Raw genomic sequence first — 55955 nt, 5'->3', positions numbered from 1 at the left:
GCTGAGCAGCGTCGCCAGCGCGCGCCGCGGCAACGGCAGGCGATAGCCGAAGCTGTGCAGCACCAGCAGCGGCAGCGTCGCCATCAGCACCGGCAGCAGCGGATTCATGGCGACGGCCTGGGCCAGATCGCCGTGGACCAACGCGTGCAGCGCGCGGGTCATGCCGCAGCCCGGGCAGTACAGCCCGGTGAAGTGGTAGAACACGCAGCCCGGCAGCGGGCTGCCGGCGGCGTTGGGATCGACCCGCTGCAGCACCCACGCGCCGGCCGCGGCGACCGCGCCGCAGGCGGCGACGGTCGCGGCGAGCGCGTAATGGCGGGCGGGGGCTTGCATGGCCGGGCGCAGCGGTGCGGGCTCAGTGGCCCTGGATCAGCTTTTCCAGACCGCCGTTCGGCACGAACGACATGCCGTTGATGAAGAACGACACGATGGTCCAGACGATGCCCAGCGCGGCCAGCGCGGTGCCGATCCAGCACCACAGCTTGGCGTTCTCCGACGCGCGGCGCGCACCGGCTTCGTCGCCGGCGGCGAACTTGCTGTTCACCTGGCTGCCGAACACGATCGCCACCACGCCGGGCGCGGCGCCGAGCAGGCAGCAGAAGCAGGCGCCCAGCACGGTGACGGTGATCGACCAGGGCAGGTAGGTCTGGTACGGCGAGGGCGCGGCGACGGGCTGGTTCATTTCGACTCTCCCCTGAGTCTGCAGATCCGCGCCGGAACGGCGGCGGTTGCCGGCATCCTAGCAGCGCCGGCGCGCTCGCGGCACGCCGGGCGTGCCGCGAGGCGGCGGCCCGTGCGAAGCGCGATGGGCCGCGCGCGGGCGTGGGCTCAGGCGCGGTCCCCGCGCAGCGCGCGCACCTGTTCTTCCAGGCTTTGCGCGGTCAGCCCGTGCGGGTCGCGCGGCGGGTCGGCCACCACATCGACCGCGGCGCGGAAGCGGCGCGGCACGCGCATCCGGCGCAGGCGCGAATCGCGCTTGCTCCACATGCTGCTCCACATCCCGCGCAGCGCCATCGGCACCACCGGGACCGGGTTCTTCTCCAAAATCCGTTCTACGCCGGCCTTGAACGCCGCGATCTCGCCGTCCTTGGTCAGCGCGCCCTCGGGGAAGATGCCGACCAACTGGCCGTCGGCCAGCGCCGCCTCGATTTCCTCCATCGCGCGCCGCAGCACTTCCGGGTCTTCCTTGGCGCCGGCGATGGGAATGGTCTTGGCGGTGCGGAAGATCCAGTTCATCACCGGGATCTTGAAGATCTTGTAGTACATGACGAAGCGCATCGGCCGCGACACGCTGGCGCTGAGGATCAGCGGGTCCATGTAGCTGACGTGGTTGCACACGATCAGCGCCGCGCCTTCGTCGGGAATGCGCTGCGTGCCTTCGACCTTCAGCCGGTACAGCGCGCGCACCAGCACCCAGCTGAGAAAGCGCATCAGGAACTCGGGCACGATGGTGAAGATGTAGATCGCCACCAGCGCATTGGCGATCGCCAAGGCCAGGAACACCTGCGGAATCGTCCAGTGCAAGAAGCGCTGCGCGACCACGCCCAGCACCGCCGCCAGCACGATGAAGGCGGCGTTCTGGATGTTCATGCCGGCGATCACGCGCGACAGCTCGTTCTTGGGCGAGCGGTTCTGGATCAGCGCGAACAGCGGCACCACGAAGAAGCCGGCGAATACGCCGATGCCGACCAGGTCCAGCATGATCCGCCACGCGCCCTGGCTGTGGACGAAGCCGCTCACGTCCAGGCCCTTGGCCGTGGCCAGGCCGGGATGGGCGAAATACAGGTCGACCATGAAGGCGGTCATGCCGAACGCGCCCAACGGCACCAGGCCGATTTCGACCGTGCGCGCCGACAGCTTCTCGCACAGCATCGAGCCGACGCCGGTGCCGATGGAGAACAGCGCCAGGGCGAAGATGTACAGCGTCGGCCCGCCGCCGAGGTTGTCTTCGGCGTAGCCCGGCAGCTGCGAGGTCAGCACCGTGCCTACGAACCAGAACCACGACACGCCGAGGATCGAGTTGCGCACCGCCGGCTGGCGCCGGGTCATGCGCAGGATCTTCAGCGACTCGGGAATCGGGTTCCAGTTGATCTTGAGGTCCGGCTCGCCGGCGTCGGCGCGCGGGATCAGGCGGCTGACGATGTTGCCGGTGACCGCCAGCGCGATGATCGCCACCGCCGCAAGGATCGGGCCGTGGCTGCCGGCCAGGGTGAAGATCAGGCCGCCGAAGATCATGCCGGCCAGGATCGAGATCGAGGTGCCCATCTCGACCAGGCCGTTGCCGCCGGTGAGTTCCTCGGGCTTGAGCACCGAGGGCAGGATCGAATACTTGACCGGCCCGAACAGGGTCGACTGCAGGCCGGTGCAGAACAGCGCGACCAGCAGGATCGACATGTTCTGGGTCAGGAAGCCGACCGCGGCCAGCGACATGATCGCGATTTCCATCGTGGTCGTGATGCGGATGAGCTTGTGCTTCTCGAGTTTCTCGGCGATCTGCCCGGCGGTGGCCGAGAACAGGAAGTAGGGCAGGATGAACAGCGCCGGCGCCAGGTTGGTGTACAGCGTGCGCTGCTCGTCGCTGACGCCGAGGTAGAACAGCAGGCCGATGATCGCCTGCCGGTACACGTTGTCGTTGAAGGCGCCGAAGGCCTGGGTGAGGAAGAACGGCAGGAAACGCCGTTGGGTGAGCAACGCGAACTGGTTGTGCGCCATGCCGTCCTGCTGTCCGGTCGGGTCCGCACGTCGATGTGCGGCTCATGCGAAGGATTCGCGCTGGGAGCCTAGCAAAAGGGGCTGACGCCGGTGTAGCGGGGCGAGGCGGGTAGCGCGAAAGTAGCCCGGCCAGGGTGCGGGCCTAGACCGGAGCGCGCAAGGCGGATCGCGGCGGGCGCCGGTTTGCGGCCACGGGTTTGTATCCCACTGTATCGCCGTGCCCGGCGCCGACGCTGGCATACAAAACCGCGGGCGGCCCGACACCTGGGCGATACCACGACGCGGCGAAATGGCGCCACCCCGCCGCCACGCCCGGAACCCGCCATGACCACCGCCGTCCCGACCGATCGCCCGCTCGACGCCCGCCGCCGCAACCTGCTCGGCGGCGCTGCCCTGGCCCTGCTCGCCGGCCCGCTAGGCGCGCTCGGCGCAGCCGCCCCGGCGCTGGCCGCGGCGCCGCGCGCGTCCGCACCCACGCCCGCCGGCGCGGCCGCATGGGGCCCGCTCAAGCAGATCGACGCCGGCGTACTGCGGGTGAGCTACGCCGAACTCGGCCCGCGCCACGGCACCCCGGTGCTGCTGCTGCACGGCTGGCCCTACGACATCCACACCTACGCCGAAGTCGCGCCGATCCTCGCCCGCCAGGGCTATCGCGTCATCGTCCCCTACCTGCGCGGCTACGGCCCGACCGCGTTCCTGTCCGCCGACACGCCGCGCAACGGCCAACAGGCCGCGCTCGCCGTCGACGCCATCGCCTTGCTCGACGCGCTGGGCATCGAATCGGCGATCGTCGGCGGCTGCGACTGGGGCGCGCGCACCGCCGGCATCCTCGCCGCGCTGTGGCCGCAGCGCTGCCGGGGCTTGGTCTCGGTGAGCGGCTACCTGATCGGCAACCAGCAAGCCGGCCAGGCGCCGCTGCCGCCGAAAGCCGAGCTGCAATGGTGGTATCAGTTCTACTTCGCCACCGAGCGCGGCGAACGCGGCTACGCCGAGCATCGGGACGAATTCGCCCGCCTGATCTGGGAACTGGCCTCGCCGCAATGGCGCTTCGACGACGCCACCTTCGCCCGCAGCGCCGCCGCTTTCGCCAACCCTGACCACGTCGCCATCGTCATCCACAACTACCGCTGGCGGCTGGGGCTGGCGCAAGGCGAAGCGCGGTTCGATGAGTTGGAAGCGCGGCTGGCGAAGGCCCCGAACATCGCGATCCCGACGATCACTTTGGAAGGCGATGCCAACGGCGCGCCGCATCCGCCGGCGTCGGCTTATGCGGGCAAGTTCACCGGTAACTACCAGCACCGCGAGATCGACGGCGGCATCGGCCACAACCTGCCGCAAGAAGCCCCGCAAGCCTTCGCGCAAGCCATCATCGACGTGACAAGACTCTGACGAATGCTGCGCCAGCCCCCTGTAGGAGCGGCGCAAGCCGCGACCGCGCCCCTTCCGCGCGCGGCGCAACTTTCATCGCAGTTCCGGATTCGCAGTCGCGGCTCGCGCCGCTCCTACAGGACGATCGCGTAGCTTTCGCCAGGGCTCACCGCCCGCCCGCGTCCTGCCACTCCGCCCCTTCGGCCGTCTTCAACTCGCGCGCCACACGGCTCCACTCGGGTTCATGCCGCCAGCGCCGCGTCGTGCGCTGGAAGAACTGGCTGTTCGGCACCTGCAGCACCGTGTCGTCGCCGTTGGCATGGGTTTCCTGCAACGTCGTATAGACGAAGTTGATATCGACCACACGCCCCTTGAGCCCCGGCTTGTCGCCGTTCTCCAGCACCTCGATGTAGTCGTACAGGCGGAACGGCCGCGTGGTCAGGATCAAGAACGCGCAGAAGATGTTCGACAACACGCTCCACGCCGCGAAGAACGCCACCGCGCCCACCGCCACGAACCCGGTCAGCGTCGTCCACACCACCGACCCGGAAATCCCGACCCGGTTGAGGAACATCAGCAGCGCAGTGATGTAGATCACCGTGCTCAAACCCCGCCGCAGCCCCAGCGCGAACGCCGGCGCGATGTCGTAGCGCGTCGACATCCGCCGCACCAGCTGCCGCAGCAGCGTGGTCAACAGCCAGGCCACGGCCAGGATCGCGAAGGCCTCGCCGATCTTGGTGGCGATGTAGGTGGCCTGGGCGAGCATGGGAGACATTGCCGGTTTTGCCTTTTCGGATAATGGCCAGGGGCGGCAGTGTAAGGGGAAGCGAGTTAGCTCGCCGTTCTCGGGCGTGGCGGGCAATCGCGAGGCGATCCGCCCGGCCATAAACTCCGTCATCGCCTCCGCAGTGCGGCGCCTCGCTTCAGCCCTTACCCTAGGGAGGAAGCAACCTGCCGGTGATCGCCATGCTCAGCCCCGACCTGACCGCCCAAATCCTCGCCTTCCGCGACGCCCGCGACTGGAAGCAGTTCCACAACCTGCGCACCCTTTCCACCTCCATCGTCCTGGAGGCGGCCGAACTGGCCGAGCACACCCAATGGACGCGGGATACCGAGCTCGACGAGGTGGTCCGCGCGCGTCGTCCGCTGATCGAGCAGGAAGTGGCCGATCTGGCCATCCTGATGACGTACCTGATTACGGACCTGGGTATCGACCTGGAACAAGCGGTGGCCGACAAACTACGCAACAACGCCGAGCGCTATCCTGTAGACAAGGCCCGGGGATCGGCCAAGAAATACGACGAATTGTGACCACCCGCCGCGCGCGGCGCGGCGCGGCCGAGCGAGGGAAACGCCACGATGTTCCTGTACTCCGGCACCACACCGGATTTTTTGCGGGCGACGACTCAGAACGCCATCGCCCAGCGTCTGAAAGAAGCTTTTCTGGCCCATTACCGCTACAACCCGTCCGACGGCGAATACCAGTCCTGGCAGAACTCGCTGCGCTCCTTCGCCGATGTATTGCGCGAAGGCGAGCTGACCGAGCAGGGCATCTTCCTCGAGTTCCGCCTGCCACTGTCGTCCAAACGCATCGATGCCTTGCTGACGGGCCGCGACCGCCAGCGCGACCGCGCCGTGGTGGTCGAACTCAAGCAATGGCAGACGGCCGAAGCCGGCAGCGGCGACGACCTGCTCAAGACCTGGGTCGGCGGCCAGCACCGCGACGTGCTGCATCCCTCGGTGCAGGCCAACCAGTACCGTCGTTATCTGGAAGACATGCACAGCGTTTTCCAGCCCGGCGACGAACGGGTCGCCCTGGAAGCCTGCGCCTACCTGCACAACTATCGCCCCGAGCCCGACGACGCCTTGTTCGACCCGCGTTCCGATGCCGTGCGCCAACTCGCGCCGGTCTTCACTGCCGGCGACGTGCCGCGACTGGCGCAGCATCTTGTCCAGCGATTGGGCGAGGGCGAAGGCGAGCGGGTCATGCAGCGAGTCGCCAAGAGCCGCTATCGCCCGGCCAAGAAACTGCTCGAGCACGTCGGCAAGGTGGTGAAGGAGGAGCCCGCGTTCGTGTTGCTGGACGAACAGCAAGTGGTCTTCAGCCAGGTACTGGCCGCGATGGAATCGGCGGTGGCCGACCAGCGCAAGCACGTCTTCCTGGTCCACGGCGGGCCCGGTACCGGTAAGTCCGTACTCGCTTTGAATCTGCTCGGCGCGTTGTCGGCCAAGGGCTACAACGCCCAACACGCCACCGGCTCGAAAGCCTTTACCAGCACCTTGCAGAAAATCGTCGGCCGTCGCGCCGGCCAGCAGTTCCGCTATTTCAACCAGTTCGGCGCGGCCAAGCCCAACGATGTCGACGTGCTGCTGTGCGATGAGGCCCACCGCATCCGCGCCACCAGCAACCACCGCTTCACCAAGGCCGCTCAACGCTCCGACCGTCCGCAAATCCAGGAAATCGTCGAAGCCGCGCGCGTGTCGGTGTTCTTCGTCGACGATCAGCAGGTCGTGCGTCCCAACGAAATCGGCTCCTCGCAGCTCATCCGCGACATTGCCGTGCAGCACCGTTGCGCGCTGCACGAAAGCTGGCTGGAAACCCAGTTCCGTTGCGCCGGTTCCGATGGCTTCGTCAACTGGGTCGACAACACCCTCGACATCCGCCGCACCGCCAACGTCCTGTTCGATCAAGAGCAGGAAGTGTTCGAATTCCGCATCGTCGACAGCCCGGAAGCCCTCGACTCCCTGATCCGCGCCAAGGCCAGCGAGGGCCATTCCGCCCGTCTCGTCGCGGGCTACTGCTGGCCTTGGTCGACCGAGCTCGGCGCAGACGGGCAACTGCGCAACGACGTCAAGATCGACGGCTTCGAACGTCCCTGGAATGCGCGCCCCGACATGACCGGTCTGCCCAAGGGAGTGCCCAAGGCCGACCATTGGGCCTACGAGTCCGGCGGCCTGGAGCAAGTGGGCTGCATCTACACCGCGCAAGGCTTCGAGTTCGATTACGTCGGCGTGATCTGGGGCAGCGATCTGCGCTATCAGCCGGGCGAGGGCTGGTCCGGCGATCGGGCCATCTCCAAGGACATTCCCGTGCGCAACGCGCGCGAGCGCTTCCTGGAACTGGTGAAAAACACTTACCGCGTACTGCTCTCGCGCGGCATGAAGGGTTGCTACGTCTATTTCGAAGACAAAGAGACCGAGAATTTCGTTCGCAGTCGGACGGAACACCTCGGTCATACGCCCAAGCCGGTACCGATCGCCAAGCGGCGCCTCGCTGCGTTGCCCGCATCGGAGCCTATCGACACGCGCCCATTCCAGGTTGTGCGCGCCGCCGACTTGCTCCACTGGCAAAACGCCGTGCCTCTGCTGGACCTGAAGATCGCCGCCGGCGACTTCAGCGACGTACAGACGCTCGAGAGCGACGCCACCGATTGGGTTTCGCTGCCCGACCATATCCGGATCCGGCCCGGCTACTTCGTGGCCCAGGTCCAGGGCGAATCGATGAGCCGCCGCGTACCTGATGGATCATGGGTGCTGTTTTCCACGGAGATGCGTGGATCGAAGCAGGGGCGGATGGTGCTGGTGGAGCGCAGCGAAGTCGGCGATCCCGAGGATAGCGGGCGATATACCCTCAAGCTTTACGATTCCAAAAAGCGCGAGAGCGAGGACGGAATCATCTACGACCAAGTGCTGTTGCGGCCCGACAGCCTCATCCAAGGCTTCAGCACTATCGAACTGGATTTAGAAGACAGCGGCGCGTTGATCAGGGCTTGGGTGGTGGCCGTGCTGGTATAGGCCGTTCGAGCCGCTGCGGAATCGGGCTGGGGCTGGAGTTCACAGCGCCGCCCGCTTGCGCGGGTCCTTACGCCGCCGCCCGCTCCGCCAACGCCAACGCATCCGCCCCCGCCGGGTAACGCAACCGCGCCGACGCATCGTTGGCTGCGCGCCACACCACATCGGCCACGTCTTTCTCGTGCGTCACCGCGGCCACCTCGCCCAGCCCAGCGAACACGCGCTGGGCGAACGGTGCGTAAACCTCGGGAATCAATCCCTGCATGCGCTGCTGCCCGTTGGCGGTGAAGCGCGTGTTCGGGCCGTAGCCGGGTTGGACGAGTTTGACCCGGATGTCGAAGGCCTCCAGTTCGTGCGCGAGCGAGGCGGTGAAGCCTTCGATCGCGGTCTTGCTGGCGGTGTAGGCGGCGACCAGCGGGAACGGGGCGAGCACGGCGCTGGAGGTGACGTTGATGAGGGTGCCGCCGCCGCGCGCGCGCAGGCGCGGGATCGCGGCCTGGCAGACGGCCATGGCGCCGAAGGTGTTGGTGTCGAAGATCTCGCGCACGGTGGTCATGGGCGTGGCTTCGAAGGCGCCGAACAGGCCCAGGCCGGCGTTGTTGACGAGCACGTCGATGGGGCCGGCGGCGTCCAGCGCGGCGGCGATGCTGTCGTCGCGGGTCACGTCCAGGGCGAGGATCCGCAGGCGGTCGTCGGCGGGCAGCAGTTCGGCGCGCGGGCTGCGCATGGTGGCGACGACGTTCCAGCCGTAGGCGAGGAAGTGGCGGGCGGTGGCCAGGCCATAGCCGGACGAGCAGCCGGTGATCAGGACGGTCTTCATTGCGGGCTCCGGGAGCGGGTGGGTGTGGCGCTACCTTAGGTCGCGCTCGCAGGATGTTCGATAAGATAAAGTCCATGTTTCTTTAGCCGGAGTCCGGTCGTGGCCGACCCGTTGTCCGAACTGGTGCAACTGCTGCGGCCGCGCGCGGTGTTCGCCAACCTGATCAGCGGGCGCGGCGCCTGGGCGGTGCGCTACGCCGAGTACGGCCAGCCCGGGTTCTGCATCGTGCTGGAGGGGCATTGCCGGCTGGCGGTGGACGGGCACGCGCCCATCGAGATCCGCGCCGGCGATTTCGTCCTGCTGCCGACCACGCCGGCCTTCACCCTGTCGAGCTTCGCGCCGGCGCCGCCGGTGTTCATCGATCCCAAACTGGTCCCGGGCGGCGGCGACGAGTTGCGCCACGGCGAACAGCACGGCCCGCCGGACATACGCTCGCTCGGCGGCGCGTTCGCGTTCGATCGCGCCGACACTTCGCTGCTGGTGTCGCTGTTGCCGCGCGTGGTGCACGTGCCCGGTTCGCAGCGGCTGATGCAGTTGGTGCAAATGGTCGGCGAGGAATACGCGCAGCAGCAGCCGGGCGCGCAGTTCATGCTCAGTCGGCTGGCCGAGATGTTGCTGATCGAAGCGATGCGCTCGGCCGCCGCCGGCGATGCGCCGCCGGGCCTGCTGCGCGGCCTGGGCGACGAGCGCCTGGCGCCGGCGTTGCGGCGGATGCACGCGCAGATCGAACGGCCGTGGAGCGTCGCGCAACTGGCGGATATCGCGGCTTTGTCGCGTTCGGCCTTCTTCGAGCGCTTCACCCGCGTGGTCGGCGCGGCGCCGATGGAGTACTTGCTGGCGTGGCGGATGGAGATCGCCAAGGACCTGCTGCGCCGCGGCGAGCTGAGCGTGGCGCAGATCGCCGAACGCGTCGGTTACGGCTCCGGCAGCGCTTTCAGCGTGGCGTTCGCGCGGCGGGTGGGGCGGGCGCCGAGTCGGTATGCAGCGGACGAGTGACCCACCCGCGCGCTGGCTTCAGTGCTGCCGGCTTCAATTCGCCGCCACCGCCACATTCACCGCCGCCGCCACCAGCACCGCGTTGAAGAAGTACGCGACGATGGAGTGCATCAGCGCGAACCGCCGCATCGCCCGTCCGGTGATCGAGACGTCCGCGGTCTGCGCGGTCATACCGATCACGAACGAGAAATAGATGAAGTCCATCGCGGTGGGTTCGGTCTCGCCGGGAAAGTCCAGGCCGCCGCGCGGGGCGCGGTTGGGGCCGGGGCGCCAGTAGAGGTGGGCGTAGTGGGTGGCGGCCATCATGTGGATGGTGGCCCAGCCCAGCGGAATCGACAGCAGCGCGAAGATCAGCCAGACCGGGGTGGGGCGCTCGTCGGCGTTGATGGTCATGAACAGCACCGCCAGCGCGCTACTGACCGTGGCGACCACGATCATGAACAACGCGTAGACCGGCACGTCGCTGCGCACGGCGACCTTGCGCAGGCGTTCGCCGCTCAGGCGCCACAAGGCGGGGATGTCGTAGGCCAGGTAGACGAAGAAGAAACTGTTGGCCGCGACGATGATCGCGCGCTGCCAGCCCAGCCAGCCCGCGAGCGTGAAGCCTAGCGCCAAGGCGGCGCCGATCATCAGGAACAGCACGCGGCGGAAATCGAACATGGACGGCTCTCGTCGGCACGCCGGTCGCGGCGCGGCGGCGCGGTCAGGATAGCGCCGCCGGTGGCGGGCTCGCCAGCAGCGGACTACGACCGCAGCGCGCCGCGCAGCGCCGATGCCTTACCCGCAACGGCGGCGCGGCTAACTCACACCGCGCCGGCGCTCAGCGCCAGACCGCCCACCACGGCTTGGGCTCCGCCGGCGGCTCATAGGCCGGCTCCGGGCGCAGCAGCGCCCAGCCGTTTTCCGAGTGCGACATGTACAAGCGCTGGGCGAAGGTGCGGCCGTCGGCATTGCGCACGTTCTGGGTCACCAGGAAGAACTTGCCGCCGAAGTGCTCGACCGCGGCGACGCTGGTGCTGATGCCGAGGAAGTCGGGCAGCGCGGTCTGCTCCCATTCGCGTTGCAGCGCGCGCGCGAAATCGGCCGACGGGGTCTGCGCCGGCGGCATCGGCGCGTTGCTGCGCGCGCGCGGGTGGTGCAGCAGCAGTTCGGCTTCGTCTTCGAAGTTGCGGCAGCGCCGCGCGAGTTCGCGGTCGTCGTTGCGGCAGGCGTCTTCCAGCACGTGCAGCGCTTTTTCGGGCGTGGACAGGTCGAGGTCGGTATGGGTCAACGTGATGTCCCTGTCGAATGGACGGTCGTTGGGCGACCGGTAGCGCGTGAGCGGCACGGCCGTGCCGTTGGGATGCATCTGCGTCGATCCTAGCCGATCCGCAGGCGGGATTCGGTTTCGGCCGGCATCGCCAGGCCGAAGTGAGACAGAGGCTTCGTTATCCGGCGATGAACGCGCGGCGCCTGGACTCGGCATGGCGCCACGGGGCACTCTGATGCTTGACGACGCGGCGCACCGCAAGCTGCGGGGGCGGCCGAATTCAGGCAGGAATCGTTCGAGCAGGAGCCCAGGGAGGTCGCATGGCGTTCGACTGGAGCGGGTTGTCCGCATCGCTGAACCTGGGCGTGACCGCATTCGGGTTCGTCGCGCATCTGTTGGTCGCCGCGCGCGCGCTGACCCGCGCCAACCGCACGCCGGCTTCGCGCGCGGCGTGGGTCGCGGTGATCATGCTGGCGCCGGTGGTGGGCATGGTCGCGTATCTGCTGCTCGGCGAAACCAGCATCGGCCGCGCCCGGGTCGAACGCATCGAGAACGCCTACAAGCGCATGCCCTCGCCCGACGACGAAGCCAATGCGCCGCGCGCGCTGGCCGACAACGCGGCCGCGCTGTTCGAACTGGCGCGTTCGATCAACGGATTCCACGCGGTTGGCGGCAACCGCATCGCCGTGCTCGGCGCGCCGGACAGCGCGGCCGATCAACCCAAGCGCGATTGCCGGGCCGCCATCGATCGCTTGGTGGCCGACATCGACGAAGCCGGCGAGAGCGTGCACATCGCCTTCTACATCTGGCTGGACGACCGCAACGGCGGCCGCGTCGCCGATGCGGTGGCGGCCGCGGCGCGGCGCGGAGTCGCGTGCCGGGTGATGGTCGATGCGTTCGGCTCGCGCGCCTTCATCGCCGGCGAGCGCTGGAAACAGCTCGGCGCGGCGGGCGTAAAACTGCTGCGCACGCTCGACGACATCCATCGCCTGCAGCACATGGCGTTCAGCCGCATGGACCTGCGCGATCACCGCAAGATCGTGGTGATCGACAACCGCATCGCCTATTGCGGCAGCCAGAACTGCGCCGACGCCGAATTCCGGGTCAAGCCCGCGTATGCGCCGTGGGTCGACTTGCTGCTGCGCTGCGAAGGGCCGGTGGTGCGGCAGGCGCAGTTCTTGTTCCTCAGCGGCTGGATTCCCGAGACCGGCGAAGACGGGCTGGAACAGTACCCGGACGCGGTCGTGCAGCAACGCTTCGAGCCGGGCTGCATCGCCCAGGCCTTCGAAACCGGCCCGATCGCGCGGCGCAACGCGATGGCCGATATGTTCGTCGCCTGCGTGTACGCCGCGCGCCGCGAGCTGATCGTGGTCACGCCTTACTTCGTGCCGGACGAATCGATCCTGCGCGCGATCTGCGCCGCGCCGCGCCGCGGCGTCAGCACCCGGATCGTGTTCCCGCACCGCAACGATTCGTGGCTGGTCGGGCAAGCCTGCCGCAGCGCCTACGCCGACCTGCTGCGCGCGGGCGTGGAGGTCTACGAATACCCGCTGGGATTGCTGCATACGAAGGCGATGACGCTGGACGCGGACATCGCCTTGATCGGTTCGGCCAACATGGACCGGCGCAGCCTGGATCTGAATTTCGAGAACAACCTGCTGATCGCCGATGCGCAGGTCGTTGCGACGATCCGGCAACGGCAGGAGACCTACCTCTCGGTATCGCACCGGGTCACGCTGGAAGAGGCGGAGGCCTGGCCGTTCGCCGCGCGCTTGGTGCAAAACGCCGTGGCGATGATGTCGCCGGTGCTTTAGGCGCCGCGATCGCCGTATTCGCGCAGTCGGAAATGTCGGCGCCAAGTGAAATGCGATGCGTGTCGCCGCGCGCGTTTCGCCGTCAGCCAGCTTGGTGCCGATACCCTGAGGCCTCACCGTGCAACGAGGAGGTCGCCATGTCCGCCGATGCCAAGACGCCGTTGGATCACGTCAACGCCACGCTGAGCCAGCTCAAGGAAATGCGCCATTACTCGAAGAACTACGTCGAGCAGCTGACCGCGCAGTGGCTGCTGTTCGACGGCGAACTGAAGAAGCTCGCGCAGGCGCAGCGGATCGAGGAGTTGATGACGCGGCAGGGCGAGCTGTACGACGCGCTGGACAAAGAGATCGCGGAACTGGAAGAGGTGGCGGTGTCGCTGCAGCCGGCGGCGGAAGATGCGCCGACGGCGCTGCATTGATCGATGAGGTTCGAAGTCCGACTGTAGGAGCTGCGCAAGCTGCGACCGCGACATCGCGCCTGCGACGTAATCGTGGTTTCGCGGTCGCAGCTTGCGCAGCTCCTACAGGGGGCTTTCGGATACGACGACGGCCGGGGGCGGTGAGCTCCCGGCCGTTCGGTTTTGCGTGCAGGTGCGGTTTTACGGCTGGGCGGCGCGCTCGCGCTCGATCGCCCGCCAGCCGATGTCGTGGCGGTGGAACTCGCCCTGCCAGGAAATCCCTGCGACCACTTCGTAGGCGCGGCGCTGCGCGTCGGCCACGCTGTCGCCGAGCGCGCAGGCGCACAGCACGCGGCCGCCGGCGGTCACGGCCTGGCCGTCGACGAGCTGGGTGCCGGCGTGGAAGACGTGGGTGTCGGCCGGCAGCGGCACGTCCCATTCGCTGATCGGATCGCCGCTGCGCGGGGTCTCGGGGTAGTTCTGCGCGGCCATCACCACGCCCAGCGAAGGGCGCGGATCCCACTCGGCCTGGATCGCAGCCAGGCGCTGGTCGAGCGCGGCGTCGACCAGGTCGAGCAGGTCCGAGCGCAGGCGCAGCATCACCGGCTGGGTTTCCGGATCGCCGAAGCGGACGTTGAACTCGATGACCTTGGGCGCGCCGGTCGAGTCGATCATCAGGCCGGCGTAGAGGAAGCCGGTGAACGGCACGCCGTCGGCGATCATGCCGCGCACGGTCGGCATCACCACCTCGCGCATCACCCGGTCGTGGATCTGCGGGGTGACCACCGGCGCCGGCGAATAGGCGCCCATGCCGCCGGTGTTGGGGCCGGTGTCGCCGTCGCCGACGCGCTTGTGGTCCTGCGAGGTCGCCATCGGCAGCGCGTGGGCGCCGTCGACCATCGAGATGAAGCTGGCTTCTTCGCCGTCGAGGAATTCCTCGATCACCACGCGCGCGCCGGCGGCACCGAAGGCGTTGCCGGAGAGCATGTCGCGGATCGCGTCCTCGGCTTCGGTCAAGGTCATCGCCACGATCACGCCCTTGCCGGCCGCCAGGCCGTCGGCCTTGACCACGATGGGCGCGCCTTTCTCGCGCACGTAGGCCAGCGCGGCGTCGACGTCGGTATGCACCGCGTAATGCGCGGTCGGAATGCCGTGGCGGGCGAGGAAATCCTTGGCGAAGGCCTTGCTGCCTTCGAGCTGGGCGGCCGCGGCGGTGGGGCCGAAGATGCGGCGGCCGGCGGCGCGGAAGCGGTCGACCACGCCGGCCACCAGCGGCGCCTCGGGGCCGACCACGGTGACCGCGACGGCTTCGTCGGCGGCGAGCTTGAGCAGGCCGTCGAGGTCGGTGGCGGCCACCGCGACGTTGCGGCATTTGCCTTCGCGCGCGGTGCCGGCGTTGCCGGGAGCGACCAGAACCTCGTCGACGCGCGGGGATTGGGCGAGCTTCCAGGCCAGCGCGTGTTCGCGCCCGCCGGACCCGATGACGAGGACCTTCATGCGTACTCCAGGGAATGGGGGAAATGACGGATGGGGTGGGGCTTATGCCGCTTGGATTTTACGGCAGGGGGCGGGGTGGGGCGACCGGGCTGTTACCATCGCCCCGTTTCGAACGCTCGACCCGGCCCACGGAGGGGACCGCGCCGGCCCCCGCGGCCGCGGCGGATCCGGGGCGGCAACGGGTCCGGCCCGGGTTTGCAGCGATTTCGCGCGCTCGCGTCCGCTCCGGACGGGCGCCGCGGCGCGCCCGCCGGCGGACGCCCGCGCCGCCGCGACAGGGCGCCGCCGATACCTCCTTTTCGCCTCAACCCGGAACCGACCGCATGGACTGGCTGCTGCACCTGATCGAACGCGCCATCTCTCCGATCATCGGCGCGATCAACAACGTGCTGTGGAACTACGTGCTGATCTACGGCCTGCTCGCGGTCGGCATCTTCTTCACCGTGAGCCTGCGGGTGGTGCAGGTGCGCCGCTTCACCCACATGCTGAAGGTGATCGGCCGCGGCACCGACGGCGACAACGCCGGCATTTCGCCGTTCCAGGCGCTGTGCACCTCGCTGGCCGCGCGCGTGGGCACCGGCAACCTCGCCGGCGTCGCCATCGCGATGAGCCTGGGCGGCCCCGGCGCGCTGTTCTGGATGTGGTGCACGGCCGCGGTCGGCATGGCCACCGCGTACGCGGAAAGCTCGCTGGCGCAGCTGTACAAGGTGCGCGACGAGAACGGCCAGTACCGCGGCGGCCCGGCCTACTACATCGCCCGCGGCCTGCGCGCGCCGAAGATGGGCTGGGCGTTCGCGGCCTGCTTGCTGTTCTCTTACGGCGTGGTGTTCAACGGCGTGCACGCCAACGCCATCGCCCAGTCGGTCGGCGAGACCTTCAAGTTCTCGCAGACCACGGTCGCGGTGGTGCTGGTGGTGCTGACCGGCACGATCATCTTCGGCGGGCTGCGCTCGATCGCCAAGGTCGCCGAGTGGGTGGTGCCGTTCATGTCGGTCGGCTACATCGGCCTGGCGGTGTGGGCGCTGGTCGCGCATTACGACCAGATCCCGGCGGCGGTGATGCTGATCCTGCGCGGCGCATTCGGCCTGGACCAGGCCGCGGGCGGCATCGCCGGCGGCATGGCCGCGGCCATGCTCAACGGCGTCAAGCGCGGCCTGTACGCCAACGAGGCCGGCATGGGCAGCGCGCCGAACATCGCCGCGGCGGCGACGCCGGTGCCGCATCACCCGTCCAGCCAGGGCTTCGTGCAGTCGCTGGGCGTGTTCTTCGACACTATGTTCATCTGCACCGCGACCGGTCTGATCGTGCTGCTGTCGGGCGTGCTCGGCCAGGGCGGCGACGGCGTGGTCATCACCCAGCGCGCGATGACGGTGTTCTTCGGCGAGTGGGGCGCTTGGTTCGCGTCCATCGCGCTGTTCTTCTTCGCCTTCACCACGATCCTGGGCAACTACTCGTACGCCGAGAGCGGCCTGTTGTACATCGGCGGCGGGCGCAAGTCGCTGTTCGTGCTGCGCATCGTCGCGCTGTGCGTGATCGTGTGGGGCGTGTTCTCGAAGGTGCAGCTGGTGTGGGACGCGGCCGACGCGGCGATGGCGGTGATGGCGACGTTGAACCTGATCGCGGTGCTGCTGCTGTGGAAGGTGGTGGTGAAGCTGACCCGCGACTACGACCGCCAGCTCGACGAAGGCAAGTCGCCGGAGTTCCACATCTCGCAGTATCCCGAGCTGGGCTACGGCGTGGATCACGAAATCTGGCGCGAGCGCCACAAGCCCGGTGCGTAAGCCGGGAAACTACCTGTAGGAGCGGCGCGAGCCGCGACCGCGACACCGCAACGACGCCGAAACTTGCGCCGCAGCTGCGATGTCGCGGTCGCGGCTCGCGCCGCTCCTACAGGAAGCGGACCGACATCCCTCTGCCGTCATTCCGGCGAAAGCCGGAACCCATTTTGATTTTTGCGCAGTGACCCAGGTAGCGGACCACGACAGCAACGACCACAGCAAAATGGGTTCCGGCTTTCGCCGGAATGACGGTAAGCGCAGGGCTGCAGGCGCGAGGTGCCGGTGTTCAGTGGATCGTGCCGGACGGCAGCTTGCCGTCTTCGCGCATGCGCTCCACCGCCAGCGTCGCCAGGCTGTCCCACAACGGCGGCGGCAGGCGGTTGCGGCGCAGGTGCCAGAGCAGGGCGATGGACTGCGAGCGGCCTTCGCGCCAGGTCAGCACCGCGCGCCACGACGGCTGCAGGGTGCGCGGGTCGAGCAATTCGACCTTGTAGCGGTGGGCAGTGACGACCGCGCCGTCGTTGTCGAGTCCGTCCAGCGACACCCGCAGCACCGGCGCGCCGGCTTCGCGCAGCGATTGCGCGATCTGCGCCTGATGGGCGATGGCCGCGTCCTTGTCTTCCAGGCGCGAGGCTTGGCCGAAACGTTCTTCGTCGCTGCGCGCGGGTACCGACCGAGTGCGGTAGCCCAGTTGCTCGAACTGCATCGCCAGCGCGCGCGCCAGTTGCGCGGTGTAATCGCCGCGCAGGCCGGTGCCCAGGTCGAGCGAGACGTCGGGCTGGACCAGCAGCACGCTGACTGCGTCGCCGTTGATGCGGTAATCGCCCAGGGTTTCGCTGTCGGCCGATTGCCGCCGCGAATACTGCCAGCCGGCCCACAGCACCAGCACCGCGGCCAGCAGCGCCAGCACGATCAGTTTGCGGGTCAGCGAGCGCAGCAGCTCGCGGCCGAGCTGGCGCTGGCCCGGCGGCGGATAGGGTTTGAATTCCAGCGGCATGGCGCGAGTGCGGCGCGGGCGTGGCGCCCGCGCCGCTGGCGGCTCAGTGGCGGAAGTGGCGCACGCCGGTGAACACCATCGCCAGGCCGTGTTCGTCGGCCGCGGCGATGACTTCGTTGTCGCGCATCGAACCGCCCGGCTGGATCACCGCCTTGACGCCGGCGGCCGCGGCCGCGTCGATGCCGTCGCGGAACGGGAAGAACGCATCGGAGGCCATCACCGAACCCGGCACGACCAACCCGGCCTCTTCGGCCTTGAGCGCGGCGATCTTGGCGCTGACCACGCGGCTCATCTGCCCGGCGCCGATGCCGATGCTGCGATGGTCGCGGGCGTAGACGATGGCGTTGGACTTGACGAACTTGGCCACGCGCCAGGCGAACAGCAGGTCGGCCAGTTGCGCTTCGGTCGGCGCCAGCTTGCTCACGACCTTCAATTCGTCGCGGCTGACTTCGCGCAGGTCCGCGCTCTGCACCAGGAGCCCTGAGCCGATGCGCTTGAAATCCAGGGCGTTGCGGCCGTCGCCGCCGGGGATGCGCAGCACCCGCACGTTGGCCTTCTTCTTGGCGTATTCGACCGCGGCGTCCTCGTAGTCCGGCGCGATCAGCACCTCGACGAACTGGCGGTCGAGGATGGCCTTGGCGGTGGCCGCATCCAGCGTGCGGTTGAAGGCGATGATGCCGCCGAAGGCCGAGGTCGGGTCGGTGGCGTAGGCCAGCTCGTACGCGTCGCCGCAGGCCACGCCTTCGGCCACGCCGCAGGGGTTGGCGTGCTTGACGATCACGCAGGCCGGGCGCTCGAACTGGCGCACGCATTCCCAGGCCGCGTCGGCGTCGGCGAGGTTGTTGTAGCTCAGCTCCTTGCCCTGCAGCTGGACGAAGCTGGCCAGCGCGCCCGGCAGCGGCTGCGCGTCGCGGTAGAACGCGCCGCTCTGGTGCGGGTTCTCGCCGTAGCGCAGGTCCATGACCTTGACGTAGCTGGCGTTGTGCTGGGCCGGGAATTCGAGCTTGCCGCCGTCTGCGCCGATGGCCGACAGGTGATTGCTGATCGCCGCGTCGTACTGGGCGACGCGGTTGAACGCGGCCACCGACAAAGAGAAGCGGGTCTTGGCCGAGAGCGCGCCGTCGTGGCCGTCGAGTTCGGCGATGAGCTCGCCGTACTGGCCCGGGTCGGTGGCGACCGCGACGCGGGCGAAGTTCTTCGCCGCCGAGCGCAGCATGGCCGGGCCGCCGATGTCGATGTTCTCGATCACGTCCTCGAACGAGCTGGCCGGGTCGGCCGAGACTTTCTCGAACGGATACAGGTTCAGCACCAGCAAGTCGATCGCGCCGATGCCGTGCTGCGCCATCACCGCCTCGTCGAGCCCGGCGCGGCCGAGCAGGCCGCCGTGCACCAGCGGGTGCAGGGTCTTGACCCGGCCGTCCATCATTTCCGGGAAGCCGGTGACCTCGGCCACGTCGCGCACGGCCAGGCCGGCGTCGCGGATGGCTTTGGCGGTGCCGCCGGTGGACAGCAGTTCGACGCCGTGCGCGGCCAGGGCGCGGGCGAGTTCGATCAGGCCGGTCTTGTCGGACACGGACAACAAGGCACGACGGATGCGTACCGGCTGAGACGCCGGGACCGGTCGGCCGGTCGGAAGCTCGGAGGTCATTGCGGGGAGGAGGGCAGCGGAAGGGCGCCGGAATTATAGCCGCGCGCGGCGCCCGGGCCGCCCGTTCAGGGCGGTACGGACGCGAACGGGCGCCCATTTGCGGCCGCCTTTGGCACAACGCAGGCGCGCAGGTGCCGCCGCGCGTCCCGGCCGGGCCACTGTGGCGATACCCGGGCGAAACCCGCGCCGCCGCGGCCGCGCCGGCGCGCATCCGCGCGCGCAGCGGCTAAGCTGTCGGCGGCGCCCCATCGCCGGGCGTGCCGAGTAAGGACGAAGACGGGTAACGATGGCCTCGATCTATGCTTTGAAAGGACGCTTCCAGGATCTGTTGCGGCCGCTGGTGCGGCGGTTGTACGCCGCCGGCGTCAGCGCCAACCAGGTCACCGTCGCCGCTGCGCTGGTGTCGCTGGCGGCGGCCGCGCTGGTGTACTGGGGCGCGCCGCAGCGGCCGTGGCTGTTCGCGCTGCTGCCGTTGTGGATGTTCGCGCGCATGGCCCTGAACGCCATCGACGGCATGCTGGCGCGCGAGTTCGGCCAGCAATCGCGGCTGGGCGCCTACCTCAACGAATTGTGCGATGTGGTCTCCGACAGCGCGCTGTACCTGTCGCTGCTGGCGGTGGCCGGGCTGCACGCGGCGCCGCTGCTGGCGTTCGTGCTGCTGGCGGCGCTGACCGAATACGCCGGCGTGCTCGGGCTCATGGTCGGCGCGCCGCGGCGCTACGACGGGCCGATGGGCAAGAGCGACCGCGCCTTCGTGATCGGCGCGCTGGGGCTGGCGCTGGCGTTGGGATGGATTTCGGCGTGGCCGGTCGAGCTGGTGCTGGTGCTGGCTTCGATGCTGTGCGCATGGACGGTGGTCCGCCGCGTGCGCGCCGGTTTGCGGCATGATGCCGCGCCCGGCGCCGCTCGGGATGCGGGCAAGGATGCGGCGAAGGTTCGACAAGGAGAGCGGGAATGAACGAGGAAGTCGTGGTCAAGTCCGGCGGCGCGCGCGCGGCCGAAGAGCGCTGGTTCGCCAGCTTCGACGGCGCCGAGCTGTTCTACCGGCATTGGCCGGCCAGCCAGGCCAGCGTCGGCGCGCGCAAGGCGGTGGTGCTGCTGCATCGCGGCCACGAGCATTCGGGCCGGGTCGAGCATCTGGTGCCGGAGCTGGGCCTGGAAGACTGCGATTTCTTCGCCTGGGACGCGCGCGGCAACGGCCGCTCGCCCGGCGAGCGCGGCGACGCGCCCGGGTTCGAAGCGCTGGTGCGCGATCTCGACCGCTTCATCGCGCACATCCGCGACAAGCACGGCGTGGAGGTCGAAAACATCGCGCTCATCGCGCAAAGCGTCGGCGCCGTGGTCGCGGCGACCTGGGTCCACGATTACGCCCCGCGCCTGCGCGCGCTGGTGCTGGCCTCGCCGGCGTTCAAGGTCAAGCTGTACGTGCCGCTGGCGCGGCCGGGCCTGGCGCTGATGCAGAAGCTGCGCGGCAATTTCTTCGTCAACAGCTACGTCAAGCCGCAATGGCTGACCCACGACGAAGAGCGCGTGCGCAGCTATCGCACCGACCCGCTGATCGCGCGGCCGATTTCGGTGCGGGTGCTGCTGGGCTTGTACGAGGCGGCCGACCGCATCGTCGCCGATGCGCAGGCGATTACGGTGCCGACGCAGCTGTTGGTCTCCGGCGCCGATTTCGTCGTCCACCGCGGCCCGCAGGACCGGTTCTACGAGCGCCTGGGCAGCGCGATCAAGGAACGCCACCTGCTGGCGGATTTCTTCCACGACACCCTCGGCGAGAAGGGCCGCGTCGCCGCGGTCAACCGCATCCGCGCGTTCGTGCAGGCGCGTTTCGCCGAACCGCTGAGCCGCGCCGACCTCAGCCAGGCGCACAAGCGCGGGCCGAGCTTCGAGGAGTCGGAAAAGCTGGCGTGGCCGCCGCAGCGCTGGTCGCTGGCGGATCTGCACTGGCGCTTCGTGCGCGCAGGTTTGCGCTTCGGCGGCACGATGTCCGAAGGCATCCGCCTGGGCCTGGACACCGGCTTCGATTCGGGCAGCAGCCTGGATTACGTGTATCGCAACGAGGCCCGCGGCGGCGGCCCGCTCGGGCGCATGGTCGACCGCAATTATCTCGAAGCCATCGGCTGGCGCGGCATCCGCGTGCGCCGCCTGCATCTGCACGAGCTGCTGCGCGAGGCGATGCGCCGGCTGCGCGAGGCCGGGTTGCCGGTGCACGCGGTCGACATCGCCGCCGGCCACGGCCGCTACGCGCTGGAAGCGCTGGCCGGCGAGGGCGCGCACGCCGACAGCGTGCGTTTGCGCGACTACAGCCCGCTCAACGTCGACAAGGGCCGCGCCCTGATCGAAGAACTGCAGGCCGGCGCGATCGCCCGCTTCGACCAGGGCGATGCGTTCGACCGCAACGCGCTGGCGGCGCTGGACCCGAAGCCGACCCTGGCGGTGGTCTCGGGCCTGTACGAACTGTTCCCCGACAACGATCAGGTGCGGCGCTCGCTCGACGGCTTGGCCGCGGCGGTGCCGCCGGGCGGGTTCCTGGTCTACACCGGCCAGCCCTGGCATCCGCAGCTGGAATTCATCGCCCGCGCGCTGACCAGCCACCGCGGCGGCGCGGCCTGGGTGATGCGCCGGCGCAGCCAGCAGGAGATGGACGAGCTGGTGCGCGCGGCCGGCTTCGTCAAGGTCGACCAGCGCATCGACCGCTGGGGCATCTTCACCGTGTCGATGGCGCAGCGGGTCGCGCAATGACCGCCGCCGGCAGGGCGCGGCGCCCGTGGGGGCGCGCGGCGCTGTGGCTGTTGCTGCTGGGGCCGCTGTTCTTCGCCAGCTACGGCTACGCCAACTCGGTCGCGGCCGCGCGCGCGGACGTGCCGAGCCTGGCCTTCGCCTGGGAGCGGGCGATTCCGTTCTGGGCCTGGACCATCGTGCCGTACTGGTCGATCGACCTGTTCTACGGCATCTCGCTGTTCGTCTGCCGCGACCGCCGCGAGCTCGACACCCAGGCGCTGCGCCTGTTGACCGCGCAGGTGGTCGCGGTGAGCTGCTTCCTGCTGTGGCCGCTGCGCTACAGCTTCGTGCGGCCGGACAGCGACGGCGTGTTCGGCTGGTTGTTCGACGTGCTGCTGGGCTTCGACAAACCCTACAACCAGGCGCCGTCGCTGCACATCGTGCTGCTGATCGTACTGTGGGTGCGCTTCGCCCATCACTTGAGCGGGGCGTGGCGCTGGCTGCTGCACGGCTGGTTCGCGCTGATCGGGGTGTCGGTGCTGACGACGTTCCAGCATCACTTCATCGATGTTCCGACCGGCTTGCTGGCCGGTTGGCTGTGCGTGTGGCTGTGGCCCGAGCGCATCCGCGCGCCGTGGCGCGATGCGGCGTTGGCGCGCGATTCCAAGCGCTGGACGCTGGCGGCGCTGTACCTGGGCGGCGCGGCGTTGTGCGCGTGGGCGGCCGCGGCGCTGAGTGCGGGCGCGCTCGGTGGCTGGGCGCTGTGGCTGTGGTGGCCGGCGTCGTCGCTGGCGCTGGTCGCGCTGAACTACGCGCTGCTCGGGCCGGCCGGCTTCCAGAAGCGCGACGACGGCCGCCTGAGCGTGGCCGCATGCTGGCTGTTCGCGCCGTACCTGCTCGCAGCCTGGATCAATTCGCGGCTGTGGACGCGGCGCGCGCCGCAGCCGGTGGCGATCGCCGACGGGGTCTGGCTCGGCCGCATTCCCGGCCGCGGCGAGCGCGAGCGCTTCGCCGCGGTGGTGGACGTCAGCGCCGAGTTGTCGCTGGCCGATGCGCGCGCGGACGATGCGGTGCGGCCGATGCTCGATCTGGTCGCGCCGACGCCGCAGCAGCTCAGCGAGGCGGCCGAGGCGATCGCGCAGCGGCAGGGGCGCGGCGAGCTGTTGGTGTGCTGCGCCCTGGGCTATTCGCGCAGCGCCGCGGCGGTGGCCGCATGGCTGCTGCGCAGCGGCCGCGCGGCGAGCGTGGACGAGGCGGTGGCGATGCTGCGCCGTGCGCGTCCGGCCGTGGTGTTGCGCGCGCCGCACCTGCGCGCGCTGCAGGCGTTGAGCGCGGCGCCCGCGCCGGCGGCGCACGGGCTCGGAACGCAGCGCGCATGAGCGCGCCCGGCCTGCCGCCCGTCGCCGGGTTCGGCGCGTTCGAATTGCGCGCGATGGCGGCCTTGCTGGCGCAGGGCCGGACCTTGTGCGCGGCCTCGCTGGTGCTGACGGCGCTGGCCTGGCTGGGCCTGTTCGAGGCGGCTGGCCTGAGCGGCTGGCGCCCGGCGCTGTGGTTCGCGGCGGCGGCCGGGTTGCTGCAGCTTTACTACGCCGTGCGTGTGGATTTCGATGCGCGCCTGCTGCAGGCGCTGGCCGCGCACGCGCAGGCCGATGCGGACGGCGGCGCCGCCCGGCTCGACGCCGCGCTGGCCACGCTCGGCCTGCGCAAGCCGGCTGCGGCGACCCGCGGCTGGCCCGAGCGTTGGCGCGGCGCGCGCGGTCTGTTGCGCAAACAGGCCGGTTTGGTGATCCTGCAGAGCGCGGCGTTGCTGGCCGCGCTGGGGAGCGCGTAGTTTCCGCGCGCTGTGCAGCACGCCCGAAGGACCAGGCCATGAACGAAACGGACCAAGCGCAGCACGACGTCGAATGGACTGCGCAGCGGCGCGCGCTGTGGCAGCGCCTGCGCGAGTACCGCTTCGGCGGCGACGAGGCCGAGGCCTTCCTCGACCGCGTCGCGCATGCGCTGGGCTGCGACCGCGCCGGCGCCGAGGCGGCGCTGGAGGAATACCGGCGTTTCTGCTTCCTCGCCGTCGCCGCCGACCATCCGGTCACCCCGAGCGTGCGCATCGACAAGGTCTGGCACGCCCACCTCACCGACACCCGCGACTACTGGGGGCGCTTCTGCCCGCAAGTGCTGCGCCGCGAACTGCACCACACGCCCTCGCTGGGCGGGCAGGCCGAAGACGCGCGCCACCAGGCGCAGTACCGGCAGACCCTCGCCAGCTACCAGGGCTTTTTCGACGAGCCGCCGCCGCTGCTGTGGCCGCCGCCGCTGCCGCCGCCGGCGCCGAAAGCGCCGGCCGCGCGCGCTGGCGCGGGCCAGCGCCTGCTGTCGCCCTGGCAATCGGAGCCGCGCGGCGGTTACTTGGCGGTGTCGCTGGCCAGCGGCGCGCTGGCGCTGATCTACCTGACCTGCGTGCGCGCGCAAGGCACGCCGAATCCGCTGGATTTCTACGGCGGCGGCTTCCTGATCCTGTACCTGGCGGCGCTGCCGTGGGCGTATCTGGTCGGCACTGCGATCAAGCGCGCGCTGCGTGGGCCGAACCAGCGCAACTCCGCCCAGGTCGAGGACTCGGTCGAACTGGCCTACCTCGCCGGCGGGGCGGAACGCGCCGCCGACGCGGCCCTGGTCGAGCTGATGCATCGCGACGTGCTCGGGCTGGACTACAGCGGCGCGCCGCTGCAGGCGGCCGGACGTCTCGACCGGGTCTGGCTGCGCATCGACGCCGCGCGCCTGCAGGCGCAGGCGGCGCAGATGCCGCGGCCGGTACGCGACGCGGCTGCGGTGGCCGAGCGCGAGCAGAGCCTGTCGCGCACGCTGGCGGCGCTGGTGCGGGTGTACGAGCCGATCGGCGCGCAGCTGCGGCGCAAGGGCTGGTGGCTCAGCCACGCTGCCGACGTGCGCCTGCGCTGGCTCGGCAGCGCGCCGCTGCTGGCGCTGGCGGGGCTGGGAACGGCCAAAATCTTCGTCGGCCTCGCGCGCGAGCGGCCGGTCGGCTTTCTGGTCGTGCTGGTCGCGCTCACCGCGCTGATCGCGCTGGCGCGGTTGCTGCGCCAGCAGCGGCGCACCCGCGCCGGCGAATGGGCGCTGTACGACGCCAGCGGGCGGGCGACGCCGGGCGAGCCGGCGGTGTATGTCGCGCTGTCGGGCACGGTCGGTCTGTACGGCAGCGGTTTCGCCGACTATCACATCCTGCGCACGCCGCCGGGTTCCAGCGGCGGCGACAGCGGTTCCGGCAGCAGCGGCAGCTGCAGCGGTGGCGGCGGAGGTGGTTGCGGCGGTGGCGGCGGTGGTGGCTGCGGCGGTTGCGGCGGCGGTTGAACGGAGTGCCACGATGAGCGATCCCCAAGTTTCTCCCCGCCGCGCCGCGCGCTATGAGCGCCGGCTCGCACTGGCCGCATGGCTGCGCGCGCGCGGTGCCACGCCGAACGGTTTGTCGCTGTTCGCGGTCGGCCTGTCGGCGCTGGCTGGCGCGGCGTTCTTCTTCGCCCTGCGCGATCCGCCGCATTACGGCGTGGCGTTGTTGCTGTTCGCGGCGCTGTGCCTGGCCGGACGCATCGTCTGCAATCGCCTCGACGGCCTGATGGCGCGCCGCGGCGGCATGGTCGGCAAGGCCGGCGAGGTCTACAGCGACGCGCCCGACCGGCTCGCCGACGCGCTGGTGTTTCTCGGCGTCGGCTACGGCCTGGCGGCGTGGGTGCCGTGGGCCTCGGACCTGGGCTGGGCCGCCTCGCTGCTGGCGGTGGGCACGGCCTATGTGCGCGTGCTCGGCCTGGCCTGCGGCCTGCGCGAGCACGGCGAGGGGCCGATGCCCAAGCGCACGCGCATGCTGGCGATGGCCTGGGCGGCGCTGCTGGCGGCCGCAGGCCTGGCGCTGGCGCCCGTGTCGGTGGTGGCGTGGTTGTTGCTGGCGACGCTGGCGCTGGTCGCCGCCGGCGCGGCGCTGACCATCGCCTTGCGCTTGCGCGCGATCGTGCGCGAACTGGAGTCCCGATGATTTCGAATCTGCTCGCTGCCGGCTTCAGCTCGGCGATCCGCCTGCTGACCGGTGCGCGCGCGTTGTGGCGCTGCTCGCCTTCGTCCGAGCACCGCGTCTACTACGGCAACCACGTCAGCCACGGCGATTTCGTCATGATCTGGTCGGCGCTGCCGCCGTCGCTGCGCCGGCAGGTGCGGCCGGTGGCCGGCGCCGACTACTGGCAGCGCGACGCGCTGCGCCGCTATCTGATCCGCGAGGTGTTCAACGGCGTGCTGATCGAGCGCGAGCCGCTGTCGCGCAAGTACGACCCGATCGAAGTGCTGTGCGAGGCGGTGGACGACGGCAGTTCGCTGATCCTGTTCCCCGAGGGCACGCGCAACCAGAGCGAGGAGCCGCTGCTGCCGTTCAAGAGCGGCTTGTACCACCTGGCGCGGCGACGGCCGGAGCTGGAATTCGTGCCGGTGTGGATCGACAACCTCGCCCGGGTCATGCCCAAGGGCAAGATCCTGCCGTTGCCGCTGCTGTGCACGGCGACCTTCGGCGACACCCTGCGTCTGGGCGCGGACGAGGACAAGGACGCGTTCCTGGCGCGCGCGCAGCGCGCGCTGCTGGCGCTGTCGGAACATGCGGGAAGCGACAACGGCGGAGGCCGGGCCTGATGGATCGATGGATCGAGTTCGTGCGCGCGCAGTCGCATCCGGTGCTGCTGTTCGCCGGCGTCGCCGCGGTGCTGCTGCTGGCGACGCTGATTTCCGAGTGGCTGCGCTGGCGCACGCGCGAGCGGCCCAGCGCGGTGATCGCCAACCTGGTCGCGCGCATCCGCGCCTGGTGGGTGATGGTGCTGCTGGTCGGCGTGGCCTTCGCCCTCGGCCGGGTCGGCATGATCGTGCTGTTCGCCCTGGTCTCGCTGTTCGCGCTGCGCGAGTTCATCACCCTCGCCCCGACCCGGCGCAGCGACTACTACGCGCTGCTGGCCGCGTTCTACCTGGCGCTGCCGCTGCAGTACTGGCTGGTCTACACCGACTGGTACGGGCTGTACACGTTGCTGATCCCGGTCTACGCCTTCCTGCTGCTGCCGATCCTGTCCGCCGTCGGCGAGGACACCACGCGCTATCTGGAGCGCACGGCCAAGGTGCAGTGGGGCCTGATGATCTGCGTGTTCTGCATCTCGCACGTGCCGGCGCTGATCAACCTCAAGATTCCCGGCTACGAGGGCCGCAACCTGTTGCTGGTGGCGTTCCTGGTGATCGTGGTGCAGTCCTCGGACGTGCTGCAGTACATCTGGGGCAAGTTGTGCGGCAAGCGCCTGATCGCGCCGCGGCTGTCGCCGTCGAAGACGGTCGAAGGTTTCGTCGGCGGCGTCGCCTCGGCCACCGCGCTGGGTGCGGCGCTGTGGTGGATCACGCCGTTCACGCCGTGGCAGGCGGCGGGGCTGGCGCTGGTGATCAACCTGATGGGCTTCTACGGCGGGTTGGTGATGTCGGCGATCAAGCGCGATCGCGGGATCAAGGACTGGGGCCACATGATCGAAGGCCACGGCGGCGTGCTCGACCGGTTGGATTCGGTGTGCTTCGCGGCGCCGGTGTTTTTCCACCTGATTCGGTACTGGTGGGTTTGAAGGCCGGAGGGGCCGCAAACCCGGTTGAAGCGTGGAATTACGCAAGTCACGAAGAACCCAAGACCGTCATTACAGCGAAAGCCGGAACCCACATCGATCTTGCCGTGGTCCTTGCTGTTGCCCCTGCTCCTGGCTCCCCCCGCCGCCCCGAACTCGCCACAGGCAAATAGAGACCCGAAGGGCGGCGCGCAGGACGCGCGCCGTGCGCCACCCAGGCCAGGGATGGCCTGTGTGGCGCATCCCTGCGCAAGCACCGCCCCCTAGTGGCTTTTGACTCGAAACAGGGAAAAGCACTTTCTTTGGTTACTTTCTTTGTTGCTTTGGACAAAGAAAGTGACCCGGCCGCTTGCGGACGGAAGCTGTTGATCTTGCGCTTGTCGCCAGGTGTAACCAACGAACTTAGGCGGAGTTTGTCGTAGGTGGGTTGGCGCGGTCGCGACTTGCGTCGCTCCTACAGGGGCTTCGGCCAGTTTCGTATCCGACTGTAGGAGCGGCGCGAGCCGCGACCACGCCAACGCAACTACGACGAAACCTGCGCAATAACCGCGCTTTCGCGGTCGCGACTTGCGTCGCTCCTACAGGGTCTCCGGCGAGTTTCGTATCTCCCTGTAGGAGCGACGCAAGTCGCGACCGCGCCAATGAGCTTGCGACGAACCTCACCTACGCTTGTGGGCTGCGCCTGACGACAAGCGGACATCAAGAGCTTCCGTCCGCAAGCGGCCGGGTCACTTTCTTTGTCTTGCCAAAGAAAGTAACCAAAGAAAGGCGCTTTTCCTGTTTTCGAATCAAGAGCCACTAGGGTTCGGCGCTTGCGCGGGGATGCGCCACACAGGCCATCCCTGGCCTGGGTGGCGCACGGCGCGCGTCCTGCGCGCCGCCCTTCGGGTCTCTATTTGCCTGTGGCGGGTTCGGGGCGGCGGGGGGAGCGAGGAGCAACGGCAATAGCAACAGCGACAGCAACAGCAACAGCAACAACGAGTGAATTCCGGCTTTCGCCGGAACTACGAGTCGGTCGTTGCGACGGCGGCGACGCCGCATCGCTGCGGTCGATTGCGGGCTACACGCGGCGAGGGCAGGGCCGCCTCAGCTCCAGTCGAAACTCAGCAGCGCCAGCCGCTCGACGGGTTCGTAGAACAACAGGATCAAGTCGGCGCCGCTGGTGCGGTAGTTCCAGCCCGGCACCGAGGCCACGTGGTGGAAGCGCCGGCCGGCGGGGCTCAGCGGCCACACCCGTTCTTCGCCGTCGACCTGGCCGTATTCCAGCGGGAATTCGACCGTCTCTTCCCAGTTGCCGCCGGCTTCCAGGTCGCCGCCGACGTATTCGACCAGTTCGATCGCGTCTTCGTTGCCGTAGCTCGGCCGGCCCTTGCGGTCCAGGCGCACGAGCTTGCCGTGGGCGCGGTAGTAATCGCGCGAGGCGGCGTAGGCGGCCTCTTGTTCGGCGTAGTGCGCTTCCAGCTCGCGGCGCGATACCTGCAGCGCGGCCGGCGTATGTTCCGCGCCGGTTTCGAGCAGGAAATAGCGCGCGTCGCCGAGCAGGCGATAGCGGCCGTCGGCCTCGACCTGGAAGCCGATCCAGTTCGGCCGCAGCAGTTCGCCGTCCTCGACTTGGCTGTACTGGCCGACCAGGCCGTCGCAGGGTTCCAGCGGGCTCAGCAGGTGCAGCCAGCCCGACCACTGCGGGTCGGCCGCGGCCAGGTCGATGGAGACCAAGGGGTGCAGGTGCCGGGCCAGGTGTTGCTGGTCGACGGCGAAGACGTCGGCGGCGTCGGGAAACGGGCGCAGCCAGCCGCCGGCCTGGGTGAGGTCGCGTTCGGCGTCCATGTCGGTTCTCGTGAAGTCCTGAAAGCGGGCGTCGGCGTCGCGCGCGTGGCGCGGGCGCGGCTTATTCCAGCCCGTACTCGCGCAGTTTTTTGCGCAATGTGGCGCGATGGATGCCCAGCATCGCCGCGGCGCGGCTCTGGTTGCCGTCGCAGTGCTGCAGCACTTCGGCGAACAGCGGGATTTCGAGCTCGCGCAGGGCGATCTCGTAGAGGTTTTCGGTGCCGCTTCCGTTCAGGTCGCCGAGGTAACGACGGATCGAAGTCGCGACGTGGTCGCGCAGCGGGACGCGGGGTCCGGAGCGTGCGCCATCGTTGCGGTCGTTGAGTGCGTTCAAGTGCTTCCCCGTAGCAGGCATTCGACCGTCGGAACGTGCAGGGACGCGCTAGGCGTGGCACCGACGGGACGGCGAGTCTAGCGCGCCGGAGTCGCTAGAGACAACGCGACGACCGGCCGTTCAACGGAAGTCGAAGGTGAACGCGACCACGCGCGGGGCCGGTTCGATCACGTCGAACTGCACCGCGGCGCTTTGCCCTGGGGCGATGAGGTCGCCGGGGCGGTGGCCGCGGCGGTACTCCTGTGGAGCGAACGCGCGCTGGCCGACCCGGCGGCCATCCACGTCCTCCAGGCTCAGCACCAGCACCGGCCAGGGTTGTGCCCAGCGCGCATCGTTGCGGAAGCCGGCGGACACGCGCAAGGCCCCCGCGCGTTCCGCTAACGGCAGCACATTGCGATTGAGCATCGTCAGCGCGGCCGGTTCGTGCCAGGCCGGAACCGAGCAGCCCAGTGCGCCGCACAGGCCGCTCACCAGCGGGCGCCAGCGCGCGTCGGCGGCGAGTTCGGCGCGTTGCGCCAGCAGCAGTTGCAGCGCCAGCGTCAGGGTCAGCGCGGCGATCGCGAGCGCGCCGCTCCAGTGCAGGCGCGGCTTGGGCGCCTGCGCGCGCGCCTGCTGGCGGGCGAAGCTCGGCGCGCGCCGCGCCGAGGTTACGGTGGTTTCGGATTTGCGTTGGCGGCGGCCGCGCGCGGGCGGGGCGGCGGTCGCGGCAGCGCCGGTGAGCGGAGGCAGCGCGGCGGGCTCGGGTTCGGTGCGGGCGGTGTCGGTGTCGATGGCAGCGGCCGATGTGGCTTGCGCTGCGTGCTTGTCCATGTCCGCTGCTGCGGTGTCGTGCGCTTCGGCGGCCGACGCGGCAGCTTCGTCGTGTTCCGATGCGGAGGGCTGCGGCTTCGCTGCGGCCGATGGCGCGGCGTCGTCGGCCGGCGCTGCGCGCGCGGCCGGGTCGCGAACCGAAGCGGCATGCCCGGCCTGTGTCGCCGCTTCGGCAGTACCGGCGCGACGCAGGCTGCGGCTGATTTCGTCGCCCACCGGCACGCTCGCCGGCGGTGCCGGCGTCGCGGCCGCTGCGTTGACAGCAATGCCGTCGTCGACCGGCGCGTCGTCGATGAGCGAAGCCGCCGGCGCCTCGGCCACCGCGTCGCGCGCCGTGCCGGCCTCTTCGGCCGCCGCGGCCTGCGCGGCCATCGCCGCCGGCGCCTCGCTCTGCAGCGAGCCGCCGCAGCGCGGACAGGCGCGCGCCGGACCGTCCTTGGCGACGATCAGCGCGACCAGGTAACCGCAGTGAGGGCAGGCGACGAACATGCGCGCTTATTCAACCATGCCGCGCGCTCAGCGACGACGCACGCCTGTGACGCGAATCCAGTCTTCGAGGCGTTCGACCTGCAACGCGTCGAAACCCTCGGCATAGCGCGCGACCACTTCGTCCTCCTGCCCGGCGAGGATGCCCGACAGGGCGATGCGCCCGCCCGGCGCGACCCGCGCGGCCAGGGTGTCGGCCAGCGCGATCAGCGCCGAAGCGAGGATGTTGGCGACCACCACCGGATACGCCGCCACCGGTTCGTCCTGCGGCAGGTACACCTGCATGCGCGCGGCCTCGCCGTTGCGTTCGGCATTGTCGGCGGTGGCGATCAGCGCTTGCGGATCGTTGTCGACGCCGATCGCGTCGGCGGCACCGAGCTTGAGCGCGGCCAGCGCGAGGATGCCCGAGCCGCAGCCGAAATCGAGCACGCGCCGCCCGGCCAGTTCGCCGGCGTCGGCGAGCGCGTCGAGCCAGGCCAGGCACAGCGATGTGGTCGGGTGGGTGCCCGAGCCGAAGGCCAGGCCCGGGTCCAGGCGCACCACCGCGGCGTCGGCGCGGTCGGCGTCGGCCGGCAGGTCCTGGTTCCACGGCACGATCCAGGTGCGGCGGCCGAACTGCAGCGGCGCGTACTGGTCCATCCACGCGCGTTCCCAGTCCTGGTCGTCGACGTTGGCGAAGCCGACCCGGCTCCAGTCCAGGTCCGGGTCGAAGGATTCCAACGCGGCCAGGATCACCAGCGCGTCGGCGTCGTGCGGGAACAGCGCGCTGAGCACGATCGACTGCCACAGCGGGGTCTCGCCGACGCCGGGTTCGAGGATCGCGCGCTCGTTGCTGCTGTCGGCATCGGCGTCGAGCATGGTCACGGCGAGCGCGCCGACGTCGTCCAGCGCGGCCTCGAAGCGCGGCTGTTCGGCCTCGCTGCAGCGCAGGGTGAGTTCCAGGAAAGGCATGGGCGGGCGCGGATGAGCGAAAACGGCGGCCATTATTGACCCGTTTCGCCGCGATCAGATAGCGTGCGGCGCTTTGCGGACCCAAGGACGCGCAGTCGCGATGCACATGGACGCCTACCCACGCCAGCCGTTTTCCCCCGTTCCCGCCGCCCGCGCGCTCGCCTTGGGCATCGCCCTGAGCCTGGCCGCGGCCTGTGCGCGCGATCCGGCGCCCGCCGCGGCGCCGGCCGCGCCCGTCGCGCCGGCCAAGGCGCCGGCCGTCGCGGGACCGGCGCCCGACGCCACCGCCCCGGGCTCGCTGCCCACCGACATCGCCGGTCTGCGCCTGGAGCGGCTGAGCGCGTTGCCGGCGCTGCCGAAACAAGACAATGCCGAGGTCGCCGGCGACTGCTCGGTCGAGCCCAAGTCCGCCGAGGCCCGCGCCGCCGTGATCCGCGGCTGGAAGGTGTTCGCCGAGCGCGAGTGGCAGGGCTACCGGGTGGTCGGCGTCGCCGGCGCGCCGGGCGTGCTGGCCGGGATGGGCTGCACCGCCGGCGGCGGGCGGCTGCTGTTCTTCCGCGACGGCCAGGCGGTGGCGCAAGTGTTCGAGCCCGGCGCGCGCGCCGAGGAAGGCGACAGCGGCGTGCAGGGCTTCGACGACGGCGAGGACGCCAAGCTGCGCGGCGGCGACGCGGCGCTGGGCGTGTTCGACTGGGCGGTGCAGCGCGCGCGGGTGCGGGCCGAGGACGGCGCGCTGCGCCTGGTCGCGCTGCCGGAAACCGACCGCTACTGCGGCGGCCGCGCCGCGGTGCCGCGGGTGGAAGGCGTGGCCCTGCCGCAGGCGCGCGAGCGCCTGCTCGCGCACGGCTGGCGCGCCGCGCCGCCGCAGCGCGAGGAGCCCGGCTTCGTCGGCGGTCTGGTCGAGGCCGGCTTTCCCGAAGTCGAGGACTGCGCCGGCACCGGCCAGGGCTTTTGCAGCTTCGCCTACCGCAACGACGCCGGCGACCGCCTGACCCTGATCAGCGCCGGCGAACTGTCGCGCCCGGAAAAACCCGGCGACGAGGAATACTGGCCGCACGCGCGCCACGCCGGGGTCGCCTGCGCCGGAGCGGCCGCTCCCGCCGCCGGCGACTAGCGGCGGCGGGGCCGCCGAGGCCGGCTCGCCGGCAACTGAGAACTGTGATTTGCATCGCTTCGTGAGCCGGGGCGGGCATCGGCCGGGCGCTTGACATATCATCGACGCTTCGTCGCGCCGCCCCGTCGGGGCCGGCGCGCCCTCCCGCACCTTCGTCGTCCGGCCGCGAGTCGCGCCCTTTGATGTCCGATGCCTGCCCATCCGCCTATCCGCAAGACTCGCGCCAGCCCTCGCGCGCGGGTGCGCGCATGAGCCTGCGATTGATGGCGGCAGCGGCGGCGCTGGTCTTGCTCGGCGGCGCGCTGGTGTACGCCCACCGCCGCCACGCCGAAGCGCTGCCGATCGGCGACGCCGACCTGGCCCAGGCGCCGGTGGCCATCGGCCCGGCCGGTGGCGCCGTCGGCGCCGACCGCGCTTCGGATTCGGCGATCCGCCCCGCGCCGCGCCGCCCGGCGCGCGCGCCGCTGCGGCCGCCGTCGCCGCTGCGCCAGCAGTTCGAGCAGACGCCCGATTTGTACTCGTTCGCTCAATCGCTGCGCCTGCGCGCCGAGGCCGGCGAGCCCGAAGCGATGTGGCTGCTGACCCGGGTCTACGACTACTGCGCCAACTATTCCAACGCGCCGGTGGATTACCGCAACGACACCCGCACGCTGGAAGCGATGAAGGTGCGCGGCGCGGCGGCGATGACCGCCGCGCGCAACCGGGTCAGCGAGCGCTGCGCGCGCTTCGCCCCGGACGATGCGCTCGGCTATCCGATGATCCTGGTCAAGCGGGTCGAAGCCGCGCAGGCCGGCAGCCTGGCCGCCGAGGCCTCGCTGCTGAGCGCCGGCAAGCCGTTGGAGAAGACCGACGACTACCGCCGCGGCCTGATCGATCGGGTGTTGCGCTCCAAAGATCCGGAAGCGTTCATGGCGCTGTCCGGCGGCATGGGCCTGGCCAGCAACGGCCGCAGCGCCGGTTTCGATTACCAGCGCGTGTCGGGCACCCAGTTCGCCGAACTGGCCTGGAAGCTGGCTGCGTGCCGGCTGGGCCAGGACTGCGGGCCGGACAGTTCGCTGATGACGTCCTACTGCGCCAACGGCGGCATTTGTTCGCAGGACCCGCAGCAGGATTTCGCGAGTTTCGTGTACGACGCGGCGATCCCGCGTCAGGGGGCGGAAGTGGTGCAAGAGATGATCTATTCGCTGACTGGCGAAGAGAGGACCAAATGAAACGCGAGCATTTCAAGCGCACGGCCAAGATCGGGTTCTGGGCGTTGTTGTTGAGCGCCTACTCGGTCGGCGCGGCCGGCGTGATGATCGACGTGTTCGGCGCGGACTACCGCGAGCTGGGACAGGTCGCGGTGACTTCGGTGGACTCCAAATCCGAGCGGCGCTCGTTGAGCGCGGCGCAGATCGCGGCGGTCTATCGCGCCCAGAGCGGCGCGCCGTTCTCGACCTTGCCGCCGGGCAGCACCTTCAAGGTGGTCTGGCCGGACGGTTCCAGCGAGTACGTGATGGTGGTCAGTCCATCGGCCAGCGGCGGCGTGCAGCCGATCCCGGGTACGCAGGTGCCGGCGAAGGGCAAGAAGGCCGGCAAGGGCGACGATGGCCAGCCGCGCAACGTGCCTGGCGCGACCGAGCTGACCGAGGCGGACGTGCAGGAAATGGCTGCGTGGATGGATGTGGTGGTGCGTTGATCGCTGCAATGGCGACGATGCGGGATGCGTGCGCGCAGGGCGCGCGCGGTGAGGCGGTGGGCGCGTCGCGGGTGTAGGCCGCGGGCGCGAGGCGTCGGTCGCGGGCTGGCGCGGTTAATCGATGGATCGGGTCGCTGGGCGGTTGCGGGCGGCGGTGTTTCGACTGGTTGGTTGAGCGGCGTTTGCTCCCTGTGGGGCGGCGGCGTGGGTTGCGGCGTTGCATGCTCAGGGATGGTGTTGCTGGCGCCGTGATCGGTCTTGTCGCGGTCGCGGCTTGCGCCGCTCCTACAGTCGGATACGAACTGGCCGCAGCCCCTGTAGGAGCGGCGCAAGTCGCGACCAACCGCAGCGACGCAGCTCCGCCGTGATCTCCCGAAGCCCGCAACCCTCACGCCGTCATTCCGGCGAAAGCCGGAATCCAACCGCAGCGACTTAGCTCCGCCGCGACCTCCCGAAGCCCACAACCCCCACGCCGTCATTCCGGCGAAAGCCGGAATCCAACCGCAGCGATGCGGCTCCGCCGCAACCTCCCGAAGCCCGCAACCCTCACGCCGTCATTCCGGCGAAAGCCGGAATCCATTTTGATCTGGCTTCTGCTTCTATCGTTGCTACGAGTGACGACCAGCGAACATCAACAGCTTCCGTCCGCAAGCGGCCGGGTCACTTTCTTTGTCTTGCCAAAGAAAGTAACCAAAGAAAGGCGCTTTCCTTATTTTCGGATCAAGAGCCACTAAGGTTCGGTGCGTTCGCGGGGATGCGCCACACAGGCCATCCATGGCCTGGGTGGCGCACGGCGCGCGTCCTGCGCGCCGCCCTTCGGGTCTCTGGTTGCCTGTGGCGAGTTCGTTGCGGCGGGGGGAGCTAAGAGCTAAGGCGACAGCAATGGTCGCAAACAAAAACCCCTTCCTTGCGGAAGGGGTTTTGTCGTTGCGGCGGCGGTGCGGAGGGATCAGACGATCGCGATCGTCTTTTCCTTCTGCTCCTTGAGCCGCTTCTCGAGGTAGTGGATGTTCATGCCGCCCTGCTGGAAGCCGGCGTCCGACAGGATGCGCTGCTGCAGCGGAATGTTGGTCTTGATCCCGTCCACCACCATCTCGCTCAGCGCTACGCGCATGCGCGCGATCGCGGTTTCGCGGTCGGGGCCGTGCACGATCAGTTTGCCGATCATCGAGTCGTAGTTCGGCGGTACGCGGTAGCCTTCGTAGATGTGGCTGTCCACGCGCACGCCGGGGCCGCCCGGTGCATGGAAGTGGTTGATCAGGCCCGGGCAGGGCATGAAGGTTTCCGGGTCTTCGGCGTTGATGCGGCACTCGATCGCGTGGCCTTCCAGCACCACGTCTTCCTGCTTGATCGAAAGCTTGCGGCCGGAGGCGATCATCAGCTGCTCGCGCACCAGGTCGATGCCGGTCACCAGTTCGGTCACCGGGTGCTCGACCTGGATGCGGGTGTTCATTTCGATGAAGTAGAAGCGGCCGTTCTCGTACAGGAACTCGAACGTGCCGGCGCCGCGGTAGCCGATGCGGATGCACGCTTCCACGCAGACCTTGCCGATTTCCGCGCGCTGCTCGACGGTGATGCCGGGTGCCGGCGCTTCTTCGACGACTTTCTGGTGGCGGCGTTGCATCGAGCAGTCGCGCTCGCCCAGGTGGATCGCGTTGCCCTGGCCGTCGGCGAGCACCTGGATCTCCACGTGGCGCGGGTTCTCCAGGAACTTCTCCATGTACACCATGTCGTTGCCGAACGCGGCCTTGGCCTCGGACTTGGTGGTCTGGATCGCGGCGTTGAGATGCGCTTCGGTGTGGACCACGCGCATGCCGCGGCCGCCGCCGCCGCCGGCGGCCTTGACGATGATCGGGTAGCCGATCTCGCGCGCGATCTTGATGTTGGCCGCGTTGTCGTCGCCGAGCGGGCCGCCGCTGCCGGGCACGCAGGGCACGCCGGCGTCCTTCATCGCGCGGATCGCTTCGACCTTGTCGCCCATCAGGCGGATAGTCTCGGCGCGCGGGCCGATGAAAACGAAGCCCGATTGCTCGACGCGTTCGGCGAAGTCGGCGTTTTCGCTGAGGAAGCCGTAGCCGGGATGGATCGCCTGGGCGTCGGTGACCTCGGCCGCGGCGATGATCGAGGCCATGTTGAGGTAGCTCTCCGACGACGGCGCCGGCCCGATGCACACCGATTCGTCGGCCATGGCGACGTGTTTGAGGTTGCGGTCGACGGTGGAATGCACCGCGACCGTGCGGATGCCCAGGGCGTGGCACGCGCGCAGGATGCGCAGCGCGATTTCGCCCCGGTTGGCGATGACGACCTTGTCCAGCATGGTCGCGGCCTCAGCCGATCACGAACAAGGGCTGATCGAACTCGATCGGCTGGCCGCTTTCGGCCAGGATCTTGAGCACGGTGCCGGAGACGTCGGCTTCGATCGGGTTGAACATCTTCATCGCTTCGATGATGGCCAGGGTGTCGCCGGCCTTGACGGTCTGGCCGACCGACACGAACGAGGGCTTGTCCGGCGCCGGCGAGGTGTAGAAGGTGCCGACCATCGGCGCGCGCACGATGTGGCCGTCGGGCAGGTCGTTGCCGAGCTTGGCGCTGCCGCCGGTGGCCGCTTCGGTCGGCGACTGCATCGGCATCGGCTGGGCGGCGCGCGGTTCCGGCGCGGCGTAGACCGGCGCGGCCGGGGCGAGGGCGTAGCTGCCCTTGGGCGCGCGGGCCAGGCGGACCGACTCTTCGCCTTCCTTGATCTCGATCTCGGCGAGGTTGGATTCCTCGAGCAGGTCGATCAGTTTCTTGATTTTGCGCAGGTCCATGAAGCGGGCCTCTGGGTGTTGGATCTTGGGTGCGGGCCGCGCAGACGCGGTCCGGGCGAAAGGGGGTTCAGGATGCCAGCCGTTTGATTGCCGCTTCGAGCGCGTAGCGGTAGCTGTCGGCGCCGAAGCCGCAGACCACGCCCACGGCCAGGTCGCTGAAGTAGCTGTGGTGGCGGAACGGCTCGCGGGTGTGCGGGTTGGACAGGTGGATCTCGATGAACGCGATCGCGACCGCGGCCAGGGCGTCGCGGATCGCCACGCTGGTATGGGTGAGCGCCGCGGGGTTGATCAGGATCAGCGCGGTGCCGTCCGTGCGCGCGGCCTGGACCCGGTCGACCAGCACGTGCTCGGCGTTGGACTGCAGGCTCTCCAGCGCGTGGCCGGCTTCGGCTGCGCGCGCGGCCAGGCCGGCGTCGATCTCGGCCAGGGTGGTGCGGCCGTAGACCTCGGGCTCGCGCGTGCCGAGCAGGTTGAGGTTGGGGCCGTGCAGGACCAGGAGCTTGGCCATCGAGACCGGGACCGGTTGCCTTCAAAGGGCGGCAGTTTGCGTGAAGGCCGGCGGGTTGTCCAGGAGTTGCCCGCCAAATCGGCGAAGTTATCGCGCTTTAAGCGGTTGTTTGAGTGGCGGCTCTAAATGTCGGCATGTTCGCGGCGGGACGCGAATGTTCGGCGCTGGATCGGCACCGAATCGGCGCAGTTGCCGTGACGTTGCTCGCGCGGATCGCGCGTGCCGTCGCGCTTGCGCGGCGGGCTGCGGCCTATTCGAGCACAGGGGCGGCCGCGGCGGGAGGGCGGCCGGCACGGGGATTGCGGGCGGCGGTCGCAGCTCGGGGATGTCGGCGGGGCTGAGATTCGCTGGCCGGGCTTGGGTTTGCGGCGATCGGGGATGAAGGCGTCGGGCCTGAAGGCCCTCCCACAAGGGCTTCCGGCTTGCGGCTTCCGGCTTGCGCGTGGAGGGCCTACTTTTGTGGGAGGGGCTTCAGCCCCGATGCCTTCCGGTCAGGTCGCCGCGACCTGGGACAAAAGCATCGGGCCTGAAGGCCCTCCCACAATGGCTTCTGGCTTCCGACTTCCGACTTCCGACTTCCGGCTTACGAGTGGAGGGGCTGCTTTTGTGGGAGGGGCTTCAGCCCCGACACTTTTCGGTCGGATCGCTGCGATCCAGCACAAAGGCGTCAGGCCCGAAGGCCTTCCCACCGCTTCGGGCCGGGTCACTCCGCCCAGCCATCGATCTCACCGTCCTCGAACGGCCCGATCCGCTGCTTGACCAGGCGCCCGTCGGCGCCGACCAGCACGCTGTAGGGCAGCACGCCCTTGGGGTTGCCGAGCTGCACGCCGGAATCGCGCGGGCCCGGCGCGTCGAGCAGGATCGGGTAGTGCACCGGCACGCGCTTGAGGAAGGCGCCCACATCCTCGGCGTTGTCGAGCGCGATGCCGACCACTTGCGTGCCGGTGGCGCCCTGGCTGCGCGCGTAGCGGTCCAGTTCGGGCATTTCCTTGATGCACGGGCCGCACCAGCTGGCCCAGATATTGATCAGCAGCGGCCGCCCGGCGTAGGCCTTGGGCAGCTCGACCGGTTGGCCGTCGAGGCCGGGCAGGCGCAGCGCCGGGATCGGCTGGCCGCGCTCGGCCACGGCCAGGTCGGCCGGCGGCTTGGGCGCCTGCATTTTCATTTCCGCCTGCCACATGCGCTGGCCCAACTCGGTGCGGGCGAACCAGCCGCCGCCGCCGACCAGTTGGCCGGCGATCAGGCCGAACGCGCCGGCGGCCACCGCCACCGCGATCACCTTCACCGCCGAGGGGATCGCCATCGCTCAGCGCTCCCCGCCGGCCGAACCGGTAACCGCCGCGCGCGCGCGCGCCGCGCGGGCGGCGAAGGGTTCGGCCTTTTCGAAGCCGACCAGGCGCAGCTCGCGGCGTTCGGCGCCGTGGGCGTAATAGATCGTCATCGGCGGGCCGATCACGCCCAGCCGCTTCATCAGCGCCTGGTCGATCTCGTCGTTGGCGGTGACGTCGGCCTTGAGCAGGACGAAGCCCTCCAGCGCCTGATGCACAGCCGGTTCGGGGAAGGTGTACTTCTCCATCTCTTTGCAGGCCACGCACCAGTCGGCGTAGAAGTCGAGCATCAGCGGCTGGCCGGCGGCCTGGGCCGCAGCGATTTCGCGGTCGAGGTCTTCGTTGGATTTGATCTTGCGGAACGGAAGCTCGGCGCTGTGCGCCGCGCCGCCGCCGCGCAGGTTGGCCAGCGGCTGCAGCGGGTCGTGGCCGCCGGCGAGCGCGCCGAACAATTGCGCCGCGCCGGCCACGCCGAACAACAGCGCCACCACCCAGGCCAGCGCGCGCAGGCCGAAGCCGCGTTGCGCGCCGCCGCCGCCGAGCGCGACCAGCACCGCCGCGCCCAACAGCACCGCGCCGTACAGCGCCAGCGCGACCGGGCCCGGCAGGATCCGCGACAGCATCCACACCGCCATGCCCAGGAACACCAGGCCGAACACGCGCTGCACGCCGACCATCCATGGCCCGCTGGTCGGCAAGCCCTTGCCGGCGGCGACGCCGAAGGCGAGCAGCGGCGCGCCCATGCCCATCGCCAGGAAGAACAGCGCCGCGCCGCCGAACAGCGGGTCGCGGGTCTGGCCGATGTAGAGCACCGCGGCGGCCAGCGGCGGCGCCACGCAGGGGCCGACGATCAGCGCCGACAGCGCGCCCATCATCGCCACGCCCGTCCACGAACCGCTGCGCTGGCGGTCGCTGACCTCGCCGACCAGGCTGCGCAGCTTGTGCGGCAACTGCAGTTCGAACAGGCCGAAGCTCGACAGCGCCAGGGCCACGAACAGCGCCGCGAACAGCACGATCACCCACGGCGTCTGGAACGCGATCTGCAAGTTGGCGCCGACCAACCCGGCGACGACGCCCGCGATCGTGAACACCACCGCGCTGGCCAGCACGTACACCAGCGACAGCGCGAACGCGCGGCGCGCGCCCAGGCCCGGGCCGCGGCCGACGATCAGGCCCGACAGGATCGGGATCATCGGCAACACGCACGGGGTGAACGCCAGCAGCAGGCCGAAGCCGAAGAAGGTCAGCAGAGCGAAGTAGCGGTTGGGGCCGGCCAGCGAGGCGGCGAGCAGGCTGTCTTCGGCCTGCGGGGCGGCGTCGGTGGGCGCGGCGGGCGGCGTGGCCGGCGCGCCGATGGCGCCGGCGGCTGCGTTCGCGGCGGTGTCGCTGTTGGTGCTGCCGGTGGCAGGGATGGCGTCGGTGCCGGCGGTGTCGTTCGCGGTTGCGCTTGCTGCGTTGGGATCGGCAGCAGCGTTGGTCGGCGCACCGGTGGCATCGGCAGAAGCGGCCGTTGCGCCCGTCGCGGCCGCTGCGGCGGTGGCCGTCGCGGTAGTCGCTGCAGTGGCCGCCGCCGCATCCGCCGTCACCGTCCCACGCGGCAGGTCCACGGTGATCTTGCGCGTCATCGGCGGATAGCAGATGCCGTCGGTCTGGCAGCCCTGGAAGCCCGCGGTCAGCACCAGCTTGCCGGCCTCGGCGGTCTTGCGCAGCAGCGGCAGCGGCACGTCGATCTGGTCGAAGAACACGGTGACGTTGCCGAAATGCTCGTCGCGGTGCGCGGTGCCGCGCGGCCACTGCGGCTTGCCGGCGGCGATGTCGGCGCGGTCGGTCTTCAGCGAGGTCTTGTCGCGGTACAGGTAATAGCCGCGCGCCGGGGTGAAGCGCAGCAGCAGGGTGTCGCCGTCTTTGGCGATGGCTTCGAAGCCGAACGCCTGCTCCGGCGGCAGCGGCAGCGCATCGGTGGCGGCGCCCGCGCCCGCGCCCGCGGCCGGCGCGCTCAGCGGCGCGGCGCCGCCGAGCAGCGGGTTGGAGGCGCCGCCGCGCGCGCCGAAGCTGGCCAGCGGCGCGGCCGCGGCCGGCGCCGGATCCATCGCCGGCGCAGCATTCGCGCCGAGGCTCGAGTTCAATCCACCGCCGCCGCCGGCCGGCGCGGCCAGCGCGACGTCGAGTGTGCGCGTTTGCGGCGGATAGCACACGCCGGCGTCGGCGCAGCCCTGGTACTTGATCGTGAGCCGGGTGCGCGCGGCCTTGGCCTGGCCGGGCAGGGTCGCCGCCACGTCCTGGTGGTAGGTCTCGACATCGCCGAAGAACTGGTCGCGGTAGGCCTTGCCCTTGGGCAGTTGCAGCGCCTGCGCGGCGAAGCCGGCGTCGCTCTTGACCGAGATGCGGTGGCGGTAGAGGTAATAGCCCTTGGCCACCTTCCACGAGATCGCGATGCGGTCCGGCGCCGGCGATTGCGCGCTGACGGCGAAGGCCTCGTCGACCGGCAGCAGATCCTTTTCGTCCACCGCCAGCGCGGGCGCGGCGGCGGCCAGGCCGAGCGCGGTCAAGACGAGGGCGGCGCCGGCGCGCAAGGGGCGCCGGCCGCGGAACGCAGAGAGAAAGGTCATCGGTCGGGAGTCTGTTCGTTTACCCATCGGATGTACGGCTCGGAGACGTCGCGCGGTTCGACCACGATCATCTCCGGCAGTTCATACGGGTGCAGTTGCGCCAATCGCGCCATCGCCGCGCCGTGAACCGTGACGCGGGTCTTGATCAGCAGTTGGATTTCGGTGGCGCGTTCGATCCGGCCCTGCCAGCGGTAGACCGAAGTCGCGCCGGGAATCTGGGTGACGCAGGCGGCCAGGCCCTCTTCGACCAGGCTCTGGGCGATGGCGTCGGCGCTGGCCTGGTCGGGGCAGGTGGTCAGCAACAGCAGGGGCTGGGTGTCGGAACGCATGGCCCCAGTGTAAGCGGGCGGCGTCCCCGGCATGGCGCCGTTGCGGCGATCGGCGGCGGGGCGCGGCTGCGCACGAGCGTGCTCAACGCCGGTCGGCATGGGCGCCGGGGCGGCGCGGGCGCGTCGGCTTTGCCGTTCCTGTGCTTTGGCTGGCGGCGGCTGGGGGGCCGTGGTCCGCGGACGAAGAGGGGCGTCATTGCCGGGGTGTGGAACTGCTGAGGCCGGGCTGCGGGGCCTCGAGTGGCCGGGCCTGTTGCTGCTGAGCATGGTGTTGCTGGTTCAACTGTTCCACGCGATCGAGGCTGCGCTCGGCTGGGATCTGTGCGGCAACGCCGGCATCGATGCCGACGTGATGGTGCGGCCCTTGCGGCCCGTGCGGGGACGAGTAGCCGAACACGTGGACGTTCCCCGAGGCATCCGGAGCGCCGACCACTGCGCCGGTCAGCCGATTGCCCACGACCGGGTCGGCCTTCGCCGCCGCCAGGCCGGCCGCAGCGAGGTTGCGGGCTTCGGCTTGGCTCCAGCGGCCGTCGACCTGGGCGGCGCGGTGGAACATCTCGAAGGCGGTGTGGTCGGGGTGGCCAGGGCTGTCTGCGCGCAAAGCGCGGGGTTCAGGCGCTACATCGGGAGAGAGGGTCGAGGACTCGCTCTTGGTGTTGTGCAGCGTCTTCCACTCCATGCCTCCTTGGCTGGTGTCGATGAAACTGAAGACTTTTCCGGGACCGCCGAGGTCCAGCCCGTTGCGTTCGATCAATGCGGGGTCGAGCTTCAGTCGTTCCAGGTCGAGCGACACTTGCGCGGGGTTTTCCCAACCCCTGAGCATGTTCGATGCGGATGTGATGGCACGGGTCGCGTAGTAGTTCTGATAGTCCGAACCGCCTGCGCGGCCCAGGTCGGCCTCTTTCGCAGACAGATCGAAATGGCACAGAGCCACGGCTTCGCGGTTGGGGTTCGGGTTGTGCTTGTCCGCCACGAGCGGGATGCTGCCCGCGTAGATGAGCCCGTCGTCGCTCATGCGAATGTCGCGGGCGAAGGCCGGGACGCCGCCTTTGCCGGGGCTGATGCAGTCGGTGGTGGCCTCCGCGCGCGCAAGAAACTCCTTGCGGTCGAACGTGCCGCCGTTTTGTTCGCGCACCCGGCTGGCGAGCGCGTTCATGCCGCCGATCTCGGCCAACGCCTCGCCTTCGCGCGCGGCCAGCAAGTAACGTTCGAAAGGGTCGGTCAGATCGACACGACCGCCCGGACCCGCCGCATGGATAGCTTCGGCTGTTTCCGCGTCGAGCCGACCAAGCGCTTGGTAGAGGTGATCGTTGAAGTAGGCGTGGCTGGCTTCGTGCCCCAGCGTCGCGGTGATGTTGTCGACTCGAGCGCCAGCGTTCTTTTCCGCGAATTGGTCTGCGTTGATGAAGATGGTTTTTTCAACGAAGTCGTAGTGCCCGCTTTGGTGGGGTGTGGTCGTGACCGCGATGTGTTCCACGCGGTTCTGCCGAGTTGTGTCCACCAGGGTCGACGATAGGTAGGGGGAGCTTTCGATTGCAGCTTGCACGTCGGCCTTGGCGGCGGGCGGGAGTCCGTTCAATAGCGGAACGAGTTCGGGGGGAAGGTCGCGCATCGTCGTTTTCCTTAACCAACTGCTTCCAACACATCACCTCGACGAAGACGCGGGCCTCACGGTCACGGTGAGATCGCGGAGACACCGCGTGCCCTCCAAAGGGCCATGCAGCATCTGGTAGTTCCCCACGCGCGCCGTGATGTCGACCTTGGAGGTCGTTCGTCGAAGTTGAACCGAGTGAAATGGGAAGTTGGAGAGCTCATCTAGCACCGTGTAGCCCGCGGCATGAAGCTGAGCGAGCATCCCAGCGGTGTCCACGAAGCACGGAGCAGCTACCCACAGGTTGGGGTCGACGTCGTCGCCTGGGTAAAAAAAGAGCTGCAGCGGCGCCTGCGGCGGCGTGTTGGGCTCACTTTGCCAAGCCCACACGCTGAACACCCAGCCGTTGGACAACGTTCCAATGCCCTCCAGACTGAGCGGCTGCTTGGCCCTCGGCCGCAGCTTCAGGCCGAACGCCTTTGCCACCGATCGCGGTTGGACGTCGTCGAAGCTGTCCAACTTCACCAGCAAGTTCACCACCCGTCGCTCAAGTTCCTGCACGTCGTAACCGACCGGTTGCTGGCCCTTGGCCGCAGCGTCGACGGAAGTGGCGACCGGGCGGGAGTTTCCGGTTGCGTGGCCGGACGATTCAGTGGGAGGTCCGGCGCAAGCCGTCAACCCAGCCAAGGCCAACGTCAGTAGCGGCCGCAGCGCGCGCGTTCGCAATAGAGCGGAATCTGCCGGTGTCGGGGCGATGGGTTTGTGTGTCACGTGCGCTCCTTCCCTTCGCCTGCGCTATTGCCTGAGCCGCGACTGCTGCCAACGATGCGCAGCGCTGCTTTAGGCATCAAGCTTGTTTCTGTCGACTCTATCAAGCCGATAACGCGATCTGAGGCGCGGATCGAAAGGTCCGCTGAAGACGTGTGCCTGCTGGACACGCGAGGTGCGCCCTGTGCTTGGCGGGCGGTAGTCCTCTCAAAACGGGATCCGGGGCGTCCGGTGGAACTGCCTAAGTAGCCGAACAGCAGCGCAAACACGCCCTGGCCGTGGTCTACGGCGAGGTCAAACCGCCGGTGCGCTTGTAACTGCGGCGCGGCGCTGACCGCGCCGCCGCGAGGCAAGAATGTGGGAGGGCCTTCAGGCCCGATGCTTTCCGATCCCAGGCGGCGCGGCGACCGGAGCCGGAAGCGTCGGGCCTGCAGGCCCTCCCACAGTAGGCAACCGAGGCCAGGGAGTTGCGGGCCTCAGACGCCGTCGCAGCTGGTTTCCTGCAGCGCGCAGATGCGGTCGACCCAGGCGCGGAAGCGGCCGCTGGCGAGGCCGGCCTTGGCGGCGGGTTTCACCTCCAGCCCGGCGTCGCCGTCGCGCTCGATCGGGGCGTATTCGACCAGCGCCCAGCGTCCGGAACAGCCGGCGAGCCGGCCCGACGCGACGAAGGCGTCGCTGTCGAACACGACCCCGTCGCGGCCGATCAGCACCGCCGGCGCCTTCGCGTCCGGACGCTGGCGGCCGACCCCGGCCTGCGATTTGACCGTGAGCTTGCGTCCGCTGACCCAGCCCGCGCCCTTGAACATCGGCCGCTGCGGGCCTTCGATCAAGGCGTCGTTGTCCTGCGCGCCTTCGATCTTGAACCAGCCCTCACGGCCGGCGACCACGCGCACTTCGACCATCGCCTGGATCGGCGGATCGTCGTGGCTGCGGCGGATCGGCGGCAGCGTGCCCAGCACCGCGTGGGCGGTGCCCGGCCCGGCGCGCACGTTGAGGCCGGCCGGATCGGTTTCGGCGACGAACGCGCCGAACGCGCAGGCGGTTTCGCCGGCCGGTGGCGCGGCGACGGCGGCGGGCTGTGCGGGCGCTGTGCGTGCGGCGGGCGACGCGGCCGCGGCGAGCGCCGCGGCCAGCATTGCAGCGAGAGCGGGGGCGGCCGTGCGTGGCATGAGGGGGGCTCCTTGCGTGATCTGAGCGCCCGGTCGGGCCGCTCGATCATAAACGCCGCCGGTTGCGGCGGACGAGGACGAGACCTGCGCGTGCGCCGGCGCAGCCTGCCGGCGCACTGCGCCGACGAACGTGCCGACAGATGAGCCGACACACGTGTCGGCGGACGCGCCCGCTGCGGCGCCGACGCATTCTCTCGACAGCGGCACCGGTATAAGGTGGCGCACCCAGGAGATGCCCATGCGCGCGCCGCTTATCGTTCCGACCGTTCTCGTCGCCGGCTTGTGCGCGACGTTCGCCGCGTCTGCGGCCACCGCCGCCGCCAAGCCCGCGGCGCCGGCGGCCGCGACCGCCGGCGAAATCACCCACGGCCGTTTCGTGCGCACGCCGGTGCGGATGCCGCAGGGCGAGGTCAAACGCTTCGTGCTGTGGTTCGCCGACGGCGTCGACGCAGCCGCGCGCAAGGCGCGCGCGGACGCGCTGGCGGCCGACGGCGCGATGGTGGCGACGGTCGACCTGGCGGCGCTGGAAGCGGTGCTGCGCAAGGACGGCGGCCAGTGCAACTTCTCCTCCGGCGATGTCGAGAATTTCTCGCGCTACGTGCAGGCGTATTACCGCTTGCCGACGTATCACTTGCCGCTGTTGGTCGGCGACGGCGAAGGCGCGGCGTTCGCCTACGCGATCGCCGCGCAGGGCAATGCGGGCCTGTTCGCCGGTGCGGCGTCGGTGGGTTTCTGCCCGAGCCTGCGTGCGGCGCAGGCGCTGTGTCCCAGCGGTTCGCTCAAGCTGCGGGTCGAAGCCAAGCGCGCGCAGTTGCAGCCGCAGCCGCTGCAAGTGCCGTGGCTGCTGGCCGCGGCCGCCGGCGGCAAGGCCGCGTGCGCGCCGGCGCAGGCCGAGGCCTTCGCTCAGGCGGTGCCGCAGGCGCGCACGTTCAAGCGCGATGCGCGCGGCGACGCGCTGCCGGGGCTGCGCGCGGCGCTGGTCTCGCTCGGCGCGCAGCGCCACGCCAGCCTGCCGCCGCCGCCGGCCGATCTGGCCGGGCTGCCGGTCAACGAGATGCCGGCGCAGGGCGGCGGCAACGCCGACACCTTCGCGGTGTTCATCTCCGGCGACGGCGGCTGGGCGGACGTGGACAAGAGTGTGAGCCTGCGCTTGGCCGAAGCCGGCGTGCCGGTGGTCGGGGTGGATTCGCTGCGTTATTTCTGGACCCCGCGCACGCCGCAGAGCTTCGGCGCCGATCTCGACCGCATCGTGCGCTACTACCGCGCGCAGTGGAAACGCGAGCGGGTGATCCTGGTCGGCTTCTCGCAGGGCGCCGATGTGTTGCCGGGCGGCTACAACCAACTGCCGCAAGCCACGCGCGAACTGGTGCGGCTGACCGCGCTGCTGTCGCCGGGGCAGAAGGCCGAATACGAATTCCACCTCAGCAACTGGATCGGCAGCAGCGGCCAGGGCCTGCCGATCGCGCCGCAGGTGGCGAAGATGCCGGCAGCGCAGGTGCTGTGCATCTACGGCAGCGAAGACGGCGACGCGCTATGCCCGCATCTGCCCGCGGGCGGGGCGCGGATCGAGAAGATGCACGGCGACCACCACGTCGACGGCGATTACGACGGCGTCGCCGCGCGGGTGCTGGCGGCGGCCGGAATCGCTGCCGCGGCCGCCTCGGCGCCGCCTTCGCCCTGAGCCGGCGCGCTGCTGGGGAAACGCGCGACCAGGCGCTCGCCGTCGTCGTGACGGCGCGGGTCCAGCGAGATCAGCCGGGTCACGTCGAGCAGCGCCGCCGGTAAGTGCATGCCGGCCGGCGCGGCCAGATAACGGGTGCGCCAGATCGGATCGAACTTGGCCTTGAACCGGCGCAGGCCGACGAAGCCGTAGAAGCGCTCGCCGTGGCGCGCGATCAGGTTGGCGAAGCGGTTCCAGCGCCCGGCCAGGCGATGCTGGGCCAGCCCCGACAGCGGCGCCATGCCGAGCGAGAAACGCTCGAAGCCGTGCTCGCGGCCCCACAGCAGCAACTCGGCGAACATGAAATCCATCGTGCCCTTGGGCGCATCGCTGGCGTGGCGCATCAGGTCGATCGACAGCTCGCGGCCGTTGGTGGCGTTCCAGACGTTGGCGAAGGCGACGATGCGGCCTTCGTGCTCGATCAGCGCCACCGGCAGGCGTTGCAGATAGGCCTCGTCGAAACTGCCGAGCGAGAAGCCTTTTTCTTCGCCGGACTTGAGTTCGAGCCAATCGTCGGAGATGTCCTCCAGCGCCGGCAGGATCGGCGCGACCTGTTCGGCCGGCACCATGCGGAAACTCAGCCCCGAGCGCTTGCCGCGGTTCCAAGCCTGGCGCAGGTCGGCGCGGTTGGGGCCTTGCAGGTTGAAGTCGTCCAGCGGCACCAGCGCTTCCTCGCCGAGCTTGACCAGGGTCAGGCCGAGGTCGAGGTAGGTCTGCCAGTACTGCTCGCCGACTTGATAGAACACCGGCCGCACGCCGAGCCGGTCGGCCTCTTCGCGGAAGCGCCAGATCAGCTCGCGCGCGACCTCCGGCGGGCCGATCGGGTCGCCCATCGAAATCAGCGAGCCGCCGTAGCGCTGGATCATCAGCAGCCCGCGTTGTTGCGGATCGACCAGCAGCGCCTTGTCGCCGGTCAGCGCCAGATGCGCCTGGCTGTCCTCGGCCTGGGCCAGGATCGGGCGGATCGCGTCGAGTTCGGCCGCGCCCGCGGCCGGCAGCGCGGTGCGCGCGGCGTGCAGCAGCCGGGCCAGGCCGAACGCGATCACCGCCACGCTGACCAGCAGCATCGCCCGCAGCGCGCGCGGCGCGTTGCCGGAGACCAGGAATTCCCACCACAGCTCGTTGCGGTATTCGACATGGCTGTAGGCGAAGAACAGCAGCCAGATCGCCGCGATCAGCACCAGCCCCAGGTTGCGCAGCCAGCGCCACGACCAGGCCTCGTCGAGCAGCGCGCCCTGGCGGTAGAACTCGCGCCGCGCCGCCCACAGCGCCAGCGCCACCAGCGGCGGCGCCAGCGCCAGCAGCCAGTGGCCGCCGCGCAGCCACGACGGCAGCGGCAGCAGGATGCACACGCCCAGCGCCAGCGCCCAGGCCGAATGGCTGCGCCGCTGCAGGCCCTGGCCGATCAGCAGCAGGCCGACGCCGCCGAGGCTGGCGAGCAGTTGCGAGGTCTCGATCAGCGGCAGCGGCGCGTGGCTCAGGCGGTGCTGCGGCTTGGGCAGGGTGCCGTCGAGGATCAGCGCCGCGCCGAGCACGAACGCGGCCAGCGCGATCACGTGCGGCAGCCACGGCCGGATCGCCAGCCACGCAGTGCGCAGCGCGCCGGCGCTCTGCGCCACCGGCCCGCGCGCGGCGCTGAACCCGCCCAGCACGGTCGCCAGCACCAGCGGCAGCGCGTAGTAGGTGATGCGATAGGCCAGCGCAGCGGCGAGCAGGCTGGCCGGGGCGACGCTGGGCAGCAGCTTGAGCAGGCTCCATTCGAACACGCCGATGCCGGCCGGCACGCTCGACACCAAGCCCGCCAACACCGCCACCAGATACAAACCGACGAAGCCGACGAAGCTGGTGCCCGACCCGGCCGGAATCGCCGGCGCCAGCAGCACGTACAGCGCGCCGCCGGCCAGCGCCAGCTCGACCACGCTCAGCGCGGTCACGCTGAGCACGGTGCGGCGGTCGGGCAGCCACAGCGCGTGTTCGCGGAAGCGCAGGGTGCGGCCGTCGCGGCCGACCAGCATCAACAGGCCGAGGAAGGCGATGGCGACCGCGCCGCCGGCGAAGCGGATCGCGTCCTCGCTCAGCGGCAGCAGCAGCGCCGCCGGCGCGGGTTCGAACATCAGCGCGCAAGCCAACAGCACCCAGGCGCCGAACACGAAGCCGAGCGTGCTCATCAGCACCACCTGGCCGATGTCGGCCAGCGACAGCCCGGCCGCGCCGTAACCGCGCAGGCGCACCGCGCCGCCGGTGAGCGCGGCGAAGCCCAGGGTGTGGCCGACCGCGTTGGCGAGGAAGGCGGTGAGGATCAGCCGCACCGGTTTGACCTTGGCCGCGTTGCGGCGCAGGCCGATCGCGTCGAATCCAACCAAACAGGCATAACTGGCGAGGCCCAGCAGAAAAGCCAAGGCGATACGAAGAGAATCAATAGCCCGGAAAGCTTCTTTGATCGCCCGCACCCCATGCCCGCTGAACTCCCCCGCCAGCGCATGCAGCGCCAGGGCCAGGATCGCCAGGCTGGCGAGCATCGACAGGGCGCGGCGCCAGTTGTTGGAAGCGGCGGTGGGGACGGCGGGCGCGGGGGCGTTGGCTGGGGAGCTCATGCGGCGGGGACGGCGAAGGTGGACAAAGCTTTCAGCAAACGGCGCTAAAACGGAATGATGGGCGCACGCGGCGTTCGTATCGATGAGTAACGGACTTCGATCACGGACCGCGGCGCAGCGGGCGCATCGACGCGGGCCGGCGCGCGCTCAAGCGCCCAGGATGCGGTCCCAGACCGCCGGCGCGCCGATGATTTCTTCCACGAACGCCACGAACGCCTCGACCTTGCGCGGCCGGTACTCGCGCCCCGGATACACCGCGTGGATGCCGATCGGCCGCAGGCTCCACTGCGGCAGCACCTCGACCAGGCGGCCGGCGGCGAGTTCCTCGGCCACGGCGAAGGTCGCGGTTTGCAGGATGCCGTCGCCGCGCAGCGCCGCGTCGACCAGCGGCACGCCGTAGTTGGCGCGCAGGCGGCCGCGCACCGGGATCCGCAGGGTTTCGCCGCGGCCGTGGAACTCCCAGGTCGGGGTGTCGCGGAACAAGGTGTAGTGCAGGCAGTCGTGTTCGCTGAGCTGCTCCGGCGCCGCCGGCGCGCCGCGCCGGGCCAGATAGGCCGGCGTGGCGACCAGGATGCGCCGGGTCTGGGCGATGCGCCGCGCGACCAGGCGCGAATCGGCCAGCGCGCCGATCCGGATCGCGCAGTCGAAGCCTTCGCCGACCAGATCGACGAAGCGGTCGTCGAACTGCACGTCCAGGGCGATGCCCGGATGGCGTTCGAGGAATTCGCCCAGGCGCGGCATCACGTACAGGCGGCCGAAGTTCATCGGCAGCGACACCCGCAGCTCGCCGCGCGGCTGCGCGGCGCGGTCGTGCACGCGCTCGCCGGCGGCGAGGATCTGCGCCAGCGCCGGCGCCACCTCGGCGTGGTAGTGGCGGCCGGCCTCGGTGAGGCTCAGGCGGCGGGTGGAGCGGTTGAGCAGCTTGGCGCCCAGGCGCGCCTCCAGCGCGTTGAGCCGGCGGGTGATCGCGCCGGGCGTGACCTCCAACTGGCGCGCGGCGGCGGTGAAGCTGCCGTGGCGCAGGATCGCCTCGAAGGCTTCGAGCTCGGAGTACAGGCCGCCGATCATTATTGAGAATGGATCAATGATGAGTTGTCGGCGAAATCCTATATCGCTTCGACGCTCAACAATAGCCTGTGCGTCCCGACCCCCAGCCCCACGGAGCCCGTCATGGACGCTTTCCAACTGCAAGGCACCACCCTGGAATCCCTGCGCCGCGTCGACCTGCCCGAGCCGCAGCCCGGCCCGGGCGAGGTGCGCATCCGCGTCGCCGCCGCCTCGGTCAACTACCGCGACTACGCCCTGGCCACCGGCCGCTACCAGGCCGAGCTGCCGCGCCCGTTCGTGCCGCTGTCCGACGGCGTCGGCCGGATCGACGCGCTCGGCGCCGGCGTCGGCGGTTTCGCCCTCGGCGAGCGGGTGATCGGCCACTACACGACCGCGTGGCTGGACGGCCCGTTCAAGTCCGAAAACCACCTCAGCAAGCTCGGCGGCCCGCTCGATGGCTGGCTGGCGCGCAAGATCGTGCTGCCGGCCGCGGCGATCGCGCGGGTGCCGGACTACCTCGACGACGCGGCCGCCTCGACCCTGCCGGTGTCGGGCCTCACCGCCTGGAGCGCGCTGCGCAAGCTCGAACTCGCGCCCGGCGCCAGCGTGCTGGTGCAGGGCAGCGGCAGCGTCTCGCTGATGGCGTTGCAACTGGCGGCCGCGCGCGGGCTGGACGTGATCGCCACCACCGGCGATGCGGCCAAGGCCGAACGGCTGCGCGCGCTCGGCGCGCGCGCGACCATCGACTACCGCGCCACGCCCGACCTGGCGGCCGCGGTGCGCGCGCTCACCGATGGCCGCGGCGTCGACGGCATCGTCGATGTCGTCGGCGGACAGCAGTTGCTGGGCCTGCTCGGCGCCGCCGCCGACAACGCCCACATCGCGCTGATCGGTTTCCTCGACAGCATGCAGGTGGCCGGCAATCTGATCGGCCCGATCATGGCCCACCAGCTCAACCTGCACGGCGTCAGCGTCGGCAGCCTCGCCGATTTGCGCGCCTATCTGGACGAACTCGAAGCGCACCGGATCGCGCCGGTGATCGGCGAGCGCTACGGCTTCGACGACGGCGCCCGCGCGATCGCTGCGATGGCCGGCGAGCGCGCGCTGGGCAAGCCGGTGGTGCTGATGGACTGAGCCGGCGGCGGTGGCCGGCGCCCGCTGGTTCCGGCCGACCTGCGGCTAACCCTAGTGCGACCCCGGGCGGACCCTGGGAGGGGCCCGACGAACCCCGGCGCCGGTCGCAACCGCGGCGGCTCGGCCTAGGGTCCGTCCCAGCTTTCCGTACCCCCGCGCAGGGGCGCATCGTGGCACCACACCACCACGCATCGGGACAGGGGCTCAGGCCATGATCTACGCGGATTACTCGGTTCGTTACAACCCGCCGCCGCCGCCGGTCTATGTCCCGCCGCCGCCCCCGCCGCCGCTGCCCCCGGGCGACGGCAAGTTCGCCGACCAGGTCGCCGGGAAGAATCCGCAGAAGGGTTCGGACCTGCAGTTCGCGCAGATGGCGAACGACGTCTATACGCAGATTCCCACGGATGTGCAGGGGACGAATGTCGCCACCGGCACTCAGTCCGGCAAGGAACTCGAAGCGGCGGGTTGGGACCGCCTGCAGCCGCAAGGCGATCACCTGGTCGATAACCAGGGCCGCGAGATTCCGATCGATCCGTCCGAACTGGAAGACCCCACCAGCGGCTTCCGCGCGGCGATCTACCAGAACGACAAGGGCCAGTACGTGGTCGCCTTCGCCGGCACCAACGACTGGGGCGTGGGCGAAGGCGGCGATTCCGACGACAACCTCGGCCAGGGCGCGGGCTTCCAGACCCAGGAATACAGCCAGGCGATGGCGCTGGGCCGCCGCGCCGAAGCGGTGTTCGGCGACGGCAACGTCGCGTTCGCCGGGCAGTCGCTCGGCGGCGGCCTGGCCTCGGCGGCGACCCTCGCCACCGACTCGGCCGGCGTCACCTTCAACTCCTCCGGCCTGAGCAACGACACGCTCGAAGACCTGGGCTTCAATCCCAACGCGGTGCGCAGCGAAACCGCCGACAGCGGCCAGATCCGCCGCTACGTGGTCAATTACGAGCCGCTCAACACCGTCCAGCAGGACGTGCCGATCCTCAACATGGCGCCCGATGCGGTCGGCCGCGAATTCCGCGTCGACATCCCCGACGGCATTTCGCCGTTCGATCTGGCCGCGACCCACGGCGGCGGCGGCGACGGCGCCTCCTACGTCGAAGCGCTGCGCAGCGAAACCCCGTACCGCCCCGACGACATGTTCTTCGATCCGGGCAAGCTGGAGGACAACACCCTCGAGCGCGGCGCCGAATTCGTGTTCAACGGCTTCGGCAGCATCCTGGAGAACGGCTCGACCATGGTCGGCGACGTCATCGACGGCGTCTCCAACAAGGTCGACGACATCGGCGACGTCATCGACACCAAGTTCGCCCAGGGCGATTACGTCGAAGGCAGCTTCGACATCGCCGGCGACGTGATCGAAGGCGGCTTCAACGTCGTCGGCGACATGGGCAAGGGCACGCTGAACCTGGTCGGCGATCTGTCGACCGACGTGGCCAACTTCGGCGGCGGCGTGCTGCGCGACCTGGGCGAGTTCACCGGCCTTGAGACGCCGTTCAACGGCGTGGCCAGCTTCGTCGAAGGCACCGGCGAGGTGGTCGACACCGTCGCCGAATTCGGCGGCGATGCGGTCGGCTGGGTCGCCGACGGCCTGGGCACGGTCAGCGAAGGCGTGGTCGACCTGGCCGGCGATGCCGCCCAGGGCGTGACCGACGTGGCCGTGGCCACCGGCGAAGCCATCAGCGACGGCGTCGACGCCGGCGTGAACTGGGTCAAGAGCTGGTTCTGAGGACGGCCGCGCGACCGGTAAACCCTTCGAACCCCTGCGCACCCGAATTGGGTGAACGCGCACGGTCGCCGCGTTGCGGCCGTCGCGCGCGCTGACCTATGCTGAGCCCATGCCGCTACTCCGACGTACTTCCAGCTCCGCCTCCGACGAGCGCCGCCCGGCGCGCACTGCGACGGCGCAGCGCGCGCCGCTGCTGCGCGCCGCGCTGCTCGGCGCGCTGATGCTGGCCGCTTGCGCCGCCTGCGCACGACAAGGACCCGATCCGATGACCCAGAAGATCTTCGCCGCCAGCGGCAGCGCCCAGCTGGCCGAGGCGGTGCGCGAGGGCGACACCCAACTGCTGCGCGAACTCATCGCCGCCGGCGGCAATCCGAACGCCCAGGGCGAGCACGGCGTGACCCTGCTGCAATGGGCGATCCGCAGCGGCAGCCGTTCCGGCTTCGACGCGCTGCTGGCCGCCGGCGCCGACTACCGCCGCCACGACGAGAGCGGCAACACCGCGCTGCACACCGCCGCGGAATCCTCAAGCGACTATTTCCTCGAACACCTGCTCAAGGCCGGCGCCGACGTCAACACGCCGAACGCGGTCAACCACGCGCCGCCGCTGTTTTCGGCGTTGAAGGCGCGGCGCAAGGACAACATCGCGCGCCTGCTGCGCGCCGGCGCCGACCTGCGCGCCGCCGACCGCCAGGGCGGCACGCCGCTGCTGATCGCCGCGCAAATCAACGACACCGCCTCGGTCCTGGCGTTCCTCAAGGCCGGCGCCGACCCGCACGCGCGCGACCGCGCGGGCGCGACGTTCCAGCGTTATCTGTACATGAGCGATGAGCGCCTGCTCAAGGGCGAGGCCAAGCGCGATCTCGACGCGATCCAGGATTGGCTGCGCGAGCACAACATCGCGATCGAGGATGGCGTGCAGACTTGAGCGCGGATTTTTCTTCGCGTCGCTGAGACGCCGCCGCGGATTCGCGGCGGCGTTTTCGTTTTGGCGTTCGTGCGGTGCGCGCGCGGGCGGATCGGTCTGCCTGGATGAAGCCCTGGATCCCCGCGTTCGCGGGGATGACGGCTGGTTGATGTAGCGAGTCAACCGAAGTTGCATGGTTCTGCCGAAAGTCGCCCGAAGTTCCACAACTCCCAGTTCGTCATTCCGGCAAACGCCGGAATCCATTTTGATCTTGCCGTTGCCGTTGCCGTTGCCGTTGCCGTTGCTCTTCGCTCCCCCCGCCGCCGCGAACTCGCCACAGGCAACCGTAGACCCGAAGGGCGGCGCGCAGGACGCGCGCCGTGCGCCACCCAGGCCATGGATGGCCTGTGTGGCGCATCCCTGCGCACGCTCTGCCCGTTAGTGGCTCTTGATTCGAAAACAGGGAAAGCGCCTTTCTTTGGTTACTTTCTTTGGCAAGACAAAGAAAGTGACCCGGCCGCTTGCGGACGGAAGCTCTTGATCTTGGCTTGTCGTCAGTCGCAACCAACGGGCTTAGGAGAAGTTCGTCGTAAGTGTGTTGGCGCGGTCGCGACTTGCGTCGCTCCTACAGGGTCTCCGGCCAGTTTCGTATCCCCCTGTAGGAGCGGCGCAAGCCGCGACCAACCGCAGAGACTTAGCTCCGCCGTGATCTCCCGTAGCCCGCAACCCCACGCCGTCATTCCGGCGAAAGCCGGAATCCAACCGCAGCGACATAGCTCCGCCGAACTCGCCCGAAGACCCGAAGCTTCCATGCCGTCATTCCGGCGAAAGCCGGAATCCAACCGCAGCGACGCAGCTCCGCCGAACTTGCCCGAAGACCCGAGGCTCCCAGCCCGTCATTCCGGCGAAAGCCGGAATCCATTTTGATGTTGCTTGTGCTTCTGTCGTTGCTACGAGCGACGACCCGCCAACATCAACAGCTTCCGTCCGCAAGCGGCCGGGTCACTTTCTTTGTCTTGCCAAAGAAAGTAACCAAAGAAAGGCGCTTTCCTTGTTTTCGAATCAAGAGCCACTAGGGGTCGGAGCTTGCGC

At 69.7% G+C, this 55955-nt stretch carries 48 protein-coding genes and 3 pseudogenes (1 of these 51 running past the window's edge); 25 read left to right on the top strand and 26 right to left on the bottom strand.

All coding sequences use genetic code 11. The features are described from left to right. The 3 genes from BLU84_RS24370 to BLU84_RS24360 form a co-directional block, all read right to left on the bottom strand. A protein-coding gene (locus BLU84_RS24370; RefSeq protein ID WP_074873422.1) for a DUF2752 domain-containing protein crosses the window boundary here: on the bottom strand, positions 1 to 333 show its 5' portion. It extends 87 nt beyond the left edge of the window; only the first 333 of its 420 coding nucleotides appear in the window; its start codon is at positions 331 to 333; its stop codon lies off the left edge, out of view. Between the two features lie 22 nt (positions 334 to 355). Beyond that, the gene (locus BLU84_RS24365; RefSeq protein WP_074873420.1) at positions 356 to 682 is read right to left on the bottom strand and encodes a CD225/dispanin family protein; all 327 of its coding nucleotides are present in this window, start codon (positions 680 to 682) and stop codon (positions 356 to 358) included. Between the two features lie 146 nt (positions 683 to 828). Then, the gene (locus BLU84_RS24360; RefSeq protein ID WP_074873418.1) at positions 829 to 2712 is read right to left on the bottom strand and encodes an MFS transporter; all 1884 of its coding nucleotides are present in this window, start codon (positions 2710 to 2712) and stop codon (positions 829 to 831) included. Between the two features lie 324 nt (positions 2713 to 3036). On the opposite strand from BLU84_RS24360, the gene BLU84_RS24355 reads away from it, so the two are divergent. Next, a complete protein-coding gene (locus BLU84_RS24355; protein ID WP_074873416.1) occupies positions 3037 to 4101 on the top strand; it encodes an alpha/beta fold hydrolase in 1065 nt (354 codons plus the stop codon). A gap of 145 nt (positions 4102 to 4246) precedes the next feature. Here BLU84_RS24355 and BLU84_RS24350 read toward each other — a convergent pair whose 3' ends face one another. Continuing rightward, positions 4247 to 4846 carry a mechanosensitive ion channel family protein gene (locus tag BLU84_RS24350; protein ID WP_074873413.1) on the bottom strand — a complete coding sequence of 200 codons (600 nt, stop codon included), beginning with the start codon at positions 4844 to 4846 and terminating at the stop codon, positions 4247 to 4249. A 200-nt stretch (positions 4847 to 5046) separates the two neighbouring features. Between BLU84_RS24350 and BLU84_RS24345 the strand changes: the two genes are divergently transcribed. Next, entirely contained in the window at positions 5047 to 5391 is a 345-nt protein-coding gene (locus BLU84_RS24345; protein ID WP_074873410.1) for a nucleotide pyrophosphohydrolase, read from the top strand. 48 nt (positions 5392 to 5439) lie between these two features. Beyond that, positions 5440 to 7875, top strand: coding sequence for a DNA/RNA helicase domain-containing protein (locus tag BLU84_RS24340; protein ID WP_074873406.1), 2436 nt, complete (start codon positions 5440 to 5442; stop codon positions 7873 to 7875). A gap of 67 nt (positions 7876 to 7942) precedes the next feature. On the opposite strand, the gene BLU84_RS24335 is transcribed toward BLU84_RS24340, so the two are convergent. Further along, the gene (locus BLU84_RS24335) at positions 7943 to 8692 is read right to left on the bottom strand and encodes an SDR family oxidoreductase (RefSeq protein WP_074873404.1); all 750 of its coding nucleotides are present in this window, start codon (positions 8690 to 8692) and stop codon (positions 7943 to 7945) included. A 99-nt stretch (positions 8693 to 8791) separates the two neighbouring features. On the opposite strand from BLU84_RS24335, the gene BLU84_RS24330 reads away from it, so the two are divergent. Continuing rightward, positions 8792 to 9688: an AraC family transcriptional regulator gene (locus BLU84_RS24330; protein WP_074873401.1), complete on the top strand. Its 897-nt coding sequence runs from the start codon at positions 8792 to 8794 to the stop codon at positions 9686 to 9688. A gap of 33 nt (positions 9689 to 9721) precedes the next feature. Here BLU84_RS24330 and BLU84_RS24325 read toward each other — a convergent pair whose 3' ends face one another. Further along, on the bottom strand, positions 9722 to 10348 hold the full coding sequence (locus BLU84_RS24325; protein WP_074873396.1) for a DUF1345 domain-containing protein: 627 nt from the start codon (positions 10346 to 10348) through the stop codon (positions 9722 to 9724). A 160-nt stretch (positions 10349 to 10508) separates the two neighbouring features. Beyond that, positions 10509 to 10958 (bottom strand): hypothetical protein, encoded by a 450-nt coding sequence (locus BLU84_RS24320; protein ID WP_139175230.1) that lies wholly within the window; start codon positions 10956 to 10958, stop codon positions 10509 to 10511. A gap of 299 nt (positions 10959 to 11257) precedes the next feature. Here BLU84_RS24320 and cls point away from each other — a divergent pair, with 299 nt between their 5' ends. After that, a complete protein-coding gene (cls, locus tag BLU84_RS24315) occupies positions 11258 to 12751 on the top strand; it encodes a cardiolipin synthase (RefSeq protein WP_083383082.1) in 1494 nt (497 codons plus the stop codon). 137 nt (positions 12752 to 12888) lie between these two features. Next, positions 12889 to 13170, top strand: coding sequence for a hypothetical protein (locus tag BLU84_RS24310; protein WP_074873389.1), 282 nt, complete (start codon positions 12889 to 12891; stop codon positions 13168 to 13170). 180 nt (positions 13171 to 13350) lie between these two features. Here BLU84_RS24310 and purD read toward each other — a convergent pair whose 3' ends face one another. Further along, on the bottom strand, positions 13351 to 14646 hold the full coding sequence (purD, locus tag BLU84_RS24305; RefSeq protein ID WP_074873386.1) for a phosphoribosylamine--glycine ligase: 1296 nt from the start codon (positions 14644 to 14646) through the stop codon (positions 13351 to 13353). A gap of 323 nt (positions 14647 to 14969) precedes the next feature. Between purD and BLU84_RS24300 the strand changes: the two genes are divergently transcribed. Further along, the gene (locus BLU84_RS24300) at positions 14970 to 16427 is read left to right on the top strand and encodes an alanine/glycine:cation symporter family protein (protein WP_211664601.1); all 1458 of its coding nucleotides are present in this window, start codon (positions 14970 to 14972) and stop codon (positions 16425 to 16427) included. A 283-nt stretch (positions 16428 to 16710) separates the two neighbouring features. Here the strand turns inward: BLU84_RS24300 and BLU84_RS24295 are convergent, their stop codons facing one another. Both BLU84_RS24295 and purH read right to left on the bottom strand, forming a co-directional pair. After that, positions 16711 to 17421 (bottom strand): hypothetical protein, encoded by a 711-nt coding sequence (locus tag BLU84_RS24295; RefSeq protein ID WP_074873383.1) that lies wholly within the window; start codon positions 17419 to 17421, stop codon positions 16711 to 16713. A 43-nt stretch (positions 17422 to 17464) separates the two neighbouring features. Further along, a complete protein-coding gene (purH, locus tag BLU84_RS24290; protein WP_074873380.1) occupies positions 17465 to 19069 on the bottom strand; it encodes a bifunctional phosphoribosylaminoimidazolecarboxamide formyltransferase/IMP cyclohydrolase in 1605 nt (534 codons plus the stop codon). A gap of 286 nt (positions 19070 to 19355) precedes the next feature. Between purH and BLU84_RS24285 the strand changes: the two genes are divergently transcribed. From BLU84_RS24285 to BLU84_RS24250, 8 genes are read left to right on the top strand one after another with little or no spacing between them, the layout of a single operon-like run. After that, positions 19356 to 20027: a CDP-alcohol phosphatidyltransferase family protein gene (locus BLU84_RS24285; protein WP_074873377.1), complete on the top strand. Its 672-nt coding sequence runs from the start codon at positions 19356 to 19358 to the stop codon at positions 20025 to 20027. Continuing rightward, positions 20024 to 21814 (top strand): bifunctional alpha/beta hydrolase/class I SAM-dependent methyltransferase, encoded by a 1791-nt coding sequence (locus BLU84_RS24280; protein ID WP_074873374.1) that lies wholly within the window; start codon positions 20024 to 20026, stop codon positions 21812 to 21814. The genes BLU84_RS24285 and BLU84_RS24280 overlap by 4 nt, the downstream gene beginning before the upstream one ends. Further along, positions 21811 to 23172 carry a phosphatase PAP2/dual specificity phosphatase family protein gene (locus BLU84_RS24275; protein WP_074873370.1) on the top strand — a complete coding sequence of 454 codons (1362 nt, stop codon included), beginning with the start codon at positions 21811 to 21813 and terminating at the stop codon, positions 23170 to 23172. The genes BLU84_RS24280 and BLU84_RS24275 overlap by 4 nt, the downstream gene beginning before the upstream one ends. Further along, the gene (locus BLU84_RS24270; protein ID WP_233431222.1) at positions 23169 to 23624 is read left to right on the top strand and encodes a hypothetical protein; all 456 of its coding nucleotides are present in this window, start codon (positions 23169 to 23171) and stop codon (positions 23622 to 23624) included. Before BLU84_RS24275 ends, BLU84_RS24270 begins: the two co-directional genes overlap by 4 nt. Positions 23625 to 23662: 38 nt before the next feature. After that, positions 23663 to 25153 carry a TIGR04222 domain-containing membrane protein gene (locus BLU84_RS24265; protein WP_074873367.1) on the top strand — a complete coding sequence of 497 codons (1491 nt, stop codon included), beginning with the start codon at positions 23663 to 23665 and terminating at the stop codon, positions 25151 to 25153. Between the two features lie 13 nt (positions 25154 to 25166). Continuing rightward, positions 25167 to 25829 (top strand): CDP-alcohol phosphatidyltransferase family protein, encoded by a 663-nt coding sequence (locus tag BLU84_RS24260; RefSeq protein ID WP_074873365.1) that lies wholly within the window; start codon positions 25167 to 25169, stop codon positions 25827 to 25829. Next, complete coding sequence (locus BLU84_RS24255; RefSeq protein ID WP_074873362.1) at positions 25826 to 26470, top strand: lysophospholipid acyltransferase family protein; 645 nt, start codon at positions 25826 to 25828, stop codon at positions 26468 to 26470. The genes BLU84_RS24260 and BLU84_RS24255 overlap by 4 nt, the downstream gene beginning before the upstream one ends. After that, positions 26470 to 27429, top strand: a complete 960-nt coding sequence (locus BLU84_RS24250; RefSeq protein WP_074873358.1) for a phosphatidate cytidylyltransferase — start codon at positions 26470 to 26472, stop codon at positions 27427 to 27429. The genes BLU84_RS24255 and BLU84_RS24250 overlap by 1 nt, the downstream gene beginning before the upstream one ends. Before the next feature lie 1083 nt (positions 27430 to 28512). Here the strand turns inward: BLU84_RS24250 and BLU84_RS24245 are convergent. The 4 genes from BLU84_RS24245 to prmA form a co-directional block, all read right to left on the bottom strand. After that, positions 28513 to 29253, bottom strand: coding sequence for a hypothetical protein (locus BLU84_RS24245; RefSeq protein WP_074873354.1), 741 nt, complete (start codon positions 29251 to 29253; stop codon positions 28513 to 28515). Between the two features lie 61 nt (positions 29254 to 29314). Further along, the gene (fis, locus tag BLU84_RS24240) at positions 29315 to 29587 is read right to left on the bottom strand and encodes a DNA-binding transcriptional regulator Fis (protein ID WP_057946280.1); all 273 of its coding nucleotides are present in this window, start codon (positions 29585 to 29587) and stop codon (positions 29315 to 29317) included. A 120-nt stretch (positions 29588 to 29707) separates the two neighbouring features. Further along, complete coding sequence (locus BLU84_RS24235; protein ID WP_074873349.1) at positions 29708 to 30886, bottom strand: DUF3426 domain-containing protein; 1179 nt, start codon at positions 30884 to 30886, stop codon at positions 29708 to 29710. Positions 30887 to 30913: 27 nt separating this feature from the next. Continuing rightward, a complete protein-coding gene (prmA, locus tag BLU84_RS24230) occupies positions 30914 to 31834 on the bottom strand; it encodes a 50S ribosomal protein L11 methyltransferase (RefSeq protein WP_074873346.1) in 921 nt (306 codons plus the stop codon). A gap of 106 nt (positions 31835 to 31940) precedes the next feature. On the opposite strand from prmA, the gene BLU84_RS24225 reads away from it, so the two are divergent. From BLU84_RS24225 to BLU84_RS24215, 3 genes are all read left to right on the top strand, one after another. Continuing rightward, positions 31941 to 32948: a hypothetical protein gene (locus BLU84_RS24225; protein ID WP_139175229.1), complete on the top strand. Its 1008-nt coding sequence runs from the start codon at positions 31941 to 31943 to the stop codon at positions 32946 to 32948. Positions 32949 to 33196: 248 nt separating this feature from the next. Then, positions 33197 to 34159: a hypothetical protein gene (locus tag BLU84_RS24220; protein ID WP_233431221.1), complete on the top strand. Its 963-nt coding sequence runs from the start codon at positions 33197 to 33199 to the stop codon at positions 34157 to 34159. Further along, positions 34156 to 34626 (top strand): hypothetical protein, encoded by a 471-nt coding sequence (locus BLU84_RS24215; protein WP_074873341.1) that lies wholly within the window; start codon positions 34156 to 34158, stop codon positions 34624 to 34626. The genes BLU84_RS24220 and BLU84_RS24215 overlap by 4 nt, the downstream gene beginning before the upstream one ends. A gap of 949 nt (positions 34627 to 35575) precedes the next feature. On the opposite strand, the gene accC is transcribed toward BLU84_RS24215, so the two are convergent. The 3 genes from accC to aroQ form a co-directional block, all read right to left on the bottom strand. Then, on the bottom strand, positions 35576 to 36943 hold the full coding sequence (accC, locus tag BLU84_RS24210; RefSeq protein WP_074873338.1) for an acetyl-CoA carboxylase biotin carboxylase subunit: 1368 nt from the start codon (positions 36941 to 36943) through the stop codon (positions 35576 to 35578). A gap of 10 nt (positions 36944 to 36953) precedes the next feature. Then, the gene (accB, locus tag BLU84_RS24205; protein WP_074873336.1) at positions 36954 to 37433 is read right to left on the bottom strand and encodes an acetyl-CoA carboxylase biotin carboxyl carrier protein; all 480 of its coding nucleotides are present in this window, start codon (positions 37431 to 37433) and stop codon (positions 36954 to 36956) included. 67 nt (positions 37434 to 37500) lie between these two features. Then, positions 37501 to 37941, bottom strand: a complete 441-nt coding sequence (gene aroQ, locus BLU84_RS24200; protein WP_074873335.1) for a type II 3-dehydroquinate dehydratase — start codon at positions 37939 to 37941, stop codon at positions 37501 to 37503. 347 nt (positions 37942 to 38288) lie between these two features. On the opposite strand from aroQ, the pseudogene BLU84_RS28980 reads away from it, so the two are divergent. Next, positions 38289 to 38360, top strand: a pseudogene (locus BLU84_RS28980) (DUF6053 domain-containing protein); the annotation flags it as partial. Beyond that, positions 38335 to 38481: pseudogene (locus BLU84_RS28975) on the top strand (DUF6053 domain-containing protein); the annotation flags it as partial. The pseudogenes BLU84_RS28980 and BLU84_RS28975, both read left to right, overlap by 26 nt. On the opposite strand, the pseudogene BLU84_RS28970 reads toward BLU84_RS28975, so the two are convergent. Continuing rightward, positions 38433 to 38618: pseudogene (locus BLU84_RS28970) on the bottom strand (DUF6053 domain-containing protein); the annotation flags it as partial. The pseudogenes BLU84_RS28975 and BLU84_RS28970 sit on opposite strands and share 49 nt — an antisense overlap. Between BLU84_RS28970 and BLU84_RS28965 the strand changes: the two are divergent. Next, positions 38548 to 38700: a DUF6053 domain-containing protein gene (locus tag BLU84_RS28965; protein ID WP_425479453.1), complete on the top strand. Its 153-nt coding sequence runs from the start codon at positions 38548 to 38550 to the stop codon at positions 38698 to 38700. The pseudogene BLU84_RS28970 and the gene BLU84_RS28965 overlap by 71 nt on opposite strands. Here the strand turns inward: BLU84_RS28965 and BLU84_RS24195 are convergent. The 6 genes from BLU84_RS24195 to BLU84_RS24170 all read right to left on the bottom strand — a co-directional run bounded on the left by BLU84_RS24195 (position 38645) and on the right by BLU84_RS24170 (position 45735). Further along, entirely contained in the window at positions 38645 to 39244 is a 600-nt protein-coding gene (locus tag BLU84_RS24195; RefSeq protein ID WP_083383081.1) for a TlpA family protein disulfide reductase, read from the bottom strand. The two genes, BLU84_RS28965 and BLU84_RS24195, sit on opposite strands and share 56 nt — an antisense overlap. Before the next feature lie 3 nt (positions 39245 to 39247). Beyond that, positions 39248 to 41878: a protein-disulfide reductase DsbD gene (locus BLU84_RS24190; RefSeq protein ID WP_074873332.1), complete on the bottom strand. Its 2631-nt coding sequence runs from the start codon at positions 41876 to 41878 to the stop codon at positions 39248 to 39250. Then, on the bottom strand, positions 41875 to 42207 hold the full coding sequence (gene cutA / locus BLU84_RS24185) for a divalent-cation tolerance protein CutA (protein ID WP_074873329.1): 333 nt from the start codon (positions 42205 to 42207) through the stop codon (positions 41875 to 41877). Before cutA ends, BLU84_RS24190 begins: the two co-directional genes overlap by 4 nt. Before the next feature lie 193 nt (positions 42208 to 42400). Continuing rightward, positions 42401 to 43819 carry a hypothetical protein gene (locus BLU84_RS24180; protein WP_139175228.1) on the bottom strand — a complete coding sequence of 473 codons (1419 nt, stop codon included), beginning with the start codon at positions 43817 to 43819 and terminating at the stop codon, positions 42401 to 42403. A 33-nt stretch (positions 43820 to 43852) separates the two neighbouring features. After that, on the bottom strand, positions 43853 to 44569 hold the full coding sequence (locus BLU84_RS24175) for a hypothetical protein (RefSeq protein WP_139175227.1): 717 nt from the start codon (positions 44567 to 44569) through the stop codon (positions 43853 to 43855). 473 nt (positions 44570 to 45042) lie between these two features. Next, the gene (locus tag BLU84_RS24170) at positions 45043 to 45735 is read right to left on the bottom strand and encodes an SH3 domain-containing protein (protein WP_139175226.1); all 693 of its coding nucleotides are present in this window, start codon (positions 45733 to 45735) and stop codon (positions 45043 to 45045) included. A 238-nt stretch (positions 45736 to 45973) separates the two neighbouring features. Between BLU84_RS24170 and BLU84_RS24165 the strand changes: the two genes are divergently transcribed. Next, positions 45974 to 47416 (top strand): virulence factor family protein, encoded by a 1443-nt coding sequence (locus BLU84_RS24165; RefSeq protein WP_074873317.1) that lies wholly within the window; start codon positions 45974 to 45976, stop codon positions 47414 to 47416. Here BLU84_RS24165 and mprF read toward each other — a convergent pair. Further along, positions 47338 to 50049 carry a bifunctional lysylphosphatidylglycerol flippase/synthetase MprF gene (gene mprF / locus BLU84_RS24160; RefSeq protein WP_083383079.1) on the bottom strand — a complete coding sequence of 904 codons (2712 nt, stop codon included), beginning with the start codon at positions 50047 to 50049 and terminating at the stop codon, positions 47338 to 47340. The genes BLU84_RS24165 and mprF overlap by 79 nt on opposite strands. 147 nt (positions 50050 to 50196) lie before the next feature. Then, the gene (locus tag BLU84_RS24155; RefSeq protein WP_074873314.1) at positions 50197 to 51117 is read right to left on the bottom strand and encodes a LysR family transcriptional regulator; all 921 of its coding nucleotides are present in this window, start codon (positions 51115 to 51117) and stop codon (positions 50197 to 50199) included. Between the two features lie 102 nt (positions 51118 to 51219). Here BLU84_RS24155 and BLU84_RS24150 point away from each other — a divergent pair, with 102 nt between their 5' ends. From BLU84_RS24150 to BLU84_RS24140, 3 genes are all read left to right on the top strand, one after another. Then, positions 51220 to 52230, top strand: a complete 1011-nt coding sequence (locus tag BLU84_RS24150; RefSeq protein ID WP_074873311.1) for a zinc-dependent alcohol dehydrogenase family protein — start codon at positions 51220 to 51222, stop codon at positions 52228 to 52230. A 211-nt stretch (positions 52231 to 52441) separates the two neighbouring features. After that, positions 52442 to 53959, top strand: coding sequence for a Tle-like phospholipase domain-containing protein (locus BLU84_RS24145; RefSeq protein WP_074873308.1), 1518 nt, complete (start codon positions 52442 to 52444; stop codon positions 53957 to 53959). Between the two features lie 265 nt (positions 53960 to 54224). Further along, positions 54225 to 54884, top strand: a complete 660-nt coding sequence (locus tag BLU84_RS24140; RefSeq protein ID WP_170849243.1) for an ankyrin repeat domain-containing protein — start codon at positions 54225 to 54227, stop codon at positions 54882 to 54884. Positions 54885 to 55955: the final 1071 nt, after the last annotated feature.

Origin of the sequence: Lysobacter enzymogenes (assembly GCF_900106525.1) — a bacterium.
Classification (GTDB): domain Bacteria; phylum Pseudomonadota; class Gammaproteobacteria; order Xanthomonadales; family Xanthomonadaceae; genus Lysobacter; species Lysobacter enzymogenes.
The sequence above is the reverse complement of the archived record's forward strand: the minus strand, read 5'-3'. Positions and strand labels throughout refer to the sequence as shown.

Excerpts from the sequence above, each read along its gene's own strand:
- BLU84_RS24350 (WP_074873413.1), bottom strand. The coding sequence starts at position 4,846 with ATGCTCGCCCAGGCCACCTACATCGCCACCAAGATCGGCGAGGCCTTC.
- BLU84_RS24325 (WP_074873396.1), bottom strand. The coding sequence starts at position 10,348 with ATGTTCGATTTCCGCCGCGTGCTGTTCCTGATGATCGGCGCCGCCTTG.
- BLU84_RS24235 (WP_074873349.1), bottom strand. The coding sequence starts at position 30,886 with ATGTTCGTCGCCTGCCCTCACTGCGGTTACCTGGTCGCGCTGATCGTC.
- BLU84_RS24190 (WP_074873332.1), bottom strand. The coding sequence starts at position 41,878 with ATGACCTTTCTCTCTGCGTTCCGCGGCCGGCGCCCCTTGCGCGCCGGC.
- cls (WP_083383082.1), top strand. The coding sequence starts at position 11,258 with ATGGCGTTCGACTGGAGCGGGTTGTCCGCATCGCTGAACCTGGGCGTG.
- BLU84_RS24195 (WP_083383081.1), bottom strand. The coding sequence starts at position 39,244 with ATGGCGATCCCCTCGGCGGTGAAGGTGATCGCGGTGGCGGTGGCCGCC.
- BLU84_RS24165 (WP_074873317.1), top strand. The coding sequence starts at position 45,974 with ATGCGCGCGCCGCTTATCGTTCCGACCGTTCTCGTCGCCGGCTTGTGC.
- purH (WP_074873380.1), bottom strand. The coding sequence starts at position 19,069 with ATGACCTCCGAGCTTCCGACCGGCCGACCGGTCCCGGCGTCTCAGCCG.
- aroQ (WP_074873335.1), bottom strand. The coding sequence starts at position 37,941 with ATGGCCAAGCTCCTGGTCCTGCACGGCCCCAACCTCAACCTGCTCGGC.
- BLU84_RS24260 (WP_074873365.1), top strand. The coding sequence starts at position 25,167 with ATGAGCGATCCCCAAGTTTCTCCCCGCCGCGCCGCGCGCTATGAGCGC.
- BLU84_RS24275 (WP_074873370.1), top strand. The coding sequence starts at position 21,811 with ATGACCGCCGCCGGCAGGGCGCGGCGCCCGTGGGGGCGCGCGGCGCTG.
- BLU84_RS24310 (WP_074873389.1), top strand. The coding sequence starts at position 12,889 with ATGTCCGCCGATGCCAAGACGCCGTTGGATCACGTCAACGCCACGCTG.
- BLU84_RS24265 (WP_074873367.1), top strand. The coding sequence starts at position 23,663 with ATGAACGAAACGGACCAAGCGCAGCACGACGTCGAATGGACTGCGCAG.
- prmA (WP_074873346.1), bottom strand. The coding sequence starts at position 31,834 with ATGCCTTTCCTGGAACTCACCCTGCGCTGCAGCGAGGCCGAACAGCCG.
- purD (WP_074873386.1), bottom strand. The coding sequence starts at position 14,646 with ATGAAGGTCCTCGTCATCGGGTCCGGCGGGCGCGAACACGCGCTGGCC.
- BLU84_RS24285 (WP_074873377.1), top strand. The coding sequence starts at position 19,356 with ATGGCCTCGATCTATGCTTTGAAAGGACGCTTCCAGGATCTGTTGCGG.
- accC (WP_074873338.1), bottom strand. The coding sequence starts at position 36,943 with ATGCTGGACAAGGTCGTCATCGCCAACCGGGGCGAAATCGCGCTGCGC.
- cutA (WP_074873329.1), bottom strand. The coding sequence starts at position 42,207 with ATGCGTTCCGACACCCAGCCCCTGCTGTTGCTGACCACCTGCCCCGAC.
- BLU84_RS24145 (WP_074873308.1), top strand. The coding sequence starts at position 52,442 with ATGATCTACGCGGATTACTCGGTTCGTTACAACCCGCCGCCGCCGCCG.
- BLU84_RS24295 (WP_074873383.1), bottom strand. The coding sequence starts at position 17,421 with ATGCCGCTGGAATTCAAACCCTATCCGCCGCCGGGCCAGCGCCAGCTC.
- BLU84_RS24335 (WP_074873404.1), bottom strand. The coding sequence starts at position 8,692 with ATGAAGACCGTCCTGATCACCGGCTGCTCGTCCGGCTATGGCCTGGCC.
- BLU84_RS24280 (WP_074873374.1), top strand. The coding sequence starts at position 20,024 with ATGAACGAGGAAGTCGTGGTCAAGTCCGGCGGCGCGCGCGCGGCCGAA.
- BLU84_RS24270 (WP_233431222.1), top strand. The coding sequence starts at position 23,169 with ATGAGCGCGCCCGGCCTGCCGCCCGTCGCCGGGTTCGGCGCGTTCGAA.
- BLU84_RS24215 (WP_074873341.1), top strand. The coding sequence starts at position 34,156 with ATGAAACGCGAGCATTTCAAGCGCACGGCCAAGATCGGGTTCTGGGCG.
- BLU84_RS24245 (WP_074873354.1), bottom strand. The coding sequence starts at position 29,253 with ATGGACGCCGAACGCGACCTCACCCAGGCCGGCGGCTGGCTGCGCCCG.
- BLU84_RS24170 (WP_139175226.1), bottom strand. The coding sequence starts at position 45,735 with ATGCCACGCACGGCCGCCCCCGCTCTCGCTGCAATGCTGGCCGCGGCG.
- BLU84_RS24220 (WP_233431221.1), top strand. The coding sequence starts at position 33,197 with ATGAGCCTGCGATTGATGGCGGCAGCGGCGGCGCTGGTCTTGCTCGGC.
- BLU84_RS24340 (WP_074873406.1), top strand. The coding sequence starts at position 5,440 with ATGTTCCTGTACTCCGGCACCACACCGGATTTTTTGCGGGCGACGACT.
- BLU84_RS24360 (WP_074873418.1), bottom strand. The coding sequence starts at position 2,712 with ATGGCGCACAACCAGTTCGCGTTGCTCACCCAACGGCGTTTCCTGCCG.
- BLU84_RS24150 (WP_074873311.1), top strand. The coding sequence starts at position 51,220 with ATGGACGCTTTCCAACTGCAAGGCACCACCCTGGAATCCCTGCGCCGC.
- BLU84_RS24155 (WP_074873314.1), bottom strand. The coding sequence starts at position 51,117 with ATGATCGGCGGCCTGTACTCCGAGCTCGAAGCCTTCGAGGCGATCCTG.
- BLU84_RS24300 (WP_211664601.1), top strand. The coding sequence starts at position 14,970 with ATGGACTGGCTGCTGCACCTGATCGAACGCGCCATCTCTCCGATCATC.
- mprF (WP_083383079.1), bottom strand. The coding sequence starts at position 50,049 with ATGAGCTCCCCAGCCAACGCCCCCGCGCCCGCCGTCCCCACCGCCGCT.
- BLU84_RS24365 (WP_074873420.1), bottom strand. The coding sequence starts at position 682 with ATGAACCAGCCCGTCGCCGCGCCCTCGCCGTACCAGACCTACCTGCCC.
- BLU84_RS24250 (WP_074873358.1), top strand. The coding sequence starts at position 26,470 with ATGGATCGATGGATCGAGTTCGTGCGCGCGCAGTCGCATCCGGTGCTG.
- BLU84_RS24140 (WP_170849243.1), top strand. The coding sequence starts at position 54,225 with ATGACCCAGAAGATCTTCGCCGCCAGCGGCAGCGCCCAGCTGGCCGAG.
- BLU84_RS24180 (WP_139175228.1), bottom strand. The coding sequence starts at position 43,819 with ATGCGCGACCTTCCCCCCGAACTCGTTCCGCTATTGAACGGACTCCCG.
- BLU84_RS24345 (WP_074873410.1), top strand. The coding sequence starts at position 5,047 with ATGCTCAGCCCCGACCTGACCGCCCAAATCCTCGCCTTCCGCGACGCC.
- BLU84_RS24225 (WP_139175229.1), top strand. The coding sequence starts at position 31,941 with ATGGACGCCTACCCACGCCAGCCGTTTTCCCCCGTTCCCGCCGCCCGC.
- BLU84_RS24255 (WP_074873362.1), top strand. The coding sequence starts at position 25,826 with ATGATTTCGAATCTGCTCGCTGCCGGCTTCAGCTCGGCGATCCGCCTG.
- accB (WP_074873336.1), bottom strand. The coding sequence starts at position 37,433 with ATGGACCTGCGCAAAATCAAGAAACTGATCGACCTGCTCGAGGAATCC.
- BLU84_RS24355 (WP_074873416.1), top strand. The coding sequence starts at position 3,037 with ATGACCACCGCCGTCCCGACCGATCGCCCGCTCGACGCCCGCCGCCGC.